This is a genomic window from Gammaproteobacteria bacterium (assembly GCA_035546635.1).
Classification (GTDB): domain Bacteria; phylum Pseudomonadota; class Gammaproteobacteria; order JAURND01; family JAURND01; genus DASZWJ01.
Genome location: DASZWJ010000034.1, coordinates 173,015 through 230,685, shown reverse-complemented (window position 1 = coordinate 230,685; position 57,671 = coordinate 173,015). Strand labels below are relative to the sequence as shown.

Genomic DNA, 57,671 nt, shown 5'->3' with positions numbered 1-57,671 from the left:
CCGTTTACTTACGTGGGGATAATCGTTTAAATCAGCATGATCTACGCTACATTTTTCAAATAATTAGGAATCAAGGACAACTTTTTTTTAGTATAACGTTTTATATGCAACTCAATGCAGTCAATTTCCGCTTGAGTAGGCATGGTGTTACCTATACGCTCCAAAATGTCAATGGCCAGAATAGTTAAGTAGAGGGAGTGGCTAATGTCCTCTGATTTTGGGTTATTTTCCTTGGCTTCCAAATAGAGATGAATGAGTTCAATTTCAGATATTCGGCAATGTGCATCTAAATCGGCGGAAGAATTAATGTATTTCATATTAAACCTCTAAAGTAAATTACAACTCTGAGCCAAAGCACCTAGTTTTTGGCTCCATTTTTTCGCCTTAAGCGAATTTTAAGATATGCATATGAAAACACATGCCAGAATTGAATAATATTCTCAGAATTTCATTTAACTATGACCCATTGATAAAAGTATGCTAAAATTACCCCCTAAATATTTAGGAAAAAAAAGAGTTCAGTGGAATGAAATCAACTCAAGATCATAAAGCCCTCTTAGAAGAGGTCAGCTGAGATGAGGCACGCGAAGCTATAAGGGAAGCGCAGCCGAAATTAGCTGAAATAATTGAAGAGCGTAAGCCAAATAAAAGGCATAATTTAATTCGAGTCCGATATCCTTATGGTTCAACTGTTTTAAAGGATGGCATGATTCATGTGCCTAATTCATTAGGTGATGTAGTACCGTTAACCCATTCTTCGATTAGTACATCACTTAGAGATAGATTGTCTTATAGCGTATTTCCCCTAGGACTTATTACTCGGAATAGCATGGAGGTAAGCCGGGAAATAGAAGGCCGCATCATTACTCTGCAGTTTTTTTTGCCGGGGGTAATTATGGGCTTATGGGAATCATTAGACCCTCCTAAATCTCATTATCCGATTCGAATTTGGAATGTCACCGCAGGGGCGCGTTTCATTTTTACACTACCTAAGATTCAAGCTGCTGCGTTTTTCACGCGATTAAGAAAGGAATTTGATTTACCTAACCAAATCCCTAAAGATATTTCTCAACAATGGAACATGTTTAAGCGAATAGCTAACCATCCAAATTTCACCCATTCTTGGTATAACGAAATCTATTTTTTTCCTGTTGAATGGATAGAGCCTGATTCTAAAAGTATTGACTGGATCAAATTTCACTATTTTTTACTTCAAGAAGCCTGGTCGCTTTCTCAATATGCAAGAAATGCTCGCAATCAGGATGTCGTTTGGGATTATTTTGCGCGCATACTCTCAGATAAAGGTTATAAACCGAACCCATTACACATAGAAATCTTAAAACACATTATTGCTATTGCTATGGGGGCGTTCCAGGAATAAGAGCAGCCGGAATTTCTAATGAGGGCGCACCAGTTCAAGGATTTCATGAAGCACTCATTGATACCTACAATCTAAAAAATTACGTTCCGACCATAATGCATCCATACCCTTTTTCTATGGATGATCCACTGGGTTCTCCAGTTTACTATTCATATCAAGTCAATAATTTACTTACTTCATTACCTGCATCCAGAGGTCCTGCCAGCACTATAAATGAACTGTTGAATTTGCACGAATTGTTAGCTCATTTGCTTGAAGAAGCCAATTCGGATAGCAAAAAAATAGAAAATACCTATATTGCTGACATGGTAAAAAAAGTAAGTTTTGATTTTTTCCATAGCGATATAACTGAACAATATAGTGAAATTCAGCATACTAGCCAAATGTCAGAAAATGATCCGGCACTGATACAATTAGATTCAAAATATGGTCAACGCAAATTTGCGGAATCAGCACATTTTATTAGAGGCTGTGTAAGAATTTCTGTAGGAAACAATACCCTGATTAACAGGAAAGTCTAAAGCAAGTTCCTCAGCTTTTGAAAATATTCGTCCATTTAAAAATAAGTAATCAATGTTATTTTCTAAAAAGCAACGGATAGCATCTTCAGGTGTCTCTACGATAGGTTCACCCTTACCATTAAAAGATGTATTAAGTAGCAATGGCACTCCCGTTAAACGATAAAAATGCTGGATGAGCTCAAAAAAGATCGGATTAAGTTCTCTATGTACAGTTTGAACACGAGCAGATCCATCTACATGGGTGACGGCAGGTATCGTAAAACGCTTACCCTTCTTAACAGGTGCAACGAGAAGCATGTGCGGTGAATTATTAGCCAATTCGAAATATTCTTGGCAATATTCTGCTATAACCGCTGGGGCAAACGGGCGGAATCCTTCTCGACGCTTTACATAATAATTGATTACATCTCTTATTTCTGATCGTCTTGGATCAGCTAAAATGCTTCGATTCCCCAATGCTCTAGGCCCAATTTCGCTAGCGCCATTAAACCACGCAACAATCTTACCTTCACTAATCAATTTTGCAGCTAAAAAACAGGCATTTTCTTCTAATTCTTGCTCATCCAAATTTAAAGAAAAGCTATTAATAGCTAATTCAATTTCTTGGGGTTTATAAACCTTACCTAAATAAGGTGAAAATAATTTTCTCTTTTCAGTTGATCTAGGATGTCCTGCTAACTTATACATACCATGCATAGCACATCCAATAGAAATTCCATTATCTCCCGCTGCAGGTTGCACAAATATTTTCTCAAAAGGCGTAGATGATAAAATTTTGTAATTAGCAACTCCATTTAAAGCAACCCCACCTGCTAAACAGATATTTTTTTCTCCAGTCACTCGATATAAATATTTGCAACTATGTATTATCATTTCTTCTAACAATTGCTGATGTTTAAAAGCTAAATCTGCATATAGTTTAAATAATTGTCCACTATTACAAGAAACCTTAGCATCAGCTATCATATTTTTGCATAAGTTAAAAATAGAGCGATTATCAATGCTTATTTGCCCATCTGAGCATAATTGAATATATTCACGAATGATATTTAATTCTGGCCTGTCTTCTCCATAAGAAGCTAAGCCCATTGTTTTCCCTTCACCAAAATGTCCTAAGCCGATAAGAATAGTAATATTTTGATAAAATACACCCAGTGAGTTTTTAAAAATAATATGCGTGTCTTTTAACCTACTTATTTTTTCAGCTTCAGTAAAGTCTGAATAACCTACTACAGTATCAAATACCTGAATTCGATTGTTATTGCCTTGAGCAAACATCATGCATTCTGATTTGCCATCTGTATAAGTTCCATAACCATCTAAAACTAAAATTGCCGCATTAGCAAAAGGAGAAGGATAAAAAGCACTAGCAGCATGTGCTAAGTGATGGTTGATGAAACAGGCTTTATGTCTGAATGGTAAATCATTGTATAGACTTGAAATAACGATATTATCTATTTGGCTGAAATCCATATTTGCGGCATCTAAGCAATAATTGATGCTGCGCATATATTTCTCTTCGCGAACTGCCAGTGTAAATTTTTCTATCTCACCATTAAAGTGTTGTCCTTGCTCCTCTATAGTATACTTGTTTGGATCTAACACCATATTGTGCTTAATTCGTGTTAACCTCTCCTCTTCAATAGCAAAAATTTCTTGATTATCCTTCATTAAGCAGACTGATGTGTCATGAGTCACGTCCCCAATACCTAGTATGTTCATAAATCACCTCTTATGGATTTTTTGAAAGAGAAAATGGATTTCTCAATAGGGAGGCTGCCACTAAGCTGATAAAAAATGCAATCGGTAAAATAAACATGGCATGGCAATAGCTCACTGCCGGATAAGTTTTAACTTGGTTAATCATGATTGCATTTGAATGCAGGTCTAATATCCAACCAAAAAATGGCTGTGCTAGAGCCCCAGTGCACATAATTATTAAGCAAGCAATGCCAAGTGCTGTACCGCGCGCCATAGGATTACTTTCTGCTACAACGGCGTATCCCAAGACTTCCGTGCTACAAAAAAAGCCTAATAGCAAAAATAGGACTCCTAATTTAAAAGTGGATAAACTTGGTAGTAAAACAATTATTAATATGGTAGTTAACGCACCTAAAGCACCTATTAACATGGGTGTTCTACGCTGCTCAAAATGATCTGATACCCAACCAAAAAGCGGAGAACCCAGGATTAATCCTACAAAAAGCATTGAAACTATATTTGCAGCCGCTATTTTTGATACCTGATGAACATGGATGATAAATCCGCTTCCCCACACTGCTCCCAACACAGGTACCGGTAAATTAAGCAAGCTGGTATAAATTCCTGCCAACCAGGTTTGTCGATTGTAGACAGCTAATTTTATTTTGTTTTTAATTTGTGCCCTAGATGTTAAAGAGTCTTTTTTCTTATGAAAATTAGCTGTATTAGGCAAACCTATTAATATAAACAAATAAAAAAACAAACCCATGCCAACATACATCCATAATACTGTCCGCCAATCATAGATTTGTACTAATAACGTCAAAGGAGTTTGTGCAACTATTCCACCTAGCATCGCAAATGTCACAATGCAACCATTCACTAATGCAAGTCTTTTTGATGGAAAATTTTCTGCAATAAGCCTTAAACAACTTTGAAATGCAAAAGCACCACCTAAACCAGAGACAAATCGGCAGACTTGTGCTAGATGAAGATTCGTAGTCATGCTAAGAAAAAATGTTCCCAGCATCGAAACCATCATAGACACTAAAATAAGTTTTTTTGTTTCAAAATGATCTAAAAATATTCCAACAGGAACCAACATGAGAATTAAAGCATAAAAATAGCAAGCAGATAAATTGCCAAGCTGAGTAGCATTGATTGCAAATGCTTGCATCAGCGCAATGCTTAGGGCATTGAACATGTTCATTTGAACAAATTCATAGAAGAAAAACAGCGATCCCAAAAAACAAATAAGCCAGGGATTTATAAGCTTATTAGTCTTGGAATGAGATAGGTTATTTTTGATGGAATCCATTGGATATTCACCTTATATAATGAAGAGTTGACGAGGTGTTCACCAACTTTTTGCAAGAACAAATAAGGATATTCCTTGATTGCGATAGCAAAAGAAATCAGAAAAAATTTTGATTTTATTTAAAATTATAGCGTAAAATTTTTAACATCATAAAGTTAAAAATGTTTAAGTTTTTTTAAGATTCTCCAGTTTTAATCGAATCCTCTTTTGCATTATGTTTAATAGTTATTTCAAAATACTCTCTTAGTTCTTTTGCCGCTGGAAAATTATTTGTTTCAAAATAACTCAAAATTTTATCTTTAACCCATATTAGGAGTTCTGTATATTTAATCACTGTATCATAGTCTAAGAAAATTTTTTATATCTTCAAAATGGACTCTTTCTTTCTCCCAAATATAGAGTAAGCAAGTTTTTTCAAATAAGTGTGAGAGCAAAAATTTTGCAAGGATTTTAGTTACGAAGCTAAACATAAAAATAACTGAGGCACTGCACATAATGGCAATGAAAAATATTGAGCAGCTTGCCAGGTGAAATATATGGATGTTACATGCAGGAAGATGAAAAATGAGATTCATTACATAACTTTTTAATTCAATTAAATTCATAATACCCCTCTAAGCTTTAAAACCAATAATTACCATACAAAATCTCAAAGCAGATATAGAATACACTATTTTGATTGACCAAAATGTAGCCATGGAAGAAAATATATTTTTTTAAGGAGGCCTGGTTAATTTATAAACAAATTATTGCCTTTTTTAACTGGGATTTTGATTGTATTTAGTAAAACCATATTTAATAAGCGTTGCACGGGTGGTCAGGGTCATTTCTCACCAACAGCATCATTTTTTTACCCAAGTCCTAAAGTCTAATACCCACTGCAAACTCTTATGGTGTAGACGGTGGCCCCGCCCCAGGTTCCCCACCATAGATTAAAGGCTTTGGTACCAATGGCCGCTCAATGTGCCCAAGATTAATATTTATAATGGGATGATTGATATCATTATTTCCCGTGCAACCTATGGTAAAACGTGGCTTTGCAGCATCAACATCACAGCTAAGGTCATAAAATCTTACACTACCTTGGGTATATTGCGCATTTTCCGCATACTCCCAACGCGCCACTTCATATTCGCCATAAGGTTCTTGTGCAGCAACGCGAAACTTTACAAACAAATGTGCGGGAAAATCTGCTCTTCTAATTCGAAAAGTATATTTGCTATGTGCATATAAAGTCTGATCTTCCATCCTCTTGATATCCTGCAAACACAGCCTCTCTGAAAGTGGCTGCTGATCCTCCATTTCGGGTATTTCGTCTGAATTACTATAATCTTGGGGTAATACGACACTCACATTTTGTCCCAAATTGTTGTTGTGAGTTACCACAGTCGGTGCAATAGGCTCAGTCCGATCTGGATTGGAACGCACATAGGATCTATAAGCTCTTGGCACTACAATATTCAGATCCGCATCACTATCATTTTGTATAGTGACATATAGAGGAGCTAACACTAACGGATACCGACCCGAACAAATATCCGGCGGCTGCATCGCATTTACATCTGCGACGGTAGGGGCTTGCGCCAAAGCTATCGACATCATACAAGAACTTGCTAGCAGCTGAACTGCCACAATGAACTTATTTTGCATTTTTCGCATATTCCTTATGCTCCTTGAGGTACTTTAGTAATAATATAGCATATACCTGGAGCATTTGAGATTTAGAACCGCCGTTCCTCGGCCGGGACGGACGACGCGCGAGAAGGTCTAGGGTATGTACACATCATTTGCGAGCTACCCCCACAGAAACCTACTCAATCATTCCATCCTGAGATATTATGTTAAATATAACTACTCACCCTGGTATACAAATCTATGGAATTTACTCCCCTCACCGCCATCTCCCCCCTGGACGGGCGCTACAGCAGCAAACTGTCTGAGCTCAGACCCATTTTCAGTGAATACGGCCTGCTACGCTTCCGGCTGTTGGTTGAAATCCGCTGGTTACAAAAACTAGCGCAAACCAAAGAAATCGCCGAAATACCTTCTCTAAGCCTTAAAGCACAAGAACTGCTAGAGAATATTTATACCAGCTTTAGCATCGAAGATGCTGCCAGAATAAAAGCCATTGAAACCACCACCAACCACGATGTCAAAGCCCTAGAATACTTTTTGAAAGAACGCATTACCCATAATCCAGAGCTAGCCGCCATCAGTGAATTTATCCACTTTGGCTGCACTTCAGAAGATATCAATAACCTGGCCTATGCTTTAATGCTAACCACCGCACGCGAGCAACTCCTGTTGCCTTATATGGATCGTATCGTAGATACCTTAAAGCAACTCGCACACCGCTATGCCGAACAACCCATGTTGTCTCGCACCCACGGCCAACCCGCCTCACCCACTACCGTTGGCAAAGAATTGGCTAATACCGTCATGCGCCTTGAGAGACAACGCCAACAACTACAACAAGTGGCCATTTCCGGCAAAATGAATGGCGCAGTCGGTAATTTTAATGCCCACCTCATCGCCTACCCAGAAATAGACTGGCCAAAACTCACCTGCCAATTCGTCGAAGGCCTAAACCTAACCTGGAATGCCTACACCACGCAGATTGAACCACACGACTGCCTGGCAGAATTCTTTCACGCCTTAATGCGTTTTAATGTCATTTTGCTGGATTTTAATCGCGATATTTGGGGTTATATTGCTTTAGGCTACTTTAAACAAAAAACCAAAGAAGGCGAGATTGGTTCATCTACCATGCCTCATAAAATAAACCCCATTGATTTTGAAAATGCTGAAGGCAATTTAGGCCTAGCCAACGCTATCCTCGATCATATGGCTGCCAAATTACCCATCTCGCGCTGGCAGCGTGACTTAAGCGATTCGACAGTATTACGCAACTTAGGCGTAGGCATAGCCCACTCCCTACTCGCCTATCAGGCTACACTCACCGGCTTAAATAAACTTGAATTGAATACTGAAGTACTGCAGGCTGACCTTGATAAAAACTGGGAAGTACTGGCTGAACCCATCCAAACAGTCATGCGACGTTATGGCATTTCCCAACCTTATGAGAAACTCAAAGCCCTAACGCGAGGTAAAACAATTGATGCAACCGCTTTACTAAACTTCATTGACAGCCTAGACTTACCTGTTGCGGTTAAAACTTCTTTAAAGCAGCTGACACCTAAGACTTATATTGGCAATGCGGATGAGCAAGCTAAAAAGAGTTAGTCTAAAATGTAACCATTCGCCACTTTCAGCTACGGCTGTAAGAGGAATGTAGATTGCTAACATAACCCAGCGTATTTTTTTAGTTCAAGGAACGTAGCGAGAAAATACCCAATGAAATCCCGTTTTGCACAATGGTTAATTCAAAAATTCAGCAAATGGCTGCTACATGAACCACCACAACAGCCCTCATTTCTTTACGATTTTGAAAAAATCCGTTTTGAAATTAGGCCGGCCGATGTACTGCTCATTGAAGGACGTAATCGCGTCAGCCTCATTATCCGACATATTACCCATAGCACGTGGACACATTCCGCGCTTTATATCGGCCGCTTGTATGACATCGAAGATATCCAGCTGCGCAGCCACATCAAAAAATATTATAAAGGCTCCCCAGATGAGCAGCTAATGATTGAGAGCATCATGGGTCGTGGTACTATCATCACCCCGTTATCACGTTACAAAAATTACACCGTGCGCATCTGTAGACCACGCGGCCTTTCCCATGATGATGCTCAAAAAGTCAATTCGTATGCCCTCCATCATTTGGGTATGCGTTACAGCTTACGTCATATCATTGACCTGGCGCGCTTTTTATTCCCATGGGGGTTTATGCCTAGGCGATGGCGCTCCAGTTTATTTGTGCACAATGCCTTAAAACCCACAGAAGAAATCTGCTCATACCTTATCGCCAGTGCTTTTCAATCCGTGCATTTCCCTATTATTCCTGAAATTATTCGCGATAAATCAGGACTTACGCTAGTCAGCCGCAACCCCAAGCTCTATACCCCAAAAGATTTTGATTACTCACCTTACTTTGATATCATTAAATATCCTTTACTACCTTTAGGTGAAGGAATGTACCGCTATCTGCCTTGGAAAGAAGATGTATTAAGCGGTACCGAGTACATCCGCTTTGTCAAAGACGTCTCTCCCGGCCATTACACCACTGCCGCTAATGAAGACAAACCTGTGAAGCCATTTATCTCCCTGAAACATCTAAAGGCTGATGCAGAAGCTGAGAATCAACATCCAAAAGATAAAAAAAGCCATCCTGACAGTGATGAGGAAAAATCTAATTTAGATAAATAGTAACTGCTCACCCCCTTTGAAAAAGGGGGGCGCAGGCCACACGGCCTGCGGGGGATTTAAAGAGTTTCCATATTGTCAAAGTGTTGAATATGCTCCATAAATCCCCCTTAATCCCCCTTTTTCAAAGGGGGAGTTACGATAAATAAAATAATTGTGCTTTTAAACTCGGAAACCCAACATGCTGAATTTCACTATAAAAACCAATCCAACAACCCAAGCCAAATGGCTAGAAACCTCACTCAGCGGTAAACCACTTCTGACTACACCCCAACTCAACAAAGGCACCGCTTTTTCAAAAGAAGAACGCCATCATTTCGAACTGACCGGCAAATTACCTATACATATTGAATCGCTGGAAACGCAATGTGAACGGAGTTTTTTACAATACCAATCCTACGACAGCCCACTGCAAAAAAACATCTATCTGAATAAATTACACGATACCAACCAAGTATTATTTTATAAGCTCCTGCAGCAACATGCTGCCGAAATGATCCCCATCATCTATACGCCAACAGTCGGTATCGCCGTCGAAAAGTTCAGCCGTGAATTTCAGCAAGCGCGCGGACTTTACATCTCTTACGAAGATCGGCATATCATTGAAGAAATTCTGGATAACCGCAGCAACCCCGAAATTGACCTGATCGTAGCTAGCGATGGCGGCGGCGTATTAGGTATAGGCGATCAGGGAATTGGCGCAATGCTAATTCCTGTGGCTAAACTCATGGTCTATAGTATTTGCGGTGGTATTAATCCACTACGCACCTTGCCCATCCTATTGGATGCGGGCACAGATAATGAAGCCTTGCTACAAGATCCATTTTATCTTGGCTCCCGCCATGGTCGCATATCCGGCGAGCAATATGATGAATTCATTGAATTATTCATTCGCGCAGTCAAAAAGAAATTTCCTAAGGTGTTCCTACACTGGGAAGATTTCGGACGTGATAATGCACGGCGAATTTTACAAAACTATCAACATCAAATCTGCTCATTTAACGATGATATTCAAGGGACGGGCGCAACCACTTTAGCCGCCTTACTTGCCGCAGTTAAAAGCACACAATCCACTTTAGAACAACAGCGTATTATTATTTTTGGCGGTGGCAATGCCGGCACCGGCATTGCTGACCAGTTATTCGATGCTATCGTCAGAACCGGTGTCGCCCCTCAAGATGCAAGATCACGATTCTGGATCATTGATAAACATGGTTTGTTAATCGACACCATGCAGGACTTAACTCCAGCCCAAAAACCCTTCGCCCGCCCAGCATCAGATGTCGCCCATTGGCCTTCTGGCGGTAAAGCAGAAATTTCCTTATTGGAAGTTATTAAACAAGTACAACCCACCGTGTTGATCGGCTGCTCCGCCCGGGGCGGCGCTTTTACGCAAGAGATTATTGAGACGATGGCAAGCTTGGTGGCACAACCCATTATTTTCCCGCTGTCCAATCCGACTGAAAAAGCCGAAGCCACTCCCCAAGATGTACTCAATTGGACACAAGGCCAAGCTTTAATTGCCTGCGGCAGTCCTTTTCCACCTGTTTCTTTTCAAGGAGAAACACGCCGAATAGCCCAGTGTAACAATGCCCTAATTTTCCCAGGAATGGGCTTAGGCGTTATCGCTGTCAAAGCCAATCGCGTTACCGATAACATGCTATGGGCAGCCTGCGAAGCCCTAAACCGCTGCGCCCCCATCCATGACGACCCTCATGCGCCATTATTACCTAGCATAGACCAGGCTCATCAATCAGCTCGAGATATTGCCATTGCCGTTGCAACACAAGCTTTGGCCGATGGTGTCGCCACAATGCCATCTGGCGCTACCATTATCAGTTGTGTAGATTCTCAATACTGGTTTCCTGAATATTTGCCATTTCATCGGGTTGATGGTTAAAATATAAACACTTCAACTTTTTGAGAAACCCATTATGTCCCAGTTTTTTTCCGAACTCGGTAATGATTCACGAATTATCGCTGAGGGAGCTACAAGTAGAGCTAATGGGCTTTTCCAGTTTGTAAGAAATATAAATCCTCGACATGCAGCCATCTATGCAGCAAATACAACTATCATTATGGGACTTATCGTATTAGTAGGAGGACTGATAGATCAAGTCTCACATTCAACTCAATTATCTGAAACTAGATCCAATGATCTGATTGTCATGGTAAGTGGCGGATTAGTAGCGGCGCTTGGCACTGTTGGGAGGTGTGTATTGGACGATTGTGGCGTCGGAGATGAGGATGAAGCTGAAGCTGACCGTCAATTGGATTATCACATCGTGTAATGATGACTGAATTAGTCTATGAATGCTTTAGATAAGGCTAAAGTTGACTGCGCTTAGGAGCAGTCCAATTCCTTCTCTCCTTGGAACACTATTGAATACCTCCTCAGTTTAAGTGCGCCCCCCACATAGCTGTCATCCTTCGCTTGCGCTCAGGATGACAGCTATGTGGGGATGAGCAATTACCTCTAGAACAATGGATTATTCTTCGAATCCTCTTCCTTCTTGATAAATTCAATCCATTCTTTAGTTTCTTTAGAATCTTCATTCAACTGCAACGCCCGCTTAAACTGCGCTTGAGCCTGCTTCACTTCACCTGCATTGTAGAAACAGATCGCCAAGTTATACACAGAATTAAACTGTTCACCATAAAAGTGAATAGACTGCTGATAATAATAAACTGCTTCGCTATAACGTCGCAGCGTATGAAACACAATACCAATATCAAACCAGACATCGTAAATCTTCGGCATATAATAATAATTGCTTGCCAGTTCCGGCATGTGATTGGCTAGATAAATTTTGGTTTCATGCTCAGCATCAGGTAAAAGACTAATAATCTGCTTGCTGATTTTCCCGAAAATGTGTGGGTCCCAATCAGCAAAAGCCATATGCGCAGCCAGTGAATTAATGGGGCAATGCTTGAAGTTCTCTCGAATATTTCTATGCAGCGCAAAATAATCACCTGGACTCAAACGCTCCACATGCTCATAAACAGCATTTGCAAACTCAGGTAATTCATCCAGATCGATACCGACATAAAATGCTGCAGTATTGACTTCAGCACGTTGGGTTTGCAACACGGATTTACCACCGGCTAATTCAAAATATTTAGCAATGGCATGGAAATTCACCATCGTGGAGAAGCTGCCATGGAAAGCGATATCCGGAGTGCCCAGGTTTTCAAGCTCCTGAATATATGAATAAGCTTTATCCGTGGAAAGCAAAAATAATTTATCATTACTTAATTTTTTCAGATTGGAAAGCGCTATCAACCCAGCCGTTGGGAATAAGAAATGACTGCGACGAATTCCGGCATCACGATAGCTGAGCAAGGTCGCATTGATAGTGGGATCTTCATAATAATTTTCATGTAAATCGCCATTTTCATACTCAATCTTTATTTCTTCCATGCTCACCGGTTTGCCATTGACGATATTTGAGCGGTCAGTGGACAAGGTCACTAATGAAGCATAAAGCTGACTATCAGTGATTGCGAAGGCATCTTGCGATACGGTGTCGAAAATATAATTAGCAAATACAATGATGGGATTGGCTACACTGCCGGGTGTTAATACTGTCCCTGCATTTTTCAAAGTCACTGTAGTGTCTTTTTCCATATCAAATAAAGCAAAATCTAACATTTTGCTATCAATATATTTTTGCAGACCTGGGTGTGTCTCCCAGTATTTCAGGTTACTACCGGCATAATCCGTCATGACATAACAAATCTTAATATCTTCTAAGCGCAGGCGCTGAATAATACGCATCATGCGATTTAAGGTATGGAAACTTAGAATACCTGATCCAGTACCTAATTCAATAATATAAAACGGATGCTGCTTAGCTTCAGGGTGTTTTTTAACCCAGTCTTGCATCAGGCGCATACTCATTGAAGCATAGCATCCTGCAAGAAAGGGATTGCTGGTAGCATAAAATGGGACATCATTGACCCAAGCATCTACACCTTCTTTATCAAAATAACGCCGCTGCATTTCCCAAAGATAAGATTCGGAAAATTTTTTATTTTTTTCGATAATGACATGATTTAATTTTGACATATTTTAAAACACCTTGTTAATCAACAGTTTACGAGATTTACTTCCAGGTAGGCAATAACTACACTATCAGCAAAAGAAGAAGATATAACCATTGCTTAGCCGGACCTAATAAAAGTATAGGTGATTCTAATACTTTTACGTAGCTGCTTCTCCCCGAATATCCCGGCATGGCTTTTACTTGAATGGTTACCAATACAAACAAAACCTTAACACGCCAAACTGAAGGAAATCTTAAGAATATTAAGGCATTTGCGGTTTTAAGAAAATTGTATTCAATTAAAACAAAGGGTTACAACTGTCATCTTTACTTTATGTTCAAGATGACAATTCAGATTGAAAATGCTTACGACAAGTAGAAATATACCGTTCATTGCCACCAATTTCGACCTGATTCCCCTGGGTAATCACATGGCCATGCTCATCTATACGCTGATTCATAGTCGCCTTCCTACCACAAAAACAAATTGTTTTAATTTCAATCAATAAATCAGCCCATGCCAGTAAATATAAGCTCCCAGGAAAAGGTTCAGCCCTAAAGTCAGTGCGAATGCCATAAGCCAACACCGGAATATTTAACTGATCGGTAATGTGACACAGTTGCCGCACCTGCTCCTTAGTTAAAAACTGTGCTTCATCCACCAAAACGCAACGGATATTATTATTGGCCAAAAACGCTTGGTTAACTTGGTCAAATAAATTATCTTCTTCAGCAAAAACTATCGCCTCAGAACTTAAGCCAATCCGCGAAGTAACTTGACCTGCTGCAAACCGCGTATCCAGTTTCGGCACGAATATTAATGTATCCATCCCGCGTTCCCGGTAATTATAACTGGACTGCAACAGCATTGTCGTTTTGCCAGCGTTCATTGCAGAATAATAAAAATGTAACTTAGCCATTTTTCTTTCCTTTATCCTCGATCTATCACCAAACTTTTAGCCGGGAGTTTCCTTGCCACAAAAAAAGCCAATACTGTGAGCACCGCAATCACATACATAGCAGTGCTAAATGCCGACATATACGCATGGGCTGCTGCCCTGTGCACTGCTTCTTCACTTAAGCCTGCAATCTGCAGATTTGTCGTGCCTGCCAGCACAGTATCCAAATGTCCAATATTTGAAGTAGAAATTTTCAAGTTATGTTGCGTCATCCAATGTATAAACCGATAATTACTCAATGCTGAAATAACACTACCAATTACCGCCAGCCCAATTGAACCACTCACCTGACGAATGCCATTAGCAATGGCAGAAGCAATACCGCCCTTAGCATACGGAGCTGAGGAAATAATCGTCGTAATACAACATAACGTGATAAAAGGTATACCAATACCAAAAATAATAAATCCCGGCAGCAACCACCAAACACTATTTTGCCCAACAAAAAATGCAATCCACACACTACCGATGACAACCAGCATAGTTCCAAGACTTATCGGCAAACGCGGGCCGTAACGATCTAAAAAACGACCCGCGATGTAAGAACACAATAACACCGGAACCTGTGCAGATAGCAGGATAAGACCAGTTTTCCCAGCCGATAAACCCAACACCACCTGCAAAAATATCGCCCAAAAAATAATGCAAACAAACAATCCTTGCATCAGACTTAACACAAATAACGTGCGTGAAAAAGTCGTATTTTTAAATAAACTTAATTCCAGAAATGGATAAGTCTGACGCCGCTCTATCCAAAAAAATATCACCCCACTTACCAAACATAATGCAACGCAAAATAAAATAACATAAGAACTCCAGCCCAAAATCCCGCCCTGCATCAGCGCAAATACTAGGCTGACAATAGCTATAGTGAAAGAGGCAAATCCCCACCAATCAAAAGTTTCACCCGCATTGGTTCGCACTACATCTTTTGGCACCACAAACAGAGCAATCAAGATACCCAGCAAAGCCAACGGAAAATTAATCCAAAAAATCCAGCGCCAGCTTAAATACTGCACCAACAAACCACCCACAGACGGCCCCAAAACCAAGAACACCGAAGCACCAGAAACATAAAGCCCAGCCATTTTGCCAAATTCATTGCCAGGAACAGTACTGCGAAACAATGGCGTACCCGCAGGCAACATGAAAGCCGCCCCCACCCCTTGCACAACCCGACTGATGATAAGCCAGGTGACTGATGGCGCCATAGCACACGCAATCGAAGACAAAATAAACAGCGTCATACCGCCCAAAAAAGCCCGTCTATGCCCCCACTTGTCACCCAGCTTACCGCCAAGAATAACCAGTACCGCCAAACTTAATAAATACGCATTGACCACCCACTGCAACGCATCCTGAGAAGTATGTAACTCTCGTTGGATACTAGGCAAAGCCACCGGCAAGGCCGACTGATCCGCCATCACCATAGCCAAGGAAAGCGTAGTTGCAGTAAATACCCACCATTTGGGGTTGCGTGTGATATGACGAAACATGAAGAAGAATCCCAGAAAATCTTGAGATTATAGCGGGAGGAGGCCGCTAATTAAAACTACTACCGAGTAAAAAATTTTGAATTGATGATTCACTACTTTTGTGCTACTTATATGGAGCTATCAAATGATTACTGTAAATATACGCAAACAAGGTGGCGCTGCTATTATCACTATTCCTGCTGATATCCTTAAAATATTAAATCTCGAAATTGGTACCACATTGGAACTGGACATCGAAAAAGAAGGTTTTTTTGCTAAACCCATCACCCATACAACGCGTAAACGCTACACACTACAAGAATTGTTACACGGAGTGACCCCAAAATATATGACTACTCTCAATGCAGAAACTGCTTGGGCACGTGAAGGGAAGCCTAAAGGACGTGAAGTCATATGACTCAACATCGCCGCGTTGTGGAATGCGTATCTACAACAATAATTCAAAAATGCTAATTTAAATTTAAGTTGAATTGGATTTGCGGACTGAATCCTGAGGAATATTTTCTTTCTCGCTTAATAATTCTTCATCACCAATTGTTGGTGTATTTTCCAACGTCTTTTTTAATTGTACGCTCGCCCATTGCGTTACTTTTTCAGGACTTGGAAATGTACCATGACTGCTTAATAATTTAGTTATTCTGTCTTTTTCCAGGTCAAGGAATTGGGAATGATTATCAGTCAAACTCTGGTTTTCATTTCTCATATTTTCTATCGTTTTTCTTAAAGAGGATGCATATAAGTTTTTATCCTCATCCTGGGTAGGTCCTCTAACAAAAGTTATACCTAAACCATCAAGTGATTGTTTCACCGCTATGCCATCAGCCAGTCCACTCGACATTGCTTTATGTTCTGGGGGAAGCGGTTTTCCATCAATAATAGCTTGTTGCTCTGCTATTATACGCTGAAGACCTTGCAACCATTCTATAGCTTTTTCAAGTGATTTCGATTGACTGGCATCACGAGCTATTTCTTGTATTCGACGTCTTTGCTCTTCTCTTTGAGAAACATCGGTTATTTTAGTTAAATTAGCCATAGCTTTACTAACATTCTCGACCAAAAACTTTTCATAAAGTCGCTGTTCAACTGAAACTTTTTTTTCTTCACTCATAAATTGTTCTCTCTTTTTTAAAATTTTGCCCACAAATAATATCTGGATTATATCATTAGAAACTCTTATCCTGTAATCACTGTCCCCATCCCCTCATGGGTAAATATCTCTAACAACAACCCATGCGAAATCTTGCCATCCAAAATATGCACCCGCGATACACCTTGCTTAAGCGCCTGCACACACGCAGTTAGCTTAGGAATCATACCCGTCTTAAAATGCTCCGACTGTAAGCCGGCCTGTATCGCATTCACATCGATAGCATCAATGCGGGTGTTAGGATCATTGATATCCGCATACAATCCATTCACATCACTTAAAAATATTAACTTCTCAGCAGCCAACGCACCTGCAACCGCACCAGCTACCGCATCGGCATTGATATTATAAGCTTGCCCGTTACTATCCATACCAATTGGTGCGATGACTGGAACAAAACCCGAGGTAATTAAGGTGTTCAATAAAGTTACATCCACCGCATCCACCTCACCTACCAAACCTAAATCTTCCGCAGCAGACATATCATGCGCTTTAGGGTTATATTTTTTCGCACGCAGCAACCCACCATCTTGACCGGCGACCCCTACTGCTTTTACCCCTTGCTGATTCAATGCACTTACTAAAGAAAAATTTATTTTTCCCAACAACACCATACGCACCACTTGCATGGTTTCTGCATCAGTCACACGCTGACCGTTTGAAAATCGCACTGCTAACCCTAAACGCTCGCATAGTTCAGAAATTTCAGGACCACCACCATGCACGATCACCGGACGCATACCGCAAAAATGCAGTAACGCAATATCTTGCATGACTTGATTGACCCGCGCCAAATCAGTCATAGCAGCGCCACCATATTTAATCACCACCGTCTTGCCATAAAAACAACGTATGTACGGCAGTGCTTCTACCAAATGATCCGCTTTGGCAATAATAGAATGCATAACTTTTCTAGCTCCTGTAAGAGGCATTGATCTTGACATAATCATAGGTCAGGTCACAGCCCCAAGCCGTAGCTTGTGCCTCCCCCACTCCTAAATCTGCACTGAGTTTTACTGTTTTTTGTGAAAGTCGCTCTCGAGCAGCCTCTTCGTCAAAGGCCAAAGCTTTGGCATTTTCAAACAAATAGATATCATCAATGGCGACTTTCAGTGTATTAGAATTGAGCTGGATACCTGCCGCACCCAAGGCACAAGCAATACGCCCCCAATTCGCATCTTCACCGAAAACCGCACTTTTCACTAAGGGCGAACGACAAACTGCACGCGCAGCGATACGTGCCTCACTCAGCGTAGCGGCACCTGACACAGTCATCTCAATTAACTTGGTCGCACCTTCACCGTCTTGTGCGATTTGCTTAGCCAGATATTCACACACAAAGCGCAATGCTTGAATAAATATCAATCCATCCACGCTATTCAAATCAGAAATCTCAGCATTCTCCGCCATACCATTGGCCAACACTAACACCATATCATTAGTCGAGCTATCGCCATCGACGCTAATCATATGAAAGGTGTCTTCATTGACCTGCATCAATGCCTGCTGTAATGCTGACTTGCTGATAGCTGCATCCGTAGTAATAAAAGCCAGCATAGTTGCCATCATGGGATGAATCATGCCCGAACCTTTAGCAATCCCACCCATGCGTACGGTTTTACCCGCTAGAGTGAATTCCACCGCCACTGATTTAGTAAAGGTATCCGTAGTCAAAATCGCCTTTGCCGCTGGTTCCGATTCTTCCGCTAACTGTTGTGCCGCTTGCAAAATACCAGCAGAAATTTTGTCCATCGGCAATGGCACACCAATTACACCAGTACTGGCAACAGCCACTTGGGTTGCATCCAACTGTAAACTGCTAGCAGTGATCTCTGCCATAGTTTGTGCATCAATTGCACCCTGAATGCCAGTACAAGCATTGGCATTACCGCTATTAATCACGACCGCTTGCAGCGGATGATGGCAATGCTGCGCTGTGATAATAACCGGAGCTGCTTTAAGTTGATTAATAGTAAAAACCCCAGCCGCATTAGCAGGTTTTTGGCTATAAATTAATGCGACATCTTTTTTTTCTGGTTTGCGTTTTATGCCTGCATACACCCCAGCTGCCAAAAAACCCCTGGGTGCACAAATACTATTGTCAATGATTTTCATAAAGCTACTCCAAAATTACGGATAACGAATTTGCAAATTATCAAGACCCAGTGTTTCTTTAAACCCGCACATCAAATTCATATTTTGCACCGCCTGCCCCGCAGCGCCTTTCACCAAATTATCAATTGCACCTAAAACAATTAAGCGTTGGGTTCGTGTATCAACGCGCACAGCAATGTCACAAAAATTACTACCGGCCACGTTTTTACTTTGTGGCAATGCCGCATCAGAAAATACACGCAAAAACGGCTCTTTTTGATATTTGCTATGATAAATATCCTGCATATATTGTTCTGACAACGGGGTCAGTAATTTAAAATACGCTGTGACTGCTAGACCGCGTACCAACGGCACCAGATGTGGAGTAAATTGAATGCGTAAACGTTGCCCGGCCACTTTGCTCAAAGTTTGCTCTATTTCCGGTGTATGTCGATGATCTCCTGCCACTTGATAAGGTTTAAAATTCTCCGCAGTTTCACAAAAATGGCTATTCAAAGACAGTGAGCGTCCAGCACCAGACACACCGGATTTTGCATCAAAAATGAAATCATTCATAGCGATCACTCCAGCCATAATTGCCGGAATAGCTACCAAAGCAGCACAGGTGGCATAACAACCCGGATTAGCTACCAATTTAGCCTGTGAAATTGCCGCGCGCATACCCGCTTCCGGCAGCCCATAAACTGCTTGCTGTAATAAATGTGCCGGCGGCGGGCTTAGTTGATACCACTGCTGATAATCTCTGTTATTCTGCAACCTAAAATCTGCACCCAGATCAATAATTTTTTTACCTGCCGCCAGCAATTTCTCCACAATCGGTGTGGCATGACCATGCGGTAAAGCAATAAATACCAGCTCACAGGACGATGCAGCCATTTTTTCAATATCGAGTTTTTCACCCATGAGGTTAATCACATTTTTCAAATGCGGGTAAACCTGTGCCAACATCTCTCCGGCAAATGACTCAGTCGTGACACATTTAATTTCTACTTCTGGGTGTGCATTCAGAATGCGCAATAATTCTATGCCGGTGTAACCGGTGACTCCGATGATACCAATCTTCATCCTGTGTACTTCCTCTTAGAATAGACTTGCATTTTATCCAAAACTGAATAATAATTCATTTTTTATGAATAATTATTCAACCATAAAAACCAGCGGGAAGCAACTGCTTTGCCCCCGATTGAGGCAAAAAGATGAAATCACCACAGCATTATCTCACGGGAGAAGAACTAAGCTCCCAACAAACCCATAGCATTCTAAAGAAGGCGTTGCTACTTAAAAAAAATCGTCATCAAAATAACCTTGAACCCCCATTGCAAGGACAGCACCTAGCCTTGCTGTTTGATAAACCCTCTTTGCGTACTCGATTTAGTTTTACGATTGCCATGCGTGAATTAGGTGGCAATGTAGTGGAAAGTTTGTCGGACACCCGCAAAAAAGAACAGCCTGAAGATCAGGCCAAAGTATTAGGCGGCTATTGTCAGGCCATTATGGTACGGACTTTTGCTGATGATTACCTAGAACGCATGGGCGCAGCTTCACCGGTTTCCATTATTAACGGCTTATCTAATTTGCATCACCCCTGCCAAATTCTCGCGGATATGCTGACATTGCTTGAAGTATATGGCGCACTATCAGGGTTAACCTTAGCCTATATCGGCGATGGCAATAACATATTACACAGTCTATTATTAATCGCCCCAACCCTCGGCGTGAATGTGCATTATTGCTGCCCAGAATCGCGCGGCCCAGATGCTTCGATCCTGGCGCGCGCCAGCAAAAATGCCAACCCAGGAACCATTAAAGCATTTAGCAGTCCTGAGCAAGCCGTGAATACTGCTGACGCCGTCTACACCGATACCTGGACCAGCATGGGATTTGAAGGACAGAACCATGAATATTTATTCAATGGTTTTCAAGTAGATGAACAGCTGATGGCAAAAGCTAAAACCCAAGCCGTTTTTATGCACTGCTTACCTATGGAGCGCGGCAAAGAAGTCAGCCACACCCTGCCTGACCTGCCTTGCTCGGTGATTTTTCATCAAAGCGAAAACCGCTTACATGTACAAAAAGCATTATTACTGCATTTACTTGCAGCTTGATATAAACCTACAACACACACCCTGGAGACATCATGAACAAAAAAGTTATTCTAGCTTACTCAGGCGGACTTGATACTTCATGTGCCATTAAATGGTTGCAAGAAAATTATGGCCTTGACGTCATCGCGGCATGTGTCGATGTCGGCGAAGGCAAAACACTGTCAGCGATTGAACAAAAAGCCTTACAAGTGGGCGCGCAAAAATGTTATATCCTGCCCTTACAAGAAATCTTCGCCGAAGAGTATATACTGCCCGCACTCAAAGCCAATGCCTTGTATGAAGGCGTTTACCCGTTAGTCTCTGCGCTCTCAAGACCTCTAATTGCCAAAACCTTAGTAAACATTGCAAAAACGGAAGGCGCCGTAGCCGTAGCGCATGGCTGCACCGGCAAAGGCAATGACCAGGTACGTTTTGATGTCGCCATTCATTCTTTAGCGCCTCACCTGCAAATTATTGCCCCACAACGTGAAAATCCCACTTCACGCGAACAAGCGATCCATTATGCTAACCAACATAACATACCACTACCCGTTGACTTGGATAATCCCTACAGCATAGACCAGAACCTATGGGGACGCAGCTGCGAATGTGGCGCACTAGAAGACCCTTGGGTTGCGCCCCCTGAAGGTGCTTATGCATTAACCCAATCAATTGACAATGCACCGCTTAACGCTGAAGAAATCACCATTGAATTTGTACAAGGAAAACCTGTTGCACTGAATAATCAGACATTAAGTCTGACCCAGCTGATTGCTGAATTAAATATAATTGCCGGCAAGCATGGTGTTGGCCGCATTGACCATATTGAAAATCGTCTAATCGGTATTAAATCACGTGAAGTTTATGAGGCACCCGCAGCCATCGCTTTAATCACAGCGCATAAAGCCTTAGAAACTCTCACATTGGTGCGTGATGTTGCCGCGTTTAAGCCATTAATTGAACAACGCTTTGCCAATCTCATTTATGAAGGACTCTGGTTCTCCCCTTTACGTGAAGCTTTGTCAGAATTTATCAACGCTACACAGAAAAACGTCACCGGCAAAGTGCGCATCAAATTACATAAAGGACATGCAATTGTGGTGGGCAGAGATTCGCCTTTTTCTTTGTACCAAAAAACTTTAGCAACTTATAATGATGAGGATCAGTTTGATCACCATGCTGCACTTGGGTTTATTAAGTTGTGGGGCTTGCCTACACAGATTTATCAGTCGGTGCATGAACCGGCGCGTGAGTCTGAAACGGTTTAAATATTTTCTCACAGCCTATTACAGCCCTAGCTTCTTCCCTTCTCCCACAAGGGGAGAAGGAAAAAAGCCACGGCTGTTAGAGGAAAGAAGTCAAGGCTGTAATAGAACTCTCAGGAGATTCAACCTATGCAACAAAAACTCTGGGGCGGCCGTTTCACCACACCAACCAGCTTAGGCGCCGAAAGCTTTTTAGCATCCATTCATTTTGATTGCGAACTAGCCAGCGATGATATTTTAGGCAGCATGGCACATGCCGCCATGTTGGCACATTGCGGCATTATCACGGCCGAAGAAAACTCACAGATACAACACGGCCTGCATACCATTTTTGAAAAAATTGCCGCCGGCAATGCTGAATTCAATATCCGCGATGAAGACATCCATATGAATATCGAGCGTATGCTCAACCATCTTATCGGTGAAACTGCCGGCAAATTACATACCGCTCGCAGCCGCAACGATCAAGTGGCCACAGACACACATTTATATTTACGTCGACATATCATTGCCATCACCGATTTGTTAACTAAACTCAATGCAACGCTGCTTCATCAAGCGGAACAACACCAAAATGTGATCCTGCCCGGATACACCCACCTGCAACGCGCTCAACCCATCTTATTGCCGCTACATTTTTTAGCCTATAGCGCTATGTTTGCCCGAGATTGCGCCAGGCTCAAAGATAGCTGGTCACGCGTTAACCAATCACCCCTCGGTGCAGCAGCTTTAGCGGGTACTCGCTTTCCCACTGATCCGCATTACACCGCACAGAGTTTAGGTTTTGACGGCGTATATGCCAACAGTTTAGATGCCGTCAGCGACCGTGATTTTGTGGTGGAATTTTTAGCCGCCGCTTCCCTCATCATGGCGCATATTTCTAGGCTGAGCGAAGAATTGATTTTATGGAGCAGCCAAGAATTTAACTTTATCCGGCTAGATGATGCCTGGTGCACTGGCAGCAGTATCATGCCACAGAAGAAAAATCCCGACATCCCAGAACTGGCACGCGGTAAAACCGGCCGCGTCTATGGTGCACTACTCAATGTCCTAACGCTGCTGAAAGGCCTGCCTTTAGCTTACAATAAAGATTTACAAGAAGACAAAGAACCGCTGTTTGATACAGTCAAAACTTTGCGCGACATCTTAGCTATATTTTCACCTCTGCTAGCCACCTTAACCGTCAATACCACACAAATGCGCACCGCTGTCGATGCAGGATTTTTAAACGCAACCGATTTAGCAGATTACCTGGCACAAACTGGCCTACCTTTTCGCACCACACATCATATTGCCGGCAAGATGGTAGCGTATTGCACGGAAAAAAAATGTCGACTCGAAGATTTATCACTGCAAGAAATGCAGCAATTTGCACCGCAAATTACTGCTGATGTTTATAAAATATTGGATATAGAAAATATTGTAGCAACACGCGAAAAATTGGCTACAAATAAACACAATGCTGTGACGCAACAATTGGCGTTATTTAAAACTATTATCTCCCATGACCAAAAGTGGGTTAGCGATAAACAGGCTTTACTTGATAAAGTACATAAAAAATTTGATCTACCTGTTCCACATCAAAACTTACTGATCGAAAAAATATGACACTCTAGGGGGAAAATTTTTTAACTTGCAAGTTAGCCAAACTACGATAATGCTTCATATTACCTGTTACAATTTCTTCTCCATGATAAATAGAGGTTGCTGCAATTAAAGCATCAGCTAACTCAATTCCATCTGCTAATGAATGATTCTCCAATAGATGGATAGCATGAAGATTAATATTTTCATTAATATAATGAATACGAATTCTGCTGGCCTGTAAAAATTTATTCAGCAGATAAAGTTCTTGTTTATTTTTTACACCTTGTATCAGTTCCATCAACGTTACAGCACTTATGCTAACATCCATGCTATTATGCAAAATTTTTTTTGCTGCCTCGTTGCCACGAAAATACCAAATCAAAACATCTGTATCAAAGATCATGCACTCTGCCCTTTCGAAGTTTTCTAACATATTGATCCACATCCTTTGTAGTGACATCATCACGCCACATACCGAAGCCATAATCTTCCTTGATAGTATCCGAAATTTTGATAGGTACAATTTTTGCAATTGCACGATTACGTGAATAAACCACTACTTCTTCACCATGCTGTACCGCTGATAGTATTTGCTTCATAAAATTCCTAAGCTCTCGAATAGATGTTTTCATATTAATTATCTCATTTATTGTGTACACCTATAAGTATACACAAAACCATCAAATTTGCAAAACCCCATAAAGTCCAATACACTGATTTCATTCCTTCAAGGAGAGCCACCCATAATGAAAATCCTGGTTTCAGTCAAACGCGTTGTCGACTTTAACGTGCGCGTGCGGGTTAAAAGTGACCTAAGCGGAGTTGAGACCAGCCATGTCAAAATGTCTATCAATCCTTTTGACGAAATTGCCATCGAAGAAGCCATCCGTTTAAAAGAAGCTGGCATCGTAACTGAAATCATTGCCGTATCTATGGGGAGCATAGCCTGTCAAGAAACCTTGCGCACAGCCTTAGCCGCAGGTGCTGATCGCGCCATATTGGTGCAGACCGATCAGGAACTGCAGCCATTAGCAGCAGCTAAATTATTACGCCAAGTCGTTAAAAAAGAAGCCCCCGACCTGGTACTCATGGGAAAACAAGCCATCGATGATGACTGCAACCAAACCGGCCAAATGCTAGCCGCCCTGTTAGATTGGCCGCAAGCCACATTTGCCTCCCAGGTGAAAATTACCAACCATACTGCCGAAGTAACACGCGAAGTCGATGGCGGCCTTGAAACAATCAAAGTACAATTACCCGCTGTCATTACCACCGATCTACGCTTAAACCAACCACGTTTTATTTCTTTGCCCAACATCATGAAAGCCAAACAAAAACCACTGGAAGTGCTCACACCCGATGTGGATATCACGCCACGGCTCATTACCCAAAAAGTTGAACCGCCACCTGCCAGAAAAGCCGGCATCAAATTAAGCTCAGCACAAGAATTAGTCGCAAAATTAAAAGAAGCAGGTGTCCTGCAATGAACACGCTTATTCTGGCCGAACATGATAACCAACAGCTTAAACCTGCTACCTTAACTGCCATTACCGCTGCAACGGAATTATCTGCTGAAATATCCCTGTTAATTGCCGGACACCAGTGCACACAAGTAGCTGAACAAGCCACCAAAATAACCGGAATTACCCAAGTTTTAGTCGCAGACAATGCCGTATATGCACATGGCCTGGCAGAAAATTTAGCCGCATTAATCGTAACGCAAGCCCAAAATTTTAACTATATCCTCGCTGCTGCTACCGCCTTCGGCAAAAATATCCTGCCACGTGTTGCCGCATTATTAGATGTCGCACAGATTTCAGACGTGGTACGCATCATCAATGCCGATACTTTTATACGCCCCATTTATGCCGGCAACGCCCTTGCTACTGTGCAAAGCCAAGACACGATCAAAGTACTGACTATCCGTACCACTACATTTGCGCCAGCCACTATTGGGACCAATACCGCCCCCATCACCGCTATCACCACAGTGATTGAGAACAAAAGTAGCCAATGGCTATCATTGAAGCAAAGCGCTCAAGAACGACCCGAATTGACTGCAGCTCGAGTAGTCATCTCAGGCGGCCGCGGCTTGCAAAATGCGGAAAATTTTAAACTCCTCAATGCCATCGCCGACCGCCTCAATGCCAGCATAGGCGCTTCACGCGCCGCAGTAGATGCAGGATTCGCCCCCAACGACTGGCAAGTTGGCCAAACCGGAAAAGTTGTTGCACCCGAACTCTACATCGCCATTGGCATCTCCGGCGCCATACAACATTTAGCCGGCATGAAAGACAGCAAAGTCATCGTCGCCATTAACAAAGACCCGGATGCCCCCATTTTTCAAGTGGCGGACTTTGGATTGGTAGGAGATTTATTTCAAATATTACCTGAGCTGGAGAAGGCGTTGTCATAACTAGTTGCTGGCACGAAACTCAAAAAAAATGCACGTCGTCCCGGCAGGAAGCTGAGATCCAGCTGACAGGGGAGTTAAAGTTTCGCTTTCCTGCGACCTAGATCCCGGCATCCATGCCGGGACGACGCTTTTGCATTTCGCGCCAACAACTAACTATTGCAGACATTTTTAATCCTTAAGGAGCTATACATGTTAATCGGCATACCCAAAGAAATAAAAAAAGGTGAATTCAGAGTAGGCATGGCACCCAACAGTGTGCATGAAGTAGTCAGCCAAGGCCATAAGGTCATCGTTGAAAAAGGTGCTGGCGAAGGCATTGAGTGTCACGACACAGACTATGAAACCGCAGGCGCCGAAATCGTCAGTTCCGCGCAAGAAATCTTCTCCAACGCTGACATGATCGTCAAAGTCAAAGAACCGCAACCCATAGAATGCCAATGGCTACGCGAAGAACAGATTCTATTTACCTATTTACACTTAGCTGCAGACTCCGAACTCGCCAATAGTTTAATCAAAACCAAATGCATCGCCATCGCCTATGAAACTGTCACTGATGCACGCGGAGGTTTACCCTTACTGTCACCGATGAGCGAAGTTGCCGGCCGTCTTGCCATTCAAGCAGGCGCCCAAGCACTAGAAAAAATGCGCGGCGGTCGTGGAGTGCTATTAGGTGGTGTGCCTGGCGTTGAACCGGCTAATGTCGTTGTCCTTGGCGGCGGAGTGGTCGGGACTAACGCCGCACGCATGGCGATGGGACAAGAAGCACGCGTCACCGTACTAGATAGATCTCTACAACGCCTGCAAGAACTGGATTTCCAGTTTGGCTCTAAAATATCCACTATTTTTGCCACCCGCGCTGCGATACAACAATATGTTCTGCATGCAGATTTAGTCATTGGCGCAGTATTAGTGCCAGGCGCTACCGCACCTAAACTGCTAACCCGATCCATGCTCAGCAAAATGCATCCCGGTTCAGTCATCGTCGATGTGGCGATTGACCAAGGTGGTTGCTTTGAAACCTCCCATCCCACCACACATGACAACCCCACTTTCGTGCTAGATGGTGTGGTGCATTACTGTGTTACCAATATGCCAGGGGCAGTTCCACGCACTTCTACCTTCGCCTTAAATAACGCCACTTTACCTTTTATCATTACGCTGGCGAATAAAGGGGTAAAAATTGCTTTAAACGAAAATCCCAATCTGTTAAACGGTCTTAATATTTACAAAGGGAAGGTCACCCATCCTGCAGTTGCTGCAAGTCTCGGGTTAGATTACATACCACCTGGAGAAGCCCTTGCAGGAAATGCTTAATGACTTTCTGTCTTCTTCTCTAGCGGCATAGGCGAGCTCCCTCTCCCGTCTGTGACCCATAGGTATTTCCACAAATCCTTCTCCCCTTTGTGGGAGAAGGATTTGTGGAAATACCTATACTGTGACCGAAGGGAATTCCCTTGAAGAATTTCGTACTTAAACAACTCAGGTAAGAAAAACATGCTACAACCAGGAGATGCCCTATTAATCGTCGATCCCCAAAACGATTTTATGCCAGGCGGTGCTTTAGCTGTGCCCGAAGGCGATCGCATCATTCCCATCGTCAATGCCTGGATTGTCAGTGCTCAGCAATTATCTATTCCTATCATCATCTCTCGTGACTGGCATCCACCACACCATATCAGCTTTAAAGAACGCGGCGGACCTTGGCCGGAACATTGCGTGCAAAATACCTTTGGCGCTGCATTCCACAAAGATATTGTGATTCCTGAAAATGCTATCATCATCAATAAAGCATTTCTGATCGATAAAGATGCTTATTCAGCTTTTGAAGGCATCACCACTGACACACAAACCCCACTCCCTGAAAAACTCCATACCTTAGGCATTAAACGCATCTGGATAGCAGGTCTGGCACTGGATTACTGTGTCTATCATAGCGCGATCAGCGCCCACAATTTAGGCTTTGAATTTCATGTTATTTTGCCGGCCTGCCGCGCCATCGCTAAGGATAGTGCGCAAAAAGCGCTTGCAGATATGCAACAGCTTGGGGTAATGATTGAGTACGGGGCTCCGTCTTAATTATCTGCCCCGCAAAAACAATTTATCTAACTCTTGCATAGAAAATTGCCGGAAAGTAGGACGCCCATGGTTACACTGACCTGCATGGTCAGTTTTCTCCATATCACGCAGTAAAGCATTCATTTCCGCTATGCTTAAACGACGATGCGCCTGAGCAGAACCGCGACAGGCCAGAGTGGCCAGTGTTTCTTGTAAGGTTTCTTGAATTCGGTTGATACCTTGTTGTGCCATAAGATCTGCTAAAGTATCACGCACCAGCTGTACTAGGTTAACATTTTTTAAAAGCACTGGCGCTTCCCGGATCACACAAGTGGCTGCACCAAGACGTTCAATAGTAAAGCCCAATTGCTGAAACAACTCCTGGTATTCCTGCGCGTATTCAGCCTCCCTTTCACTTAGATTCAGGGTTAAGGGTAACAACAAAGTCTGAGATTTAATATTTCCCCTGGCATGTTCCGTCTTGAGTTGTTCATAAAGAATACGCTCATGGGCTGCGTGCATATCGACAATCACCAAACCTTTAGCATTTTCTGCAAGAATATAAATACCTTGTAATTGAGCCAGTGCATAACCTAATGGCGGTGGGCTCTGCGAGGAATCTGCTGCAATCGTTGCGCTGGTTATGGCCTGAGATACGACAGTAGCTGCTGTAGAACTGTTGCGATGTTCGGGCAGTCGTGATTGCGGATTAGCGTATAAAGCATCATACAAAGGTAACTGTTCTCGCACCTGTAATGGTAAAGGACGTTGTTGCCAACTCTCATGGGTAGATTGCTCTGAATTTAAATGGGGTTTGAGTTGTGGCGCAGCTATAGCAGCTGGAACCTCTGTAACAGGGAGTGGCGGGGGTGCTGAGGGCATAGCAACACTGGCTGTTGTAGATAAAGCACCCGGACGAAGATGCGCCAACACTTGATGGAGGCTCTTGAATAAAAAATCATGCACTAAACGACTTTCACGAAACCGGACTTCATGCTTAGTAGGATGCACATTGACATCCACCTCCACCGGATCCAGATTTAAAAACAACACATACGCCGGATGGCGATCACCATATAACACATCTTGATAAGCTTGACGCACTGCGTGTGAAATCAGTTTATCACGCACCATGCGTCCATTGACGTAAAAATATTGTGAATCCGGCTGGCTACGTGAAAAAACCGGTTGGGTGATCCAACCGCTGAGTTTTAAACCCGCTGCTTCAGTTTCTATGGCTAAAGCATGTTCCATAAAAGCTTCACCGCAAATTTTTGCGACCCGCTGTTCCTTTTCAAGCTGAGTGACCGCAGGCGGCACGTCCAATATAAGCCGTTGATTATGCTTCAGTACAATACCGGCCTGAAAACAGCCTAAAGCAATACGTTTTACCACTTCTTCAATATGGGAAAATTCGGTTTTTTCTGTGCGTAGAAACTTGCGTCGCGCGGGTGTATTAAAAAATAAATCGCGGATTTCTACAGTGGTACCTTGAGCATGGGCTACGGGCTGCATATCGGGCTTCCCTGTGCCTTCTGCATAAATCTGCCAGCCTGTTTCCGCGTCTTTAAAATGCGAACTTAATGTCAGTCGGGAGACGGCAGCGATACTCGCCAAAGCTTCCCCGCGAAACCCTAAACTATTGACCTGTTCTAATTCGTCTAGATTATGGATTTTACTGGTGGCATGACGGCTTAACGCTAACAACAAATCATCTTTATGAATACCCACACCATCATCACGTACGCGCATTAATTGCGCTCCCCCGCGTTCAATAAACAGCTGAATTTGACGTGCACCTGCGTCTAAACTGTTTTCAAGCAATTCCTTAATGACCGAGGCTGGACGTTCTATGACTTCACCAGCAGCGATCTGGTTAGCCAACAATGGGTCTAGGCTGTGAATTCTATTGCTCATTATCTGAATGCTTTCCCTTTGACACTATCTCAAATAACCTTTGGGATCGACTGGCTTACCATCACGCCGGATTTCAAAATGCAGTAACGTCTGACCTGCATCATTTTTACCCATATAGGCGATACACTGCCCTGCTTTGACACTGTCACCTTCTTTCACTGCTAAGGTTTTATTAAACGCATAAGCACTAAGATCATTTTCATTGTGCTTGATGATGATCAAATTTCCATAACCTGGCATGCCTGAACCTGCATACACGACTTTACCCGATGCTGCTGCCATTATTGGTTGATTCAATTTGCCTGCAATATCCAACCCGTGATTACCGCCAGAAGCCGTAGAATAACCGTGTACGACCCGTCCTTTAGTAGGCCATAGCCATTTTTCAGTGGTAGAACGTGTTGCGGTAACTGCTGTAGTTGTAGGTTTGACTACTGCAGGAGGGGGAGAGGTTTTTATGGCCTGTTGTGCTGCAATCGATGCAGATTGCGATGCAATTATGCCAGTCTGCTTTGAATTTGCAGCCGAGGAATTAACAGCAACTGTAGGCGTTACAGCAACTGGTGGCGCAGCAGCTACTTCAGTAGTCTTTGACTGTTGCGGGGGAACAGGCGCTGCTTCTGGCGGATACATATGCAACATCTGACCCGCATGGAGAGCATAGGGTTCTGATAATTGGTTATAGCGGGCTAAATCATGGTAATCCAGGCCAAAAGCCCAAGCGATAGAATAGAGAGAATCATTAGGCTGTACTCGATAATCACCCCCCGCCCGATTGCTTTGTTTCCAACCATCAACAACTGGCGCTTGATTATTAGTGCTAGTGCAAGCCAACTGTAAAGCAAATATAGCTAGTAAAATTATCCAAAGTAAATTTTTCATTCCTGTACCCAAAGCTCTTTTTCAAAAGGGGATGATTATGCACTTAAAACACGGTAAGCCCCATACCCAATAATGACCAGCACTACAAGAATCCAACCTATTAAATCAATGCTACGCTTTAATACACGATCAATATGCTTGCCACCATAACGCATTAAAAAAGCAACCGCATAAAACCGTAAACCACGTCCAAATGCCGAACCTATAATAAACGGCAAAAGTGACAGATGCAAAGCACCGCCGGCAATGGTAAATAATTTAAATGGGATGGGTGCAAAACCCGCAACAAACATCACCCATCCACCCCAGTGCCCAAACCAAATCTGCACTTTTTGATAGGCCAGCCCGTAACCAAAATGCATCAACAGCGGCTGAGCCCAATGGAAGAAAAACATGCCGATGATATAACCAAATAAAGCACCAATGACGGAAGTCACCGTACATACAGTGGCATACCAAATAGCGCGTTCCGGCCGAGCCAGACACATGGGAGCCAACATCACATCGGGCGGGATTGGAAAAAAAGAAGATTCTATAAAACTGACCGCCCCTAAATAATAAGGAGCATGACGGTGTTGAGCCCAGAACAACATGTACGCATATAATTTTGAGAATAGCCGCATATTATTTTTTCTTTGATTTGTACCACTTGAGTATCTCTGGCAGAACTATCGTGCTTCCAGATCAAAAACCCGCAATCCATTGTACCAATGGATCAAATGCTTGGTAATGTGTTAAATCTACCAACAGCGGTGTAATAGATACTTTCTTAGTATGGATTGCATAGAAATCCGTACCATGTCCAGCATCCTGCTCAAGTCCGGCAGGACCTACCCAGTATACCGTATGGCCGCGAGGATCTAATTGGGCTATAGTACGTTCCGCTTGATGACGAGTGCCTAAACGTGTTATTTCAAACCCATTGAGTTCTTCCAGTGGTAAATTAGGCACATTCACATTAAGGATAGTATTGGCAGGCAATGGGTGTTGTATCAAACGCTGTACTAGACGTTGGGCGACGACACCTGCGGTATCATAATGATAGGCAATTGGACTGCTACCCCCTGGAATGACTAAAGACACCGCAATGGCAGGCAATCCCAGAAAACGACCCTCCATTGCAGCCGCTACCGTACCGGAATATATCACGTCATCTCCGAGGTTCCCGCCCTCATTAATCCCAGATACCACCATACTGGGAGGCTTTTCCAATAAACCGGTAATCGCTAAATGTACACAATCTGTGGGCGTACCTTCTACACTGATAGACCCATTTTCCAAGGTTTTTATTCGTATTGGCCTATCCAGAGTCAGTGAATTGCTGGCACCGCTGCGGTTACGGTCTGGCGCAACCACTTTGATGGTAGCTAATTCTTGTAATGCATTAGCTAACACACGTATCCCTTCAGCGTATACGCCATCATCATTGCTGATTAATATTTGCATTTTTGGATCTTTACTCAAACTTTATCTCCTAACAATACCACTGCATGCACTGCTATGGCCTCCCCTTGGCCAATCGGTCCTAATTTTTCCATAGTAGTCGCTTTGATATTAATACAGCCTCTATCCAACCCTGTGTCTTTGGCTAAATTATCACACATCGCCTCTATGTGCGGCGCCATTTTGGGTTTTTCTGCAACAATGGTGGCATCAATATTTTGGATACTAAAACCTTTTTCCTGCAATAACTCTACCACTTTACACAACAAAGTACGACTATCTATGCCCTTATACCGAGGATCTGTATCAGGAAAATGCGAACCTATATCTTTTAAGGCAGCCGCTCCAAGTAGAGCGTCACATACAGCATGTAGCAAGACATCACCATCAGAATGTGCCTTCATGCCTTGTGGGAAGGGAATATGCACGCCACCTATTATTAGGGGTTTACCCATTTCAAATCGATGTATATCAAAACCATGACCTATACGCATTCTTTCGCTTCCAGATATCGTTCTAACCATAATAAATCATCAGGGTGAGTGACTTTAATATTATCAATAGATCCTGGTATCACTAATGGCTGCTTCCCTAACAGTTCAATCGCAGCGGCTTCATCAGTTATCGTTTGTCCTTTATGAATAGCTTGCGCTAAAGCAGCGGTTAATTCCCCTAAACGAAACATTTGCGGGGTCTGCGCCTGCCAGATACCAGTACGATCCATCGTCCGAATGACTCTACCTTCTTCATCAGTTAATTTTAAAGTATCACGCACTGCTAAGGCTAATAATCCACCTGTTGCATGATGTTCAACGCCTGAAATTAAGCGGTCAATATCCATTAACCTTACACAAGGCCGAACCGCATCATGCACCAATACCCAATCATCCGGTTGGGCAATAGGCGCTAACGCTAATAAGCCCGCATGAACCGAATGGCAGCGTTCCATGCCACCGCGGACAGTAAGCACGCGATTTTCAGCTATTTTGTCTTTAATTAATGGCCAATAGGTATCATGTGTAGCAACGACCACCGCTACTTTGTTTATTCGCGGGTGAGATAATAAACATTGCAGGCTGTGTTGCAGTATGGATTTACCTTGAACGATCAAGTATTGCTTTGGTATTTCATACCCCATGCGCCTACCAATGCCCGCGGCGGGTAATACTCCCCAGATATTGGCTGGATGTTGATTCAATGGTGATTACCTCTTTCGCTAAATTGTCAACCTGAGCCACCCACCCCACAAAAAGCGTGGAGAATTAAAAAAGACACTGTCTCGCGCAGGCCATATCGTTATTAAAAAATTCAAAAAACTTATGTCATTCCCGCGAAGGCGGGAACCCATTCTTAACAGGCACTCAAACTTTTTAAAGAACCATTGAACTTCATTTTGATAAAATTAATGAATTTTTCTGCCTGTCATGGATGGGTTCCCGCCTTCGCGGGAATGACAATATCATTTTGCTCACTCAAATGGTGTCTTTAGGAGCGTCAGTGAAGAATGACGGTGAAGGAAAAAACCCTAATTCACAATCTGATAAAACACTTCACCCGGTTTAACCAACCCCAAATCATCACGCGCCCGCTCTTCAATGGCTTCATCTCCTTGTTTTAAATCTTTAACCTCTGCCGCCATATGTGAATTTCTGTCCTGCATTTGCGCGTTTTCCTGATTATTCTTAGCAATTTCATGCTTTAGCTTCCAATACTGAGCAATTCCATCTGGCGAAAACCACAGCTTGTATTGCAACAAGGCGAGCAAAGCCAATAACAGAACTAAAACAAGGGCAGTTGGTTTCATATCAATCCATCCATTTACAAATGCGCAAAGGCTTTGCGTCCTAAAAACTGTGCCTTATCTCCCAATTCATGTTCAATATATAATAAGCGATTATATTTAGCTATCCGGTCTGAACGACAAAGTGAACCTGTCTTAATCTGTCCGGCACTCGTCGCTACCGCTAAATCAGCGATAGTTGTATCTTCGGTTTCACCGGAACGGTGTGAAATCACCGCTTTATAATCGCTGCTTTTAGCCATAGCAATGGCTGCCAATGTTTCTGTTAAAGTGCCAATCTGATTGAGTTTAATCAATATGGCATTGGCAATAGATTCTTTGATACCCCGAGCAAAAATTGCAGGATTGGTCACGAAAATATCATCGCCCACCAATTGTACTTTCTTGCCTAATTCTGAAGTTAGCAATGCCCAACCTGACCAGTCTGACTCACTCATTCCATCTTCAATGCTGATGATGGGATATTGTCTAACCCAGTTTTCGAGATAACGCACCATCTCTTCAGAAGACAGGCTGCGCTTTTCTGAAACCAATTGATAAGCGCCTTCTTGATAAAATTCAGAACTCGCCACATCCAAACCTAAATAAATATCTTTACCTGCCTGATAACCCGCTTTGTCAATTGCTTCTAAAATAACCTCTATGGCTGCTTCATTGGATGGCAAATCTGGCGCAAAACCCCCTTCATCGCCCACCGCCGTATTTAAACCACGTTGGCGTAATACGGCTTTGAGTGTATGAAACACTTCTGCCCCATAACGTAAAGCTTCAGAAAAACTAGGAGCTCCAGCTGGGATAATCATAAACTCTTGCATGTCCACATTATTATCTGCGTGTGCACCGCCGTTAATAATGTTCATCTGCGGTACTGGGAGCAAAGGTGTATCTTCTTGTGATAAATAACGGTATAGGGGAATATCCAGTTCATTGGCAGCCGCTCTAGCCACTGCCAGAGAAACAGCTAAAATAGCATTGGCGCCTAAACGCCCTTTATTTTCCGTGCCATCCAGGGAAATCATTATTTGATCGATCTGTTGCTGCTCGCGTACATCCTGACCCAGTAAGGCTTTTTGTATTTCTCCATTAATATTCGCTACTGGTTTTAATACGCCCTTGCCGCCATAACGGCTTTTATCTTGATCGCGCAACTCCAATGCTTCACGTGAACCGGTAGAAGCACCTGAGGGTGCAGCAGCATAGCCTGATTTTCCACTGGATAGTTTGACTTCAGCGGCTACTGTTGGGTTACCCCGAGAATCTAATATTTCAAAACCTTTGATTGCTGTTATTTTGCTCATGTTTTTTCCAGTTTTAGTTATAGATATTTCACCCCCTTTGAAAAAGGTGGTCGCAGACGCCGAAGGTGGCTGCGGGGGGATTTAAGAAGTTTAAAATACTAACCAAACATAAATAGATATCCAAAACTCTTTAAATCCCCCCTATACCCCCCCTTTTTCAAAGGGGGGGTGAGAATGAATGATGCTCAGGAAAGTACTTGCAATTCCAGCTGTTGCTGCTGCTTAACCAATGCATCAATGGCTTTTAATGTTTGCAACAACTCCGCCATTTTAAAGAGCGGCCAAGAATTAGGACCATCACTCAAAGCTTTATCAGGATCAGGGTGAGTTTCCATAAATATGCCAGATATGCCTACTGCAATTGCAGCACGCGCCAACGCTGGAATAAATTCACGTTGGCCACCTGAGCGCTCGCCTTGCCCACCGGGTAATTGTACTGAATGTGTTACGTCCATCACCACAGGTGCACCGGTTGCCCGCATAATGACCAAAGAACGCATATCCGTCACTAAATTATTATATCCAAAAGATACGCCACGTTCGCAGACCATAATTTGCTGATTACCCGTTGCTTTGGCTTTATCTACTACATGCTGCATATCCCAAGGCGCAAGAAACTGTCCCTTTTTTATATTAACCGGCTTACCACAAGCCGCAACGTTTTGTATAAAGTTGGTCTGACGACACAGGAAAGCTGGGGTCTGCAACACATCAACGACAGAGGCAACTTCATGCAAAGGTGTGTCTTCATGCACATCGGTCAGCACAGGAACCTGCACTGTTTGTTTCACTTTTTCTAATATAGCTAAACCCTTTTCCATACCGAGCCCGCGAAAGCTCTTCGCAGAAGAGCGATTGGCTTTGTCAAATGAGGATTTATAAATAAATGGAATACCTAGAGCTGCGGTGATTTTTTTTAGTTCCCATGCCGTATCTAGCGCTAGCTGTTCGCTTTCAATAACACAAGGACCGGCAATAAGAAAAAATGGCTGGTCTATACCGACTTTAATATGATTGATGTTCAATGGCTTGTCTCATGGTTAATAATTTCACTATTCCTTTTCTCAATCTGGCTCACCTTCAACGCAGCTTCTATAAACCCTGAAAACAGTGGATGGCCATTGCGAGGAGTTGAAGTAAATTCAGGATGGAACTGACAACCTACAAACCAAGGATGATCGGGTAGTTCAATCATTTCTACCAATTGACCATCTGCTGAAAACCCAGACACTTTGAGCCCAGCAGTTTTTAATTGCGCAAGAAAAGTATTATTCACCTCATAACGATGACGGTGGCGCTCGATAATTTCATCATGATTATAACATTGATGTGCCAAAGAACTGGGAACTAAATGACAAGTCTGGCCCCCTAATCGCATCGTACCGCCCAACTCAGTATCATGATGACGTTTTTCCACTTTGCCTTCTTTAGTAGTCCATTCAGTGACCAGCGCAACCACTGGGAAAGGCGTAGCTGGATCAAACTCCGTACTATTAGCCCCCTGCATATTCGCAACATGACGTGCAAACTCAATGATAGCCGTCTGCATACCTAAGCAAATCCCTAAGTAAGGAATCCCTTGCTGCCTGGCATACTGCGCAGCTGCGATTTTCCCTTCAATACCGCGCACCCCAAATCCGCCCGGCACTAAAATAGCATCCACGCCATGCAACAATTTAGAGCCCTGACGCTCAAGCTCAACCGCATCGACATATTGCACTTCGACCCGTGCGCGCGCATGCAAGCCCGCATGTACTAAAGCTTCTGACAACGACTTATAAGAATCCGTCAAATTGGTATATTTTCCAACCAAAGCCACCTTAACAATTGCCCGAGGATTTTGGTAATTATTGACCACCTGCTCCCAATCACTCAAGTCAGGTACCTCGGTCTTAAGATTGAGTTTTTCTACAACCAAATTATCCAAACCCTGCTGTGCTAACAAAACTGGGATTTCATAAATAGGGTTAACATCAGGCAAGGAAAATACCCCCCTGGCTTCCACATTAGTGAAAAGTGCAATTTTGGCGCGCGCCTCTGCTGAGAGTGCTTTTTCAGAGCGGCATACCAGAATGTCGGGTTGAATACCAATAGAACGTAACTCTTTGACAGAATGCTGTGTAGGTTTGGTTTTGGTTTCCCCAGTCGTAGGGATATAAGGCACCAGTGTTAAATGCAGAAACAAGGTCTCTGCAGCACCCAGTTCAATGCGCATTTGACGGATAGCTTCTAGAAAAGGTAACCCCTCAATATCGCCCACTGTACCGCCAATTTCAACTAAAGCAATATCTACGCCTTCAGCGCCTTCTTTAATTTTGTGTTTGATTTCATCAGTGATGTGGGGAATTACCTGAACGGTAGCCCCAAGATAATCGCCGCGGCGCTCCTTGCGAATTACATCAGCATAGACCCGGCCGGTGGTAAAATTGTTGCGCCGCGACATGGTGGTGTGCACAAAGCGCTCATAATGTCCCAAATCTAAATCCGTCTCTGCCCCATCTTCGGTGACAAATACTTCACCATGTTGAAATGGGCTCATCGTGCCCGGATCAACGTTAATGTAAGGATCTAATTTTATCAAAGTGACTTTGAGACCACGCGCTTCGAGGATAGCCCCTAAAGAGGCGGAAGTAATGCCCTTCCCTAATGAAGAAACTACTCCCCCTGTAATAAAAACATAGCGCGTCATAAAGTGAATCCCGGTAATGATGAAAATTGCAACTACTCCCCCTTTGAAAAATGGAGATACAGCAGTTACGAAACTTTGGTGTTCTTGGTAGGAATCATGGGGAAAGAACCAAGATTTAACGTAACTATTCAGCACATTGTTTGAAGTAGCAAAAAACGGTCAGATTTTTCCAAGGTCTGCCCTAAAAATTTAGGAAAAAGCGCAGCATACACAGAGTATGCGAGCATTTTTCCTAAATTTTTAGGGGTGAGATTGGGAAAATATGGCCGTTTCAATCCTGTGGTGAATAGTTACGATTTAACAATCATACCCCGGGATTAAATTCTACCAGCATGACCAATCCGCGTCTATGGCCACTTGCGGCATACTTTTTAGCCACTGCATGATTAGGCACTACGGCCAAATCCTCATCAAAGTAAATCAAGGGCAAGCGGTCACGCTGCCAGGGTGGGATGCGCCATTCTTGAAATAATTTCTTCAAGGGATGTGAACCACTACGACCCAAGGGATGAAATCGCTCTCCCCCCTGCCGGAAACGCACTGTTACTTCCGCCCCCGCTAAAATTTCCACCCCTTCCTCACCAGGTTTTGCGGTTAATATTCCCAAACCCGGTATCACTAACGGTTGTGTCATATCCCAAGAGAAAACTATTTTCGCATCATGAGCGGGCAGTGCTGGCATTGCATATAAACTATCATTAAAACGTCTTATCTCAACTCCAGACCAAGTCATTTTCGGGGTTCTATGTTCTTTAGAATACAAAAAATCCTGTTGCAATTGTGCGAGCCGACTGGCATTGGGGACTGGAAGCTGCAAGCTCTTGAGCCAAAAACGCAGTACATTTTTCTGTCGAGCCGGAGATAACTTCACCAAAGCAGCAACAGAAAGTGTATGCGGAAGCTCTCCGCCGGCCTGCGATAAATCCACTGCAGCCAACTCTTCCACTAACTCGACAGCCTCAGCACAATGCTTTGCTACCCGTGATAGCACTTTTTTGACTTGCGGCCAGCGTGTTGCCAGCGGTGGTAGTACTTGGTGGCGTAGATAATTGCGATCCAGGGTAAGCAGCAGGTTAGATTCATCTTCCACCCAGGTTAACTGATGCTGGATCGCATAATGCTGGAGCGCCTTGCGGCTGATGTGTAATAACGGCCGGATTAAACTACCTGTAGCAAATGGCTTAGCTAATGGCATGGCCGCTAACCCTCTGACACCTGAACCCCGCAGTAATTGCAACAACAAAGTTTCCGCCTGATCGTCCTCGGTATGCGCCAACAATAGATACTCTCCAACGCGCATTTCACTCGCTAATGCCTCATAACGCAGATTTCTCGCCGCTTCTTCCAGACTCCAATTGGCTAAATGCTGCCTGACATCAACAGATTTGACTAGAAAAGTTATATTGAGCGCCTGACATACTTGGCGACAATGCTCTGCCCAATCTTGCGCTTTAGGACTAAGACCATGATTGATATGTATAGCACGCATTTCCAACTGCGGATGCAACCTACGCAAGCTAGCTATGCTATGCAACAATACATGTGAATCCAGACCACCACTATAGGCAACTAGTACCTGAGTGGGGCGACAGAAATCTAAATGCTGTTTTAAAATTTCAGGGTTAAATGGCATGGTTTCTCTTCAGCTGCCATCCTGAGCAGCATTGGCTGTCATGATCCAGGATGACAGCAGGGGCAAATTTAGGTTAAAGTAAGTCATCAATCTGAACATATAATAGACATAAATCATTTTTGCAAATATAAATTTTCATACGCTAATAATATCCAATGAACATCGACCCACGACTATTACACCCCACAAATTTAAACAGCCAATTCCATAATAATTCCATAACGTTCGCTGATTATATACAGCAAACACAAGGCATGCTCAAAAATGCCAGAATTGATATCACGCCAACCAATCAAGATAATATCCTAACTGCAAACAGTCCTTATAATTGGATTCCATCCCCTCACAAACCTAAACGAGGAATTTTACTGATACACGGATTATACGACTCACCTTTCTCAATGATGGATCTGGGCAAACATCTTTTAAGCCAAGGATTTATTGTTCGCAGCATATTATTACCTGGACACGGAACCGTTCCAGGTGATTTATTGAATATAAAACGTAATGAATGGATCAAAGTTGTGGATTATGGCTTTGCGAGTTTACAACAAGAAGTAGAACAAATTTTTATTGGCGGCTTCTCATTAGGCGGCACCTTGGCTTTACACAAAGCCATCAGACATCCTGAAGTTCGCGGATTAATACTGTTCGCACCGGCAATAAAACTTTGGCGCTGCCGACTTGCTTATCTAGGCCAATCACTTAAATTAATTAACTGGTTATTCCCCAACTTAAAATGGTATCGAAGAAATTCGCAAAAAAGTTATACTAAATATGAATCTTTTTGTTTTAATGCGGCTTTCCAGGGTTGCAAACTAGCCAGAGAAACCCACGCATTATTGCAAAAAAAACCCTTAAAGATGCCTTTGTTTATCACACAAAGCACTACTGATGAAACCGTCATAGCTGATGGCGTTCTTGATCTTTTCAAACAACTACCTAATCCACAGAGCCGTTTATTGCTTTACACCCCGCAACCGATTGTTGTAACTGACCCGCGCATCAAACAAAGAACCAGTTACTTTCCAGAAAAAAATATTCTGGATTTTTCTCATACTTGCATGCCTTTTGCTCCAGACAATTATTATTATGGCGCACAGGGTGTTTATCAGGATTTTGCACACTATCAGCATAATATTCCGATAGATAAAAAAATCTATAACGGCAGCATCAGTAAAAAAAATTTATCCCTGCATACCATGCAACGGTTAAGTTATAATCCTGATTTTGATAATATGCTGGAAGAGATTGACGAATTTTTAAATTGCATTCTTGGAGTTTTCTAGTTGTAGTGAGTTTGATAAGGAATGTATACAAAATGATGTTTCTTAGATGAGAAATCCTTAGTATTTCGCGTTACCAAAGTAAGATCATAATATGTACAAATAGCAGCCTGCAAAGCATCAGGCAATCGCCATTTATATTTATTGCGCAGTTCCGCAGCTAAATCAGCTATTTCTAAAGTAATCGGCACCGCTTCAAAAAAATCCAAAAATCGTTTTACGTTAATACTATCCTCATGAATGACACCTACTAGCACTTCAGCACGAGTAATCACAGACAATAAGCTAATCTCATAATTTTTCTCAATAAATTCAGCAGCATCGGGAATATTATTTAAATGATCAATTATAATGACAGAATAGAATCCAATAAAAATTTAGTCATTTTATTTCCATTCATCTCTTATTTTTTTCTGAAAATCCAGACCATCTCCCGATTTCCAAATCCCTGCAGTTTTATGCAAAAGATTTTTAAAAGATGCGGGCTTAGTCTGTCGTTGCTGTGCTTCTTTACGATATTGTCTGACAGCTAAACGAATAACTGCAGTTATTGTGGTATGATTTTTTTTGCCTGCTTAATAATCCATTCTTTATCTGATTCAGATAAGCTAATAACTGTTCGTATCATAATCTATACACCCTCTGTATTTGATATATCATTAACAAAATAATATCACTATTTAAATTATACAACCAAATTTCTAACCTTGTGGACAATACTTAGCATAATCCTGAACCTCAATCGGTGAAACATACAGGCGTCCCGTGTTTAATAAAACAATGGCCTGTGAATACGTTGCATTAGAATGACCCGCACAATAATAAAATGTACCGCGCTGACCATTGGTAAAACCCGTAGGCAACCACTCAACTTTTTCATCTTTACCTGCGCTGCTGTTCCAAATTAATGTATCTTGCACGGGTAATGCTGGAAAACGCCGCAGCACATTGCCTTTTTCATCCAAAATAAGTTGTCCATCACTCCAATTACCACCACAAGTTTTACCATCCACGCTTTTACAAAAAATAATCTTCTGACCTCGATGAACTGCTTCACTACGCGCCAAATATAAACCACCGACAATTCTATTGGCTCCAGCAATGGCGCGATGCTGACCCAAAAAATCACGACCCGCCGGTACTACAAATATTAACAAACTCATCAGAACTACCAAGATCATCAGCATTTCTATCAATGTGAAAGCACGTAAATTTGGTAATAAATAGCCTTTTTTATTCGCGGTATTCGCCGTCATTATCAACTCTCCTTAAAATCCAGTCATTATTCACACCTTTGAAAAAGGAGCGAAATCCTAAATTCCCACACACTTTATTTCGGATAAATCTTCACTAATTTAACTGTATTCTCTTCAGTTTGGAGCACTTCCATCCGATATCCATGAATACTTAAACAGACACCAGAGTCAGGAATAATCTCAAGACTTTCCACAATAAGACCACTTAAAGTTTTTGGACCAGTGATTGGCAATACCCAATGCATTTCACGATTCAAACTGCGGATACTCATCCCACCATCGACAAGAAAACTCCCATCACGTAGTTGCTTGATGTGCTTTTGCGACCCCGGTAAATTGGTCGTAAACTCACCCACAATCTCCTCTAAAATGTCATCTAAGGTCAATAAACCCTGAATATCACCATATTCATCTACAACCAAACCCATGCGGCGCTTTTGCAATTTAAAATTGACCAACTGTACATTCAGCAATGTACCTTCAGGAATAAAATAAACCTCCTCCAGGATCGACAACAGCTTTTCTTCATCTAATTGACCCAAGGCTGCCAAATTTAATGCCTTGCGTAAATGCAAAATGCCCTGCACATTATTGATGTCCTCTCGGAATACTGGCAAACGGGTGTGCTGGCTGGTGGAAAGCTGCTGCAAAATAGCTGACCATGGGTCATTCAGATTGATCCCTACAATATCATTGCGCTGCACTTTGATATCATCCACCGTAATAGCACTTAAGTCTAAAACACCCAACATCATGTGCTTAGAACCCATCGCTAATTGACCGGCGGACTCAAATACCAAGGTACGTATTTCTTCACCCGTCAAATCATCGGTGGTTTTTTTCCTAATATTCACTTTGAACAGCTTTAAAAAATTATTGGAAATACTACTGGCTACCCATACCACTGGATAAGTCAGTTTCAACAACAACCGCAATATAAATGATGCTGGAAATGCGAAACGCTCAGGTTGTAAAGCTGCCAAGGTTTTTGGCGTGATTTCAGCAAAAATAAGCACCAGCAATGCAACGATTATCGTGGCAGGAACCACCGCGACCTTCCCAAACAATGTGATAGCAATCACTGTAGCGACTGCAGACACCAACATATTCGCAAAAGTATTACCAATCAGTATCACCCCCAGCAACCGATCAGGACGCTCAAGCAACTGGCTAACTCGCTTAGCCGCTTTATGATTTTTCCGTAATAAATGGCGTAACCGGTAGCGATTGATCGCCATCATGGCTGTCTCTGAACCTGAAAAAAAACCCGAAATCAGTATCAGAGCAATTAATGCTATAATCAATAAATGGATATGACTCAATGCCCCTTTTCCCTATATTAGAATACTTTTTCTTTTAGCTACTAAAGTAAACCACCGTCAATAAAATAAACCCGCTAAACGTGTAATACACAATTTTACGCCCACGCCAACCAAAAAAATAACGCCCCACCAGCAGAACTGCGAAAATAACCCAGATAATCAGCACCAAGATCGTTTTTTGGAGCAAGGGTAGTTTAAACAAATCATTAAAAAAATACATACTCGTAATTAATACTAGCGTCAATAGAAAAAATCCTAACCCTATCATTTGAAACAACAATCGCTCCATCGTTTCCAAAGGAGGCAATTTTTCAATAAAATTCCCCACATAATTACGCCGCAATAAACCCTCTTGAATGCGTAACAATACAGTCTGAAACGCAGCTACACCCAATACACTAAATGCGACCGCTGCAGTCAAAATGTGAATTAATTGTTTGGGATTTTGTGCTGTGTGCAATACATAATACCCAGGAAAAACGGCCGCTAACAACACCGAAAGCGCCGCCAAAGGGAAAGTAAATACGCATAAATTCTGTAAAGGATGCCGCACCGTCCCCAAGAGTACCCAAAGACAGATCAGCCAAATGATGAAGGAAAACATATTAAAAAAAGTGAGATTCTGGCCAATAGCCAAGTCAATCCAGCTATGCAATAGCTCACCATGGGTCAATACAGCCAGAATGCCTGACACCATCACAAGTAAGCCGGTATGCCGGAATCGACCCAGCAAACCCAGATACTGGGTTGTAGCTGAAAAAAGATAGAGCAAGATGCACACAATGGGTAATATAACGTGCATATGACTTTAATCTTCTCCGATAAATAAGTTCAAGGTATAATGACACAACACAGCCATAACAAACGTTCACAATATCACATTATCCCATTATTTTTAACGGAAACCTATGTTCGACTCCCTAACAGAAAAATTAACCCAAAGTTTAAAACGTATCACCGGCCAAGGCCGCCTAACTGAAGACAATATTAAAGAAACCTTGCAGGAAGTACGCTTAGCGCTCCTTGAAGCCGACGTGGCTTTGCCGGTTATCAATGATTTTTTAACGACGGTACGCTCTAAAGCCCTAGGCGCCGAGGTTTTACGCAGCTTAAAACCCGGAGAAGCCTTAGTTAAAATCGTCCATGATGCCATCTTAGAGCTACTGGGTTCAGTTTATGCCGATATCAATCTACAAACCCAGCCGCCAGCCATTATTTTGCTGGCTGGATTACAGGGTTCAGGAAAAACCACCACCACAGCAAAACTCGCAAACTGGTTAAAAACACGTAAAAACAAAAGCGTATTAGTCACCAGCGCCGATATTTACCGCCCCGCTGCGATAGCACAGTTAAAAACCCTGGCTGAACAAATTGGCGTCGAATTCTATCCCAGTGACGCCAGTCAATCACCGGTTGCTATTGCAAAGGGTGCTATACAGCAAGCTAAATCACAATTTATTGATGTGGTGCTAATTGATACCGCCGGTCGCTTGCATATCGATCAAGAAATGATGGCGGAAATCCGCGAAATCCACCAAGCCATCAATCCGATAGAGACTTTATTCGTAGTCGATAGCATGACCGGCCAGGATGCCGCCAACACGGCTAAAGCCTTCAATGATGCGCTACCCCTAACCGGAATTATCCTCACCAAAATTGACGGCGACGCACGTGGCGGCGCTGCACTGTCTATTCGACATATCACTGGCAAACCGATTAAGTTTGTCGGCGTAGGCGAAAAAATTGATGCTTTGGACGCATTTTATCCAGATCGTATGGCCTCACGCATTTTGGGTATGGGTGACATTCTTTCTTTGGTTGAAGAGGTGCAGCGCAAGGTAGACCAGAAACAAGCCAAGAAACTTGCCAAAAAAATCAAAAAAGGCGGTAAAGAATTTGATCTGAATGACTTCCTAATGCAATTGCAACAAATGCGCAATATGGGTGGCTTGTCTTCTATTCTAAGTAAATTTCCAGGCATGGCTATTCCACCTGCCGCCCAAAATATGGTGAGTGATAAATTATTCAAGCAAATGGAAGCAATTATTAATTCCATGACACCCAAAGAAAGACGCCATGTAGAATTAATCGGCGGCTCACGCAAACGCCGCATTGCGGCAGGTTCTGGCACTCAGGTGCAAGACATCAATCGTATGCTAAAACAATTTCTGCAGATGCAAAAAATGATGAAAAAACTCAAAGGTAATAATATGATGCGAATGATGCGGAATCTGAATATGTTAAAGGGCGGAGGTATGCCGCCTACCGGACCAATGATGTAAGTTAAAATTCCTCTTACAGCCCTGGCCTTTTTCCTTCTCCCGTCTGTGACCGAAGGGAATCCCCTTGTGGGATGGGAGAAGGAGAAAAAAAGCTACCTTCTGGAACTTACCCTAACCAATATGCCAACCCCCACCTTCTCCCCCTTATTAACTGACTTTTACCAGCTCGCCATGGCTTTCAGCTATTGGCAACTGAATAAACACCAACAAGAAGCAGTATTCCATTTATTTTTCCGGCGTCACCCGTTTCAAGGAAACTACACGATCTGCTGCGGCCTTGAAAATATCATAGATTTCATCAACCATTGGAAATTTGCTGAAGCTGAACTCAATTACCTACGCACCCTGAAATCCCCTGCCAATACCCCATTATTCACGGAAGAATTTTTAAAATTTCTTGCCGAATTACGTTTCAGCTGCGATATCGATGCTATTCCTGAAGGTACAGTGGTATTCCCTCACGAACCTTTATTGCGCATTAAAGGACCTATTTTGCAGTGTCAGCTGCTAGAAACTGCTTTGATTAACTTCATTAATTTTTCCTCGCTTATTGCCACTAAAGCGACGCGTATCTGCTATGCAGCCAATCCCAATCCGGTTATAGAGTTCGGATTACGGCGCGCCCAAGGTCCTGATGGCGGACTGTTAGCCAGCCGAGCTGCATACATCGGGGGTTGTACAGGTACTTCTAATGTATTAGCCGGCCAGCTTTATCATATTCCCGCCATGGGAACTCAAGCACACAGCTGGATTATGGCCTTCGATGATGAACTGAGTGCTTTTGCGGGTTTTGCTAAGGCTATGCCCACTAACGTGATTTTGCTGGTGGATACTTACAATACCCTGCAAGGTATTCATAACGCCATTAAAATTGGCAAAACCCTGCACGAACAAGGGCATAAACTGCTGGCTATTCGCTTAGACTCAGGTGATCTTGCCGTCTTGAGTCAAGCTGGACGCAAAATGCTCGATGCGGCTGGTTTTCAAGAAACACAGATTTTGGCCAGTGGCGATTTGGACGAATATTCTATAGCTAATTTAAAAGCCAATGGCGCTGCGATTGATCTTTGGGGAGTAGGTACACGCCTGGTGACCGCTTATGACCAACCCGCAATGGACTTTGTTTACAAATTAAGTGCGATAAAAAATGCTGCACAGCAGTGGGACTATAAGCTTAAAATTTCTGATAGCCCAAATAAAACAACTCTACCCGGGATACTTGCCACACGACGTTATTTTCAGGGAGGAAGTTTTCTGGGTGATGTGATTTATGATGTGGAAACGGGTATTGATGATCGCGCTCTGTTTCCTGAAGCAGAGCATCAGGCAGATTTGCTGGTACCGATTTTCCGTGGCGGTAAACAAGTTTACACTAGCCCTGAGATTGCTATGCTGCAAAAGCAATGTATTGAACAGCTTAAGGCGTTTCGCAATAGTGGGTTTGATCAATATGCTGCAAAACTGGAGCCGCGGTTGCTGGATTTGAAGTTAAGACTGTCAACAGGCGCTTCTTACCCCCTTTGAAAAAGGGGGTCGAAGGCTGAAGGCCTGAGGGGGATTTGAAAAGCTGGGAGTACTAACACACCATATTGCGCACCCAAAACTCTTTAAATCCCCCCGTAGGCCTTATGGCCTACGGCCCCCTTTTTCAAAGGGGGTGAAGCAAGCTCTATTTATTCAAAAACACCCCTAGACGAAGAAAAAACCCTACTCTGACGCTTTTGCCCCGCCAACGGATGCTCAAGCACAACGGTGTGCTCCCGATCTGGACCGGTTGAAACAATGGATATAGGCACTCCCACCAACTCTTCAATACGCTTAAGATAATTTTGCGCGTTTCTGGGCAAATCATTCCAAGTCGTGATGCCAAATGTCGTCTGCTGCCAACCTTCGATATCTTCATAAACCGGTTCACATTGCGAAAATACCTCCGTATCCGCGGTAGGCACTGATAATAACTGCCCTTGATAGCGATACCCAACACACAAACGCAGCACCGCAAACGGATCAAGCACATCTAATTTAGTGATGCACAAACTAGATAAACTATTCAGCTGCACTGACCGGCGCATCAAAGCCACATCAAACCAACCACAACGTCTAGGCCGACCGGTTACGGCACCAAACTCCTGACCGCGCTCTGCTAATTGTTGGCCTACCTGATCTTTAAGCTCAGAAGGAAATGGACCACCGCCGACACGCGTGGTATAAGCCTTCGCAATACCCAATACATAATCAAAATCTAAGGGACCCAAACCACTGCCCGTCGCCGCTGCGCCGGCTGTGGTATTAGAAGAAGTGACAAAAGGATAAGTGCCATGATCGATATCAAGATAAGTGCCTTGCGCACCCTCAAATAACAGCGGGCCACCCTGCGCACGAATGGATTCTAACATCAAAGATACATCGCTAATCATCGGTTTTAAAATTTCAGCATAAGCTAACAACTCATCCAATACCTTATCAAACGAAATAGCAGACAAGCCAAAATAATTGACTAACATAAAATTGTGGTAGTCAGTGATTTCCTGCAACTTTATGCGTAAAAGTTCTGGATTTAACAAATCCATCACGCGCAAACTACGGCGCGCAATTTTATCTTCATACGCGGGACCAATGCCGCGACCTGTCGTACCAATGGCTGCTTGACCTTTGGCTTTTTCACGCGCTTGATCCAACGCCACATGATGTGGAAGTAACAAACAGCAAGACTGACTGATATTGAGACGCTGAGATACCGGAATGTTTTTCTCTTCCAGTTCCTTTATTTCTTTAATCAACGCTTCTGGCGATATGACCACCCCATTACCAATAAAACAACGTACCCCCTCACGCAGAATACCTGAAGGCAAAAGTCGCAAAACCGTTTTTTCCCCATTGATAACCAAAGTATGCCCAGCATTGTGACCGCCTTGAAAACGCACCACACCTGCAGCATGGTCTGTGAGTAAATCAACAATCTTTCCCTTGCCTTCATCACCCCATTGCGTGCCCACTACAATTATATTTTTCGCCATGCTTAATGTCCGCCTGTTGCTTGACTGGGTTGGCTGCTAACTGCTTTACCCGGCAGATTATTAAAATATTTAAAGAATTCGCTATCAGGCGTCAGAATTAACAAATCTGTCTTATTATTGAAACCAACTTTATACGCTTCAAGACTACGGTAAAATGCATAAAACTCTGGGCTTTTGCTGTAAGCATCAGCATAAATTTGTGATGCTTGTGATACGCCTTGGGCACGAATGTTAGCAGCTGCAACTTGCGCTTGTGCCACTGCAATAGCCGCTTTGGCTTCCGCAGTTGCTTTTATGGCTTCAGCTTTAGCGCGGCCATCGGCACGATATTGGGTCGCATCTTGTTCACGTTTGGTGCGCATATTATTGTAGACTTTTTCACTGACTTCTTTAGGTAAATCTATACTTTTAATGCGGACATCCGCTATCCAAATACCTAAATTTTTTGCAGTGGCATTGGCACTATCTTTCAGTACCGACATCACATTCACCCGTTCACCTGAAACCATTTCTGTCAGTGTACGTTGGCCAAATTCAGTGAGCAGCGCACCATTTACCTGCTGCTGCAATAAAGTTTCAGCACGTAAAGGATCACCGCCTGTACGTTGATAATACAATGGCAAATCCTCTATCCGCCATTTGATGTAATAATCCACCAATACGTATTTTTGATCTTGCGTTAAAATACGTGAAGATTGCACAGTTAACATCTGCAAACGCACATCAAATTTCTGCACTTGATTTAAAAATGGGATCTTAAAATGTAACCCAGGTTTAATCACTTTGGCTTTACCGTCTGCCGTTTGTTCAATTTGTCCCAAACGCAGCAATAGTGCCTGTTGACCTTCACTGACGGTATACATACTGCTATATAAAGCAATCACTATGATGACAGCTACTACTATAAAAAAAGTTTTTAACGTATGCATTAGTTACCTCCCCTAACCGGATAACCACTTCGACCTGTTGCGCTATTTCCACCTGCCGCTGCAATGGCGCTACTCATCTCGGCCAATTGTTGTTGAGTATTATCTTCTGGTGTAGCAGCAGCTGTTGGCGGTGAAGACTGAGAAGTCGTTGCCATAATTTTATCCAAAGGTAGATAAAACATTTGATTACTACCTTTTTGATCTACGAATACCTTGCTTGCCTTGGTTAAAATAGTTTCCATCGCGCTCAAATATAACCGCGCTTCTGTTACAGTCGGATTTTTCTGATATTCAGGTAATAATGCTAAAAAACCCGCTGTGGCTGCTTTGGAGCCAGACACCACTTCCTTCTGGTAGGCATCTGCTTCTTGCATGATACGAGCAATCTGACCATCAGCAACTGCAGCAACTTGCTTGGCATAGGCGTCGGCTTTGTTGATATAAGACTGCTGATCTTCACGCGCTTTGATCACATCGTCAAAAGCATCGGTGACAGGTTCGGGTGGTTTAATAGGTTGCAAAGTGACGTCAGTGACTAAAAGGCCTGAGTGATAACTTTCAACAATCTGCCGCAACTGCGTGGCAACTTGGTCACGTATTTGTTGGCGACCAGTGGTTAACAATTGATCCAGAGTGCTATGCCCCACCACTTGGCGAAGAGCACTGGCGGTGGCTTGTTCTAGGCTGGCATCGGGGTCAACTACGTTGAATAAATAATTTTTAGCGTCGACAATGCGGTAAGGCACCGTGACAGTGACGGAAACTATATTTTCATCCTTGGTTAACATTTCTGAAGTGTAGGTGAAATTGGACACACGCTGCACATTGACCATTTTTTCAGATTCTATAAATCGTGGAATCCAGTGCGGACCCGGACCCACGGTTCTGACATATTCACCAAAACGCAGCACGACTGCCCGATCAGCCGGAGAAACAATATAAATCCCTGATAAACCCCAAACTATCAGCAAGGCTATGATAATCAGGATAGAAAAAAACACCGGCACCCCATTCACGCTTACTGGCGTTCCTGAGCCGCCGGCTGCCCCCCCCTTTTTACCACCAAAAGCAGTCATCAATTTATTTTTAAATTGTCGAAAAACTGCATCTAAATCAGGAGGACCTCCTTGTGGCTTATTCTTATCCCTTCCCCAAGGATCTTTGTTTTGGTCGGACGGATTCCACGGCATACTATTTTTCTCCGGTTTTCTTTTAGACAAAAGCTAAGCTTAGCATTGTAAACTGGCAAGGGGCAACTCAATCACCCCCTCATCAACTTCTCATACTCATCTCGAGGCAACTTTATTAACAGCATATAACCTCCATCCTCCTCCAGCCGTTCACTCACCACTGCACCCAGTTTATACAAAGCAGCACGCAACTTACCTTGTGCTGCAGTTAAATGAATTTCTTCATTCACCCAGTCATTGCATAATAATTCACCCAATGCCTGATGCACTAAAGAAAGACCTGCGCCGGTTTCCGCAGACACCCAAACTCGAAACGGACGACCTTCGGGATCACGGTCAATCCGAGGAGTTTGATCCGGCAATAAATCCAGTTTATTAAATATCTGTAACTGCGGGACTTTTTCAGCACCAATTTGTTTGACCACTTTATCTACCTGCTCTATATACAACTGCCGCTCTGGATTATGCGCATCAATGACGTGCAACAATAAATCCGCCTCCAGAACTTCTTCTAAAGTGGCTCTAAAAGCATCAACTAAGTGATGGGGTAAATCGCGAATAAATCCCACCGTATCCGCTAACACAACGGGACCGATTTCGGGGAAAGCTACACGCCGCAAAGTAGGGTCCAACGTGGCGAATAATTGATTAGCCACATAAACATCTGCCTCGGTTAATTTATTAAACAAGGTAGATTTACCCGCATTAGTGTAACCCACGAGTGATAAGCTGGGTATAGCGGAGCGACGGCGTGATCGACGGCTTAAATCGCGTTGTCTGCGCACTTTTTCTAGGCGCACACTAATCATCTCTATGCGTTTTCTCAGTAAACGCCGGTCAACTTCCAGCTGAGTTTCACCTGGACCACCGCGTAAACCAATACCGCCTTTTTGGCGCTCTAAATGCGTCCAACCACGCACCAATCGCGTAGCTAAATACTGTAAACGCGCCAATTCCACCTGCAGCTTTCCCTCAAAAGTGCGAGCGCGTTGCGCGAATATGTCTAAAATCAATTCCGTTCTATCCAACACCCGACATTGGAATAATTTTTCCAAATTACGTTTTTGCGCTGGGGATAGTACGTGATTGAATAAAACCAATTCCGCGTGAGTGGCTTTGAGTTGTTCGAGAATTTCTTCTGCTTTACCCTTGCCAACAAAGTATTTAGGGTCAGGCGCGTCACGCGCACCGCGAACCAATGCCACAGGTAAAGCCCCTGCAGAAACCGCAAGCTCACGAAACTCGGAGATATACTCTGCTTCATGCACCTGATCGAAATCGACATGTACCAATACAGTTGCTTCTTGCAAAGTAGCCTCAAGTGCTCATGTTTATAGCTGGTTTATTTAGCGGAATCTATGTAGTTCGCAGAAGGGAATCAAGTATTCACCAGGGACATATTCCAAACTCACAGGAAATAGTCAGGTATTTTGAACTATCATAATGATAGGTTGAATACCTGACACTATTTCTTGCAACAATGCATGCTGCAAAAATCCTGTATATAAGCCACGGGTAAGTAACCACTCACCTTCCAAAAAGGGAGTCGTAGACCGCAAGGCCTACGGGGACATAAAGGAGGAGCGCTTGCGAAAACTCTCAGGCAGCCGAGGTTTCAGCGACTTCCTCTTCATTAAACCCTTCAAGCACTACTTTTCGCGCGGGAACTATCGTTGAAATCGCATGCTTGTATACAATCTGGCTGGAGGTGTTTTTCAACAACACCACCGTGGGATCAAAGGCTTCTATTTGCCCTTGTAGTTTAATCCCATTTACCAGATAAATTGAAACTGGTACTTTTTCTTTACACAAAGTCTCCAAAAAAGGATCTTGTAGCAGATGTCCTTTAGTCATTCCTTTCTCCTTGGTCAGGCAGTTCATTATAGATTATAAAGTCCAACAAAGTCGCAAGTGTATCATGTGATTTATGCTGTTGCCCAGTCCTTCGTGGCTTTTTTTTATTAACTTCATGTAAATTATTTGGTATAAAACAAAAGATTTGCGGGAGAAGAAAGGCAGACTTACGTAAAAATCGTTGATGGGTTTTTTTCTTGGAAAGCATTGTCATTCTCGCGCAGGTGCATTGCTGTCCAGTAAAGTACTGTATCCCCTCTCCCGCTTGCGGGAGAGGGGCAGGGGTGAGGGAGTTTGGGTTGGCTTTTGTTGAGCAGAATTACCTGGCAAAAGCCAATCCAAACTCCCTCATCCTTCTCCCGCATAGCGGGAGAAGGGAGAGCGGCGTTTAATATTTATCAGTTCCCTCTTAAGTTGACGCCTATGCCCGCAAGCGGGGAATACTTCGTTAATGCCTAAATGACAGTGTTCCCCAACCGGAAATATGGTAAAATAAATATTATGACCATCAAAAATCTCATTTTCGATTTAGGCGGAGTCATTCTCAATATTGAGAGTGCTTTAACACGCCAAGCATTTACCCGCCTGGGTGTTCCTGATTTAGATATCTTATTCCCACATAATCACGGCATTGAACTGTTTAGCGCCTATGAAACCGGTAAAATTTCTTCAGAGAGTTTTCGCAAACATCTCAAAGCCTTGATGCATATTGATGACTTAAGCGACAGCGATTTCGACACGGCCTGGAACGCCATGCTGCTTGACCTACCTCCTGAAAATCTTGCTTATATTAAACAGCTGTCACAGCATTACCGCACTTTCTTGTTTAGCAATACCAATGAAATACATCTCACTGAAGTGTTGAATATTGCCCAACGTTGTTGTGGTGTTGAATCATTTGCGGATTATTTCGAACGCGAATATTACTCTTTCCGCATGGGGATGAGCAAACCTGATCCCGCTTCATATCTGGAAATTTTGCGGCAAAACCAGCTGTTGGCAGAGGAAACTTTATTTATTGATGATAACGCAGACAATATCGCCGGAGCCAGCTCGGTGGGGATACAGGTATTGCACCTGAAAAACCCTATGAAATTAACCGAAGTTGAATTGATTGCTTGTGACGATTCAGCAACTACAAATGTTCAGTTTTCTGAACCAGAAGTAGCCTGTTAACGCAGCTTTCTGATATGTATAATTATAATGTCCATGGCAATCGCATTGAATTTCCCGCCCTTCGCTAAGCATCATCTTACCGGCATGTTTTACGTCATCCTGAGCCACCCACCCCATAAAAAAGTGGGGCAGGTTACTCAGGGACAACAGCAAAATTAACTCGCCCTTTAAAACTTCAAAGAAGGAGCTGGAGGTAGAGAAGCCTGGATAAGCTTTTGAAGTTCCTCTCTATCCATAGAAAACACATCATTATTGCTTACTAATTTTTGGGAATTAAAATCTACAAATTTACCCCCTTTTGATTCAGCAATTTCTCGGTATTTTTCGAAATCTGCTTTCTCATAAACTTGTATGGTTTTATCGGGGCAACGCACACAAATAGGATCTTTAACTCCCAAAACATAGTCATCTCCATCTCGCCAACCCACATCATCTGCGTTAAATTCATAGCCTTTGAAATCTCCGGTTTCAATTTTTTGTATTCTGGTAATGGAGGGAGTAGAAGCAGCTCTGGCAGCAACATCATTTTCGCGAGCAACCGGTTTTGGCGCCACTCTTTTCTCATCATTAATATTTGGAGAAGCAGAAGCAACAGGGTTAGCGACTTCACCTTCAAGTGCAGTATTAGTGGGCTTTGGCGCTTGAGCTTCTTTCTTCTTGGCAGCAGCAGCTTTCGGCTCATCATAATATTTTGGTTTGACAAAGGCCTCTAGTGTTTCTTTTGTTACTGCAAAAACAGTTTCAGAAGTCACTGGTAGTTCTCGTGTATTCGTACACAGAAAAGTATTTTTACCATTTGCCTTCCGATCCTCAATCATTTTTAAATATTGAGCTTTCTCATGAATGTGTATCTGCTTCAATTCACGATCTACAATACAGATAGGATTCTCAAATTCATCTAACGATATAGGATCCTCTCCCAAAGAGAATTCTTCTGCAAGATCCATACCTTCATAATGAGGTACAGCAAAAGTTTTAAACTCATCGGGAATATTAGCTTTCGGCTCAAGAGAAACTGCATTCGTATCAGCAACAGGTGGATTTGCTGGAGCCGAAGAGGATGCTGACGACTTCACTTCAGCAGTTGTGGTAGATTTCTTTGCATCGGCAAGAGCTTTAGCATGAGCCTTCTCACTGTCTACATATTTTTTAATGCTAGCTTTATCTAGAGGAAATATCTTATCAACCTCCCCTTTATGAGGGTCTACAAAGACACCATTCTTTTTACATTTATCAAATGAAGTCTGATCATAAACACGCAATGTTTTCAACTCAGGTTTGTTTGGAGCGAACGTTACCACACAGACTGGATTCACTATCTCAGTACCCATGAGAATAGGATCATCCCATGCATCATCATTATCCCAGGAAAACGACTTACCGACATCATCTTGAAACTGTGGAAATATCAAACCCTTACCCTGATATTCTTCCAATGGATTTACTTTTGCCTTTGCTTCCGAAGCCCCTCGCTGCCATGTAGAAACCCTATGCTCACTTTTTTCAAACTCATCCTGTTCTGCTCGCTGACGTCTTATCCGATCTTGCTCTAATGAAGCCATATGATCGACAAAACCCGATGAAAAAGTCGTGGATTGCTGCGTCTTACTTTCCGACAGATGCAAGAAGAGATTACGTAACTGAAGCAAAGCTGTAAATAATAGCGCATCCATATCCCAATCCAAATTATGCGGCTTGGGATTCTCGCGATGAAAATAATGAGCTGATGTTATATAATGCAAAAAGCCGCTATCAACACTTTCCCTTGCAGATGCAGCCCGATCTAATTCTTGATATCCTCGGTGATTCACTCCAATAACCAACCGGTCACTCTCAACATGTTTTTTTCTAACAACTGGCTCGGGCTCTACGGGCGTTATACTTCTCAACCAGCCTTGCGCAGAAGGTTCACCCTTTTTTGCTAGATCCGCCAATATTTGGGTACCCTGTTCCTCATGCTCACGCATCATTTGCGCGACTCTGTCCTCTTCGTCATCTTCAACAATTGGGGTTGAGGCTGTTTCAAAGTCTCTAAAGAGAACACAATTGCCCTGTAGCAATTGCGCATTGAGGCGATCTTGTAGTTCTTGATAGGGATCTTGGATAAATAAATAATTGGTTGGTACAGAGAGGGCTACATAATATTCTTCTTCAGTTTTTTTGCTTTCACGCTTGCGTAGTGACATTTGTCTCGCTCCAAAATTATAAAAGTTCTTTTAGATAATTTTAAGACAACGTGACATTCAATAGCTGATCACTCCGGCTTTTCCAAAGCTCGACAAACTTCATCACAGGCGACTTATCTTCACAGGAAATTACTGATAAGTCAGGCCAACTACGCAACCAAGTTAATTGTCTTTTAGCTAATCCGTTTGTGGCAATTATACCATTTTTTTCCATCTCAAGTCTAGGGAGTTCCCCTGCCAGATAAGCCCATACTTGGCGATAGCCCACTGCCCGCATTGAGGGTAAATCAGCATGCAAGCCTTCTTGACGCCTTAGCTCAGCCACTTCCTCAATAAAGCCTGCCTGCAGCATGGCTTTAAACCGCTGTTCAATCCGGGCATGTAACCAGGAGCGGTCTTCCGGTATCAAGCCTATATTAATAAAGTGATAGGCCGGGCTACCTGGCTTAGTTTCAGCGCAAACTTCGCTATAAGGACGTCCGGTCAGCTCCAGCACTTCCAATGCCCGCGCGATGCGTTGGCTGTCATTGGGGCTGATGCGTCGCGCTGCTTCGGGGTCAAATTGTTCTAGATACTGATGCATTTCAGGCCAACCGGATGCCGCTGCCTGTAAGGCCAGGCGTTCACGCACGATTTTGTCGGCTGAAGGTAAATTCGATAACCCCTGCTGCAGAGCGCGGAAGTAAAGCATTGTACCGCCTACTAGCAATGGAATGCGCCCCTGAGCGGTGATTTCAGCAATTTCACGCAATGCATCATTGCAGAATTGCCCAGCTGAGTAAGGTTCTGCCGGATCTAAAATATCCAGCAAACGATGGGGGGCTTTTGCGCGCTCGGCGGGGGTGGGTTTGGCGGTACCAATATCCATGCCACGGTAGACCATAGCGGAATCTACGCTGATGATTTCGCAAGGGAGTTGTTGGGCTAATTCAATCGCTAGAGCGGTTTTACCGCTGGCGGTTGGGCCCATAAGGCAGATAACTGTTGGTAAGGGTGTCATGAAGTAGATGGTAACAAATATGCTGGTTAATTTTCCTTCTCTCTAGGTGGCTTAGCACTGCGGCAGAATCTCACTCACTTTGAAAAGTGA

At 42.9% G+C, this 57,671-nt stretch carries 53 protein-coding genes; 18 read left to right on the top strand and 35 right to left on the bottom strand.

The genetic code is table 11. The features are described 5' to 3' along the window. Nucleotides 1-41: 41 nt before the first annotated feature. A complete protein-coding gene (locus tag VHE99_10345; GenBank protein HVV69411.1) occupies nt 42-317 on the bottom strand; it encodes a hypothetical protein in 276 nt (91 codons plus the stop codon). A 389-nt stretch (nt 318-706) separates the two neighbouring features. On the opposite strand from VHE99_10345, the gene VHE99_10340 reads away from it, so the two are divergent. Continuing rightward, nucleotides 707-1,381, top strand: a complete 675-nt coding sequence (locus VHE99_10340; protein HVV69410.1) for a hypothetical protein — start codon at nt 707-709, stop codon at nt 1,379-1,381. A gap of 95 nt (nt 1,382-1,476) precedes the next feature. Beyond that, nucleotides 1,477-1,902: a hypothetical protein gene (locus VHE99_10335; GenBank protein HVV69409.1), complete on the top strand. Its 426-nt coding sequence runs from the start codon at nt 1,477-1,479 to the stop codon at nt 1,900-1,902. On the opposite strand, the gene VHE99_10330 is transcribed toward VHE99_10335, so the two are convergent. From VHE99_10330 to VHE99_10320, 3 genes are all read right to left on the bottom strand, one after another. Beyond that, entirely contained in the window at nt 1,831-3,624 is a 1,794-nt protein-coding gene (locus VHE99_10330; GenBank protein ID HVV69408.1) for a carbamoyltransferase C-terminal domain-containing protein, read from the bottom strand. The genes VHE99_10335 and VHE99_10330 overlap by 72 nt on opposite strands. Nucleotides 3,625-3,634: 10 nt before the next feature. Next, the gene (locus tag VHE99_10325; protein HVV69407.1) at nt 3,635-4,921 is read right to left on the bottom strand and encodes an MFS transporter; all 1,287 of its coding nucleotides are present in this window, start codon (nt 4,919-4,921) and stop codon (nt 3,635-3,637) included. An 888-nt stretch (nt 4,922-5,809) separates the two neighbouring features. Continuing rightward, nucleotides 5,810-6,580, bottom strand: coding sequence for a hypothetical protein (locus tag VHE99_10320; protein ID HVV69406.1), 771 nt, complete (start codon nt 6,578-6,580; stop codon nt 5,810-5,812). Between the two features lie 216 nt (nt 6,581-6,796). Here VHE99_10320 and purB point away from each other — a divergent pair, with 216 nt between their 5' ends. The 4 genes from purB to VHE99_10300 all read left to right on the top strand — a co-directional run bounded on the left by purB (nt 6,797) and on the right by VHE99_10300 (nt 11,541). After that, nucleotides 6,797-8,164 (top strand): adenylosuccinate lyase, encoded by a 1,368-nt coding sequence (gene purB, locus VHE99_10315; protein ID HVV69405.1) that lies wholly within the window; start codon nt 6,797-6,799, stop codon nt 8,162-8,164. Between the two features lie 111 nt (nt 8,165-8,275). Beyond that, on the top strand, nt 8,276-9,253 hold the full coding sequence (locus VHE99_10310) for a YiiX/YebB-like N1pC/P60 family cysteine hydrolase (GenBank protein ID HVV69404.1): 978 nt from the start codon (nt 8,276-8,278) through the stop codon (nt 9,251-9,253). A gap of 178 nt (nt 9,254-9,431) precedes the next feature. Beyond that, on the top strand, nt 9,432-11,150 hold the full coding sequence (locus tag VHE99_10305; protein HVV69403.1) for an NAD-dependent malic enzyme: 1,719 nt from the start codon (nt 9,432-9,434) through the stop codon (nt 11,148-11,150). A 34-nt stretch (nt 11,151-11,184) separates the two neighbouring features. After that, nucleotides 11,185-11,541 carry a hypothetical protein gene (locus tag VHE99_10300; GenBank protein HVV69402.1) on the top strand — a complete coding sequence of 119 codons (357 nt, stop codon included), beginning with the start codon at nt 11,185-11,187 and terminating at the stop codon, nt 11,539-11,541. Between the two features lie 185 nt (nt 11,542-11,726). Here VHE99_10300 and VHE99_10295 read toward each other — a convergent pair whose 3' ends face one another. From VHE99_10295 to VHE99_10285, 3 genes are all read right to left on the bottom strand, one after another. Then, nucleotides 11,727-13,319 (bottom strand): hypothetical protein, encoded by a 1,593-nt coding sequence (locus VHE99_10295; GenBank protein ID HVV69401.1) that lies wholly within the window; start codon nt 13,317-13,319, stop codon nt 11,727-11,729. Nucleotides 13,320-13,634: 315 nt separating this feature from the next. Further along, on the bottom strand, nt 13,635-14,216 hold the full coding sequence (locus tag VHE99_10290; protein ID HVV69400.1) for a thymidine kinase: 582 nt from the start codon (nt 14,214-14,216) through the stop codon (nt 13,635-13,637). 11 nt (nt 14,217-14,227) lie between these two features. After that, a complete protein-coding gene (locus VHE99_10285; GenBank protein ID HVV69399.1) occupies nt 14,228-15,751 on the bottom strand; it encodes an MFS transporter in 1,524 nt (507 codons plus the stop codon). 124 nt (nt 15,752-15,875) lie between these two features. Between VHE99_10285 and VHE99_10280 the strand changes: the two genes are divergently transcribed. Next, entirely contained in the window at nt 15,876-16,148 is a 273-nt protein-coding gene (locus VHE99_10280; GenBank protein HVV69398.1) for an AbrB/MazE/SpoVT family DNA-binding domain-containing protein, read from the top strand. A 63-nt stretch (nt 16,149-16,211) separates the two neighbouring features. Here the strand turns inward: VHE99_10280 and VHE99_10275 are convergent, their stop codons facing one another. The 4 genes from VHE99_10275 to argC all read right to left on the bottom strand — a co-directional run bounded on the left by VHE99_10275 (nt 16,212) and on the right by argC (nt 20,078). Continuing rightward, nucleotides 16,212-16,859 carry a hypothetical protein gene (locus tag VHE99_10275; GenBank protein ID HVV69397.1) on the bottom strand — a complete coding sequence of 216 codons (648 nt, stop codon included), beginning with the start codon at nt 16,857-16,859 and terminating at the stop codon, nt 16,212-16,214. Between the two features lie 65 nt (nt 16,860-16,924). Next, nucleotides 16,925-17,803 carry an acetylglutamate kinase gene (gene argB, locus VHE99_10270; protein ID HVV69396.1) on the bottom strand — a complete coding sequence of 293 codons (879 nt, stop codon included), beginning with the start codon at nt 17,801-17,803 and terminating at the stop codon, nt 16,925-16,927. A gap of 7 nt (nt 17,804-17,810) precedes the next feature. Beyond that, nucleotides 17,811-19,013 carry a bifunctional glutamate N-acetyltransferase/amino-acid acetyltransferase ArgJ gene (argJ, locus tag VHE99_10265; GenBank protein ID HVV69395.1) on the bottom strand — a complete coding sequence of 401 codons (1,203 nt, stop codon included), beginning with the start codon at nt 19,011-19,013 and terminating at the stop codon, nt 17,811-17,813. Nucleotides 19,014-19,028: 15 nt separating this feature from the next. After that, nucleotides 19,029-20,078: an N-acetyl-gamma-glutamyl-phosphate reductase gene (argC, locus tag VHE99_10260; GenBank protein ID HVV69394.1), complete on the bottom strand. Its 1,050-nt coding sequence runs from the start codon at nt 20,076-20,078 to the stop codon at nt 19,029-19,031. A gap of 131 nt (nt 20,079-20,209) precedes the next feature. Between argC and argF the strand changes: the two genes are divergently transcribed. From argF to argH, 3 genes are all read left to right on the top strand, one after another. Then, nucleotides 20,210-21,118, top strand: a complete 909-nt coding sequence (gene argF / locus VHE99_10255) for an ornithine carbamoyltransferase (GenBank protein HVV69393.1) — start codon at nt 20,210-20,212, stop codon at nt 21,116-21,118. 29 nt (nt 21,119-21,147) lie between these two features. Further along, nucleotides 21,148-22,365 (top strand): argininosuccinate synthase, encoded by a 1,218-nt coding sequence (locus tag VHE99_10250; protein HVV69392.1) that lies wholly within the window; start codon nt 21,148-21,150, stop codon nt 22,363-22,365. A gap of 126 nt (nt 22,366-22,491) precedes the next feature. Continuing rightward, nucleotides 22,492-23,970: an argininosuccinate lyase gene (gene argH / locus VHE99_10245; protein ID HVV69391.1), complete on the top strand. Its 1,479-nt coding sequence runs from the start codon at nt 22,492-22,494 to the stop codon at nt 23,968-23,970. Between the two features lie 4 nt (nt 23,971-23,974). On the opposite strand, the gene VHE99_10240 is transcribed toward argH, so the two are convergent. After that, nucleotides 23,975-24,352 (bottom strand): type II toxin-antitoxin system VapC family toxin, encoded by a 378-nt coding sequence (locus VHE99_10240; GenBank protein HVV69390.1) that lies wholly within the window; start codon nt 24,350-24,352, stop codon nt 23,975-23,977. Further along, a complete protein-coding gene (locus tag VHE99_10235; protein HVV69389.1) occupies nt 24,342-24,581 on the bottom strand; it encodes a type II toxin-antitoxin system prevent-host-death family antitoxin in 240 nt (79 codons plus the stop codon). Before VHE99_10235 ends, VHE99_10240 begins: the two co-directional genes overlap by 11 nt. 114 nt (nt 24,582-24,695) lie before the next feature. Between VHE99_10235 and VHE99_10230 the strand changes: the two genes are divergently transcribed. The 4 genes from VHE99_10230 to VHE99_10215 all read left to right on the top strand — a co-directional run bounded on the left by VHE99_10230 (nt 24,696) and on the right by VHE99_10215 (nt 28,441). Further along, nucleotides 24,696-25,436, top strand: a complete 741-nt coding sequence (locus VHE99_10230) for an electron transfer flavoprotein subunit beta/FixA family protein (protein HVV69388.1) — start codon at nt 24,696-24,698, stop codon at nt 25,434-25,436. Beyond that, a complete protein-coding gene (locus VHE99_10225) occupies nt 25,433-26,365 on the top strand; it encodes an FAD-binding protein (protein ID HVV69387.1) in 933 nt (310 codons plus the stop codon). The genes VHE99_10230 and VHE99_10225 overlap by 4 nt, the downstream gene beginning before the upstream one ends. Nucleotides 26,366-26,554: 189 nt before the next feature. Further along, the gene (ald, locus tag VHE99_10220) at nt 26,555-27,679 is read left to right on the top strand and encodes an alanine dehydrogenase (GenBank protein HVV69386.1); all 1,125 of its coding nucleotides are present in this window, start codon (nt 26,555-26,557) and stop codon (nt 27,677-27,679) included. Between the two features lie 180 nt (nt 27,680-27,859). Continuing rightward, complete coding sequence (locus tag VHE99_10215; protein ID HVV69385.1) at nt 27,860-28,441, top strand: nicotinamidase; 582 nt, start codon at nt 27,860-27,862, stop codon at nt 28,439-28,441. Here the strand turns inward: VHE99_10215 and mutL are convergent, their stop codons facing one another. The 11 genes from mutL to tilS form a co-directional block, all read right to left on the bottom strand. Continuing rightward, nucleotides 28,442-30,337, bottom strand: a complete 1,896-nt coding sequence (gene mutL / locus VHE99_10210) for a DNA mismatch repair endonuclease MutL (protein HVV69384.1) — start codon at nt 30,335-30,337, stop codon at nt 28,442-28,444. It lies immediately after the preceding gene. Between the two features lie 24 nt (nt 30,338-30,361). Further along, on the bottom strand, nt 30,362-31,219 hold the full coding sequence (locus tag VHE99_10205) for a peptidoglycan DD-metalloendopeptidase family protein (protein HVV69383.1): 858 nt from the start codon (nt 31,217-31,219) through the stop codon (nt 30,362-30,364). Nucleotides 31,220-31,254: 35 nt separating this feature from the next. Continuing rightward, nucleotides 31,255-31,842 (bottom strand): YqaA family protein, encoded by a 588-nt coding sequence (locus tag VHE99_10200; GenBank protein HVV69382.1) that lies wholly within the window; start codon nt 31,840-31,842, stop codon nt 31,255-31,257. Nucleotides 31,843-31,903: 61 nt separating this feature from the next. Further along, the gene (gene surE, locus VHE99_10195) at nt 31,904-32,665 is read right to left on the bottom strand and encodes a 5'/3'-nucleotidase SurE (GenBank protein HVV69381.1); all 762 of its coding nucleotides are present in this window, start codon (nt 32,663-32,665) and stop codon (nt 31,904-31,906) included. Between the two features lie 14 nt (nt 32,666-32,679). Next, nucleotides 32,680-33,156, bottom strand: coding sequence for a 2-C-methyl-D-erythritol 2,4-cyclodiphosphate synthase (gene ispF, locus VHE99_10190; GenBank protein HVV69380.1), 477 nt, complete (start codon nt 33,154-33,156; stop codon nt 32,680-32,682). Continuing rightward, the gene (ispD, locus tag VHE99_10185) at nt 33,147-33,860 is read right to left on the bottom strand and encodes a 2-C-methyl-D-erythritol 4-phosphate cytidylyltransferase (protein HVV69379.1); all 714 of its coding nucleotides are present in this window, start codon (nt 33,858-33,860) and stop codon (nt 33,147-33,149) included. Before ispD ends, ispF begins: the two co-directional genes overlap by 10 nt. Nucleotides 33,861-34,187: 327 nt before the next feature. Then, the gene (gene ftsB / locus VHE99_10180; protein HVV69378.1) at nt 34,188-34,466 is read right to left on the bottom strand and encodes a cell division protein FtsB; all 279 of its coding nucleotides are present in this window, start codon (nt 34,464-34,466) and stop codon (nt 34,188-34,190) included. Between the two features lie 14 nt (nt 34,467-34,480). After that, complete coding sequence (eno, locus tag VHE99_10175; protein HVV69377.1) at nt 34,481-35,761, bottom strand: phosphopyruvate hydratase; 1,281 nt, start codon at nt 35,759-35,761, stop codon at nt 34,481-34,483. A 185-nt stretch (nt 35,762-35,946) separates the two neighbouring features. Next, nucleotides 35,947-36,786: a 3-deoxy-8-phosphooctulonate synthase gene (kdsA, locus tag VHE99_10170; protein ID HVV69376.1), complete on the bottom strand. Its 840-nt coding sequence runs from the start codon at nt 36,784-36,786 to the stop codon at nt 35,947-35,949. Continuing rightward, on the bottom strand, nt 36,783-38,450 hold the full coding sequence (locus VHE99_10165; GenBank protein ID HVV69375.1) for a CTP synthase: 1,668 nt from the start codon (nt 38,448-38,450) through the stop codon (nt 36,783-36,785). Before VHE99_10165 ends, kdsA begins: the two co-directional genes overlap by 4 nt. A gap of 304 nt (nt 38,451-38,754) precedes the next feature. Beyond that, a complete protein-coding gene (gene tilS / locus VHE99_10160) occupies nt 38,755-40,083 on the bottom strand; it encodes a tRNA lysidine(34) synthetase TilS (GenBank protein HVV69374.1) in 1,329 nt (442 codons plus the stop codon). 155 nt (nt 40,084-40,238) lie between these two features. Here tilS and VHE99_10155 point away from each other — a divergent pair, with 155 nt between their 5' ends. Then, entirely contained in the window at nt 40,239-41,372 is a 1,134-nt protein-coding gene (locus VHE99_10155; GenBank protein ID HVV69373.1) for an alpha/beta fold hydrolase, read from the top strand. Here VHE99_10155 and VHE99_10150 read toward each other — a convergent pair. The 4 genes from VHE99_10150 to ccsA all read right to left on the bottom strand — a co-directional run bounded on the left by VHE99_10150 (nt 41,369) and on the right by ccsA (nt 44,749). Then, complete coding sequence (locus tag VHE99_10150; protein HVV69372.1) at nt 41,369-41,659, bottom strand: PIN domain-containing protein; 291 nt, start codon at nt 41,657-41,659, stop codon at nt 41,369-41,371. The genes VHE99_10155 and VHE99_10150 overlap by 4 nt on opposite strands. Nucleotides 41,660-42,070: 411 nt before the next feature. After that, nucleotides 42,071-42,625, bottom strand: coding sequence for a GspH/FimT family pseudopilin (locus tag VHE99_10145; GenBank protein ID HVV69371.1), 555 nt, complete (start codon nt 42,623-42,625; stop codon nt 42,071-42,073). A gap of 74 nt (nt 42,626-42,699) precedes the next feature. Next, entirely contained in the window at nt 42,700-43,947 is a 1,248-nt protein-coding gene (locus VHE99_10140; protein ID HVV69370.1) for an HlyC/CorC family transporter, read from the bottom strand. Between the two features lie 34 nt (nt 43,948-43,981). After that, nucleotides 43,982-44,749, bottom strand: coding sequence for a cytochrome c biogenesis protein CcsA (ccsA, locus tag VHE99_10135; protein ID HVV69369.1), 768 nt, complete (start codon nt 44,747-44,749; stop codon nt 43,982-43,984). 106 nt (nt 44,750-44,855) lie between these two features. Between ccsA and ffh the strand changes: the two genes are divergently transcribed. Then, nucleotides 44,856-46,229 carry a signal recognition particle protein gene (gene ffh, locus VHE99_10130; GenBank protein ID HVV69368.1) on the top strand — a complete coding sequence of 458 codons (1,374 nt, stop codon included), beginning with the start codon at nt 44,856-44,858 and terminating at the stop codon, nt 46,227-46,229. 120 nt (nt 46,230-46,349) lie between these two features. Continuing rightward, nucleotides 46,350-47,753 carry a nicotinate phosphoribosyltransferase gene (locus VHE99_10125; GenBank protein HVV69367.1) on the top strand — a complete coding sequence of 468 codons (1,404 nt, stop codon included), beginning with the start codon at nt 46,350-46,352 and terminating at the stop codon, nt 47,751-47,753. Between the two features lie 149 nt (nt 47,754-47,902). Here VHE99_10125 and VHE99_10120 read toward each other — a convergent pair whose 3' ends face one another. The 5 genes from VHE99_10120 to hfq all read right to left on the bottom strand — a co-directional run bounded on the left by VHE99_10120 (nt 47,903) and on the right by hfq (nt 53,219). Next, a complete protein-coding gene (locus VHE99_10120; protein ID HVV69366.1) occupies nt 47,903-49,246 on the bottom strand; it encodes an adenylosuccinate synthase in 1,344 nt (447 codons plus the stop codon). A 2-nt stretch (nt 49,247-49,248) separates the two neighbouring features. Continuing rightward, on the bottom strand, nt 49,249-50,175 hold the full coding sequence (gene hflC, locus VHE99_10115; GenBank protein HVV69365.1) for a protease modulator HflC: 927 nt from the start codon (nt 50,173-50,175) through the stop codon (nt 49,249-49,251). Continuing rightward, entirely contained in the window at nt 50,175-51,365 is a 1,191-nt protein-coding gene (hflK, locus tag VHE99_10110; GenBank protein HVV69364.1) for an FtsH protease activity modulator HflK, read from the bottom strand. The genes hflC and hflK overlap by 1 nt, the downstream gene beginning before the upstream one ends. A 71-nt stretch (nt 51,366-51,436) precedes the next feature. Continuing rightward, complete coding sequence (gene hflX, locus VHE99_10105) at nt 51,437-52,675, bottom strand: ribosome rescue GTPase HflX (GenBank protein HVV69363.1); 1,239 nt, start codon at nt 52,673-52,675, stop codon at nt 51,437-51,439. A 289-nt stretch (nt 52,676-52,964) separates the two neighbouring features. Continuing rightward, entirely contained in the window at nt 52,965-53,219 is a 255-nt protein-coding gene (gene hfq / locus VHE99_10100) for an RNA chaperone Hfq (GenBank protein HVV69362.1), read from the bottom strand. Between the two features lie 501 nt (nt 53,220-53,720). On the opposite strand from hfq, the gene VHE99_10095 reads away from it, so the two are divergent. Further along, nucleotides 53,721-54,395: an HAD family phosphatase gene (locus VHE99_10095; GenBank protein HVV69361.1), complete on the top strand. Its 675-nt coding sequence runs from the start codon at nt 53,721-53,723 to the stop codon at nt 54,393-54,395. Nucleotides 54,396-54,562: 167 nt separating this feature from the next. Here VHE99_10095 and VHE99_10090 read toward each other — a convergent pair whose 3' ends face one another. Beyond that, nucleotides 54,563-56,581: a hypothetical protein gene (locus VHE99_10090; GenBank protein HVV69360.1), complete on the bottom strand. Its 2,019-nt coding sequence runs from the start codon at nt 56,579-56,581 to the stop codon at nt 54,563-54,565. 40 nt (nt 56,582-56,621) lie between these two features. Then, nucleotides 56,622-57,551: a tRNA (adenosine(37)-N6)-dimethylallyltransferase MiaA gene (gene miaA, locus VHE99_10085; protein HVV69359.1), complete on the bottom strand. Its 930-nt coding sequence runs from the start codon at nt 57,549-57,551 to the stop codon at nt 56,622-56,624. Nucleotides 57,552-57,671: the final 120 nt, after the last annotated feature.

Coding starts and splice junctions, on each gene's coding strand:
- VHE99_10340 (HVV69410.1), top strand. CDS start 707: ATGATTCATGTGCCTAATTCATTAGGTGATGTAGTACCGTTAACCCAT.
- VHE99_10225 (HVV69387.1), top strand. CDS start 25,433: ATGAACACGCTTATTCTGGCCGAACATGATAACCAACAGCTTAAACCT.
- purB (HVV69405.1), top strand. CDS start 6,797: ATGGAATTTACTCCCCTCACCGCCATCTCCCCCCTGGACGGGCGCTAC.
- VHE99_10095 (HVV69361.1), top strand. CDS start 53,721: ATGACCATCAAAAATCTCATTTTCGATTTAGGCGGAGTCATTCTCAAT.
- VHE99_10230 (HVV69388.1), top strand. CDS start 24,696: ATGAAAATCCTGGTTTCAGTCAAACGCGTTGTCGACTTTAACGTGCGC.
- VHE99_10235 (HVV69389.1), bottom strand. CDS start 24,581: ATGAAAACATCTATTCGAGAGCTTAGGAATTTTATGAAGCAAATACTA.
- VHE99_10165 (HVV69375.1), bottom strand. CDS start 38,450: ATGACGCGCTATGTTTTTATTACAGGGGGAGTAGTTTCTTCATTAGGG.
- VHE99_10125 (HVV69367.1), top strand. CDS start 46,350: ATGCCAACCCCCACCTTCTCCCCCTTATTAACTGACTTTTACCAGCTC.
- ccsA (HVV69369.1), bottom strand. CDS start 44,749: ATGCACGTTATATTACCCATTGTGTGCATCTTGCTCTATCTTTTTTCA.
- hfq (HVV69362.1), bottom strand. CDS start 53,219: ATGACTAAAGGACATCTGCTACAAGATCCTTTTTTGGAGACTTTGTGT.
- VHE99_10335 (HVV69409.1), top strand. CDS start 1,477: ATGCATCCATACCCTTTTTCTATGGATGATCCACTGGGTTCTCCAGTT.
- hflK (HVV69364.1), bottom strand. CDS start 51,365: ATGCCGTGGAATCCGTCCGACCAAAACAAAGATCCTTGGGGAAGGGAT.
- argH (HVV69391.1), top strand. CDS start 22,492: ATGCAACAAAAACTCTGGGGCGGCCGTTTCACCACACCAACCAGCTTA.
- VHE99_10325 (HVV69407.1), bottom strand. CDS start 4,921: ATGGATTCCATCAAAAATAACCTATCTCATTCCAAGACTAATAAGCTT.
- surE (HVV69381.1), bottom strand. CDS start 32,665: ATGCAAATATTAATCAGCAATGATGATGGCGTATACGCTGAAGGGATA.
- ald (HVV69386.1), top strand. CDS start 26,555: ATGTTAATCGGCATACCCAAAGAAATAAAAAAAGGTGAATTCAGAGTA.
- VHE99_10145 (HVV69371.1), bottom strand. CDS start 42,625: ATGACGGCGAATACCGCGAATAAAAAAGGCTATTTATTACCAAATTTA.
- VHE99_10155 (HVV69373.1), top strand. CDS start 40,239: ATGAACATCGACCCACGACTATTACACCCCACAAATTTAAACAGCCAA.
- VHE99_10330 (HVV69408.1), bottom strand. CDS start 3,624: ATGAACATACTAGGTATTGGGGACGTGACTCATGACACATCAGTCTGC.
- VHE99_10200 (HVV69382.1), bottom strand. CDS start 31,842: ATGCGGCTATTCTCAAAATTATATGCGTACATGTTGTTCTGGGCTCAA.
- tilS (HVV69374.1), bottom strand. CDS start 40,083: ATGCCATTTAACCCTGAAATTTTAAAACAGCATTTAGATTTCTGTCGC.
- VHE99_10290 (HVV69400.1), bottom strand. CDS start 14,216: ATGGCTAAGTTACATTTTTATTATTCTGCAATGAACGCTGGCAAAACG.
- eno (HVV69377.1), bottom strand. CDS start 35,761: ATGAGCAAAATAACAGCAATCAAAGGTTTTGAAATATTAGATTCTCGG.
- ispF (HVV69380.1), bottom strand. CDS start 33,156: ATGCGTATAGGTCATGGTTTTGATATACATCGATTTGAAATGGGTAAA.
- VHE99_10320 (HVV69406.1), bottom strand. CDS start 6,580: ATGCGAAAAATGCAAAATAAGTTCATTGTGGCAGTTCAGCTGCTAGCA.
- argB (HVV69396.1), bottom strand. CDS start 17,803: ATGCATTCTATTATTGCCAAAGCGGATCATTTGGTAGAAGCACTGCCG.
- ffh (HVV69368.1), top strand. CDS start 44,856: ATGTTCGACTCCCTAACAGAAAAATTAACCCAAAGTTTAAAACGTATC.
- VHE99_10295 (HVV69401.1), bottom strand. CDS start 13,319: ATGTCAAAATTAAATCATGTCATTATCGAAAAAAATAAAAAATTTTCC.
- VHE99_10215 (HVV69385.1), top strand. CDS start 27,860: ATGCTACAACCAGGAGATGCCCTATTAATCGTCGATCCCCAAAACGAT.
- hflC (HVV69365.1), bottom strand. CDS start 50,175: ATGCATACGTTAAAAACTTTTTTTATAGTAGTAGCTGTCATCATAGTG.
- VHE99_10285 (HVV69399.1), bottom strand. CDS start 15,751: ATGTTTCGTCATATCACACGCAACCCCAAATGGTGGGTATTTACTGCA.
- VHE99_10090 (HVV69360.1), bottom strand. CDS start 56,581: ATGTCACTACGCAAGCGTGAAAGCAAAAAAACTGAAGAAGAATATTAT.
- ftsB (HVV69378.1), bottom strand. CDS start 34,466: ATGAAACCAACTGCCCTTGTTTTAGTTCTGTTATTGGCTTTGCTCGCC.
- VHE99_10300 (HVV69402.1), top strand. CDS start 11,185: ATGTCCCAGTTTTTTTCCGAACTCGGTAATGATTCACGAATTATCGCT.
- VHE99_10240 (HVV69390.1), bottom strand. CDS start 24,352: ATGATCTTTGATACAGATGTTTTGATTTGGTATTTTCGTGGCAACGAG.
- VHE99_10205 (HVV69383.1), bottom strand. CDS start 31,219: ATGAAAAATTTACTTTGGATAATTTTACTAGCTATATTTGCTTTACAG.
- argF (HVV69393.1), top strand. CDS start 20,210: ATGAAATCACCACAGCATTATCTCACGGGAGAAGAACTAAGCTCCCAA.
- VHE99_10280 (HVV69398.1), top strand. CDS start 15,876: ATGATTACTGTAAATATACGCAAACAAGGTGGCGCTGCTATTATCACT.
- VHE99_10310 (HVV69404.1), top strand. CDS start 8,276: ATGAAATCCCGTTTTGCACAATGGTTAATTCAAAAATTCAGCAAATGG.
- VHE99_10275 (HVV69397.1), bottom strand. CDS start 16,859: ATGAGTGAAGAAAAAAAAGTTTCAGTTGAACAGCGACTTTATGAAAAG.
- VHE99_10305 (HVV69403.1), top strand. CDS start 9,432: ATGCTGAATTTCACTATAAAAACCAATCCAACAACCCAAGCCAAATGG.
- VHE99_10120 (HVV69366.1), bottom strand. CDS start 49,246: ATGGCGAAAAATATAATTGTAGTGGGCACGCAATGGGGTGATGAAGGC.
- argC (HVV69394.1), bottom strand. CDS start 20,078: ATGAAGATTGGTATCATCGGAGTCACCGGTTACACCGGCATAGAATTA.
- miaA (HVV69359.1), bottom strand. CDS start 57,551: ATGGGCCCAACCGCCAGCGGTAAAACCGCTCTAGCGATTGAATTAGCC.
- VHE99_10345 (HVV69411.1), bottom strand. CDS start 317: ATGAAATACATTAATTCTTCCGCCGATTTAGATGCACATTGCCGAATA.
- argJ (HVV69395.1), bottom strand. CDS start 19,013: ATGAAAATCATTGACAATAGTATTTGTGCACCCAGGGGTTTTTTGGCA.
- mutL (HVV69384.1), bottom strand. CDS start 30,337: ATGAGCAATAGAATTCACAGCCTAGACCCATTGTTGGCTAACCAGATC.